Genomic DNA, 54096 nt, shown 5'->3' with positions numbered 1-54096 from the left:
AAGCGACTTTATTATCTTATCAAGTTATCAACGTAATGTCAACAACTTTTTAAAATTCTTTTTTCAGCTTCGCTGTTAAGAGTATGTCTCAACGACGCTTTATAATAATATAACGCTTTGCATATAAAGTCAATATGTTTCAAGAAGAAAAATGTTTTTTTCTCTTGTTTAATTTCTTCCCTTACCGAGAAGTAGTTAAACGTAAATAAACTAAATTTTCTAATTTTTCATCTGTAACCTATATGTAATCTATATTAAGAAAGAAGCTCTTCACAAAAAGAGCTTCTTTCTTATCTTACTGATTAAGGTAAATAACGACGTGCACCTGCATACTCTTCAATATATCCCTTTGTGTTTAAAGGAATAATCTCTACTGTCCGCTCGGAGTTCGGCGAATGAATCATCATGCCATCTCCAGCATACATCGCTACATGGTGGACGCTTCCTTTTCCTTGGTTATAGGCAAAGAACAATAAGTCTCCAGGTTGAAGGTTGTTCATATCTACTGGTTTCCCTGCTCGAGACTGTGGCCCTGAGTCACGTGGAATCGTAATACCATGGGATTGGTACATCGTAAACGTAAATCCAGAGCAGTCAAATCCAAAACCACTCATGCCAGCCCATAAATATGGAAGATTTAAAAATGCCTTTCCACTTTCAACAAGCTCCGTGCCAGTTGGTACAGGAATATCTTTTTGAGACGCGTAGATTTTTCCTGCTTTTGTAGAAATCCATGCTGTCTTTCCATTTGGTTTTAATACTTTATATGCACTCTTTGACTTTGCCACAAGAGGTAAGCGCGTATTATAGCTAACTTCAATACCTTTCTTTTTCAAAGAAGGCGAATGATATAAATAAGTAGTCGGAGCCGTCACCATTACAAAAGGCTTCTTTGCATACTGTTCGTACCTTTTGCTATAGATTAATTGTTTAGTAGGCATCCATCCGGGATATCCTAATTCATTTCGAGAAGTAGGCTGTCCGTCTACAGCTACTTTGACCCAGTCTCCTTGTTCGTCTAAAACCGTTACTTTGTTTCCATATAACGCTTGTGTCTCAAGCATCCCATCGCTAGATAACTGCTGCTTCTGTTTCAAATTCATCGATGTGGTCCACTTTCTCATATCTACAGGATTAGTAGCTGACGGAGCGTCCACTTCCCGCAAGATGTTTGGTGCTGTCCACAGAGTAGCTGCTGCGACATCTATATAAGCAGTTTCTTTTTCTTCAGAAGCATGAACAGAAGGAACTGCACTGACCCCAAATGTAGCTAAAATAACTGTTGTTGCCGTTAAAAGCCAACGCTTTATATTCATCGTCTCTCTCCTTCTACTATATTACTATCCTTTTATTTTGAGATAGGAACGGTGATTTCTCCTATTCCAGGAAGATCTGATAAGAAAATCTCTTGACCGCTGTACTTTAACACATCCAGTTCAGTTGAAAGCCAAAGAGGAGCATCTAAGTCAAAATACGTGATATTCGGATGAGCGGCTGCCAGATGAGCAGCTGCTCCCACGGAAAGTGATGGTTCCATCATGCTTCCAATCATACATGCAACACCGTTCGCCTCAGCAATACTTGCGATTTTTCTTGCTTCATTAATTCCTCCGCACTTCATTAGCTTAATATTCAAAAGATCCACGTACCGCCCGCTTACAAGCCTTAATGCATCTTTGGAAGAAAATAGACTCTCATCTGCCATAATGGGTACGTTTACTCGTTCAGTCACAAACTTTAACCCTTCCCAATCATGAGCAGGGACAGGTTGTTCTACCAATTCAATACCAAAGTTGAAAGTTTCCATTTTATTAATTAATTGCACTGCTTGTTTTGGAGTCCACCCTTGATTTGCATCCAAACGAAGTTTTACATGATCCGGAATGACAGAGCGAATATGTTTAATACGCTCAAGGTCTAGCTCAGGAATTGAACCTACCTTTACTTTTAAAATGTCAAATCCGTCCGCTGCACTTTTTTGTGCGTCTTCAGCCATTTTCTCAGGTGTATCAACACTTATCGTCATACACGTAGAGATAGGCTGCTTATCGCCCAAGAAAGCATATAAAGGAATGTTAAGAAACTTTGTATAGGCATCATGCAAAGCGATATCAGCAGCTGCTTTAGCACTTGAATTGTGAATACAGCAGCTTTGAATTTTTTTTAAGAGTTTTTGAAACTGACGTATATCCTCCCCTATTAGCGCTAGTTTAATAGGTCCTTGAAGTGCAGCTTGAATGCCTTCTAAAGAATCGCCTGTAATAACATATGTTGGCGAAGCCGCTCCTTTTCCTTTTATTCCGTTTTCTAACTGAATCTCTACACTTATGCTGTCTATCTCTGTTGCTGTTCGAAGCGCTGTTTTAAACGGAACGAGCAGTGGAACGGTTTGATGCTTTACAGTTATGTCTTTAATTATCATTTCAATCGCTTCCTTTCGATTCAGCACAAATATTCTTTCATACGTATTTTTGGTTTATTCTTAGATCGCCCCTAAAATTTTGGCGATCATCATACCAAAATAAGTACCTAAGAAGGAACCCATCAGAGCCATAATAACTCCTACCGGAATTAGTGCACGGTTATAGGCAGCTGCAAGCATTGGAGCAGACGCCATTCCACCAATATTAGCTAAACTTGCTACTCCGAGCGTAAATAAATCATATTTAAATAGTTTAGCTAGCAACAGCATGATCACTAAGTGCACGAACATAATAAGAAAACCAGATACTAAGTAAATAGGAGCCTGAGCTAAATTTGAAAAATCTGATTGGGAAGCAATTAACGCTACAACGATGTATAACATAACGTTTGATACATCGAGCGTACCTGGAATTTTTGCCGCTGGGGTTACAGCAAGCACTAGACCAACCACAGAAGCAATCATAATCGTCCAGCTCGTTGCATTAATAACCGCTCCCACTTCAGGCAAACGCCCTCCGATAAACGTAGAAAATGCTGAAACGAACAAACCTAGACCAAGTAAGTAAAGAAGATACTGAAACTGCGGGCCTTCTTTTTCGCTTTCAGAAGTTGCTGCGACTTCATCTATACTATTCTCAATAAAGCTGACGTCTGCTTTTGTCCATTTATTAAATTTAGATGCAAATGGTACAAGCCAAAACATAAACATAACCCATACGGCATAGTTAATCGTATCCATCATAAGAGCGTAGCCAAATATATTTTCTGGAACATCCAAAATCCCTTGGAGAGCAACCATGTTAGCTGATCCTCCGGTCCAACTTCCTGATAAAGCACCAAAAGCTTTCCACGTGTCCTCTACATAGAAATTCTTAAAGATGGCATAGACGAGGATAAAACCTACCATTATGCTAAAAACCGCAACGATGAATCCTCCCAGCATTCTTGGACCAAGTTTAATTACACTTCGAACATCACACTTTAACAGCATAAGCATCAGCATGGCCGGAAGCAGTGCATTTTTAACGCCCGTATACATGGCGACATTTGATTCGCTATCCCCAAATACCCCTGCCGTTTGCATAAGAGCAGCTCCTATATAAATAAGTACAATACCCGGGATAAATTTAAAAAATCGATTGGCTTTAAATCTTTTTTCAATCCCTACCATGAGCGCAGCAAAGGCAGTTAACACACTCACATACATAAATCCATCTTGAATCATTTATTCTTCCCCCTTCATCTCCACGAAAATATTTTTATACAAAACAAAATCCAGCCCAACGTTTGAAAACGTCAGGCTGGATTTCGTCTAGGTCTATGTAGACAAAGCAGCTGTTATTTGCTGATATTTTTTCTGTGCATCATGAAACGCTACCACCAGCGCTTTTTGGGAAGACCCGAAGTAGCGGCTGTTAATGTCGTCTGTAAGGGTGAGATCACTTATATGACGTCCAATAAAAATTGATTGAACAAATCGAACGGTCAACTCAATCGTCGCTGAGCATTCCACATCAATAATTTTTCCATTTGTTTTATCAACTACCAGTCCTAAAAAATACTGATTGAACTTTTTAGTAATCGGATTGCTTTGAGGAGCTTTGGCATCTCCAATAATATAGATAGTATCTTGATCATACATGATTTTTTATTCCTCCTAAAAGAGATAACAGACGATGCTAGGGACCAGCAAATGAACGTTTGCGGAGCTACGCAACATGTATTCGCTTTCATAAGGAACATTATAATCTATTCTCAATATATCATCTATAAAACAATTTCACAACATAACTTTTATACTATTCAGAATAAAATAATATTTTTTCCAAAAAAAGAGATTGAGACATAACAAACTTAATCCAACCTAAAGACGAACAAATGGGAGACATGAGCCGAACCGCTTGTTACACCGCAGTTGATTTCCATGCAAGACTTCGCTTTCCGCGGGCGGTGGCTGAGCCTCCTCGTTGCTTGCGCTTTTTCCGCAGGAGTCTTCGCCTTGCCCTCCAATCAACTGCTAGAAGGACCGAAACAGATGAAACTCACGTTCACCACAACAAAAAAACGAACCACTAATCAAACATGTTGATCAAGGGTTCGTTTTTCACTGTGGATCAAGTACTTTTGTCACAGCTTCTTTCTACGTCATCCTTTGAACATGGTAGAGGAAAAACGGTTAGGGTAATCTGTCATCACGACTTTTACTGAAACCTGCTGGAGCTTTAAAAAATTATCCATTTCATTAATCGTATATACCCGCAAGTCTAATCCTTCTTGCTTTGCTTTTTTCCCATACGCAGAAAGAGCAAACGACATATCACAGTGTAGGTGCGCTCCTATCGATTTTGCTTTTCCAATCGCATCTTCGCTCACCCCTTCAAATAAAAAACCTGTTGGTATATATGAATGGAGAGATCTCACTTTAGCCAAACTATCATAGTTAAAAGATGACAAAATAACCTGATCTTCTAAATCAAACTCATCGATTAGACGAAGAACTTTTTCTTCAAGTTTTGGATAGTAAATTCGGTCATTTTTTAATTCAATATTCACCGTTAATTTTGTCTTTTTGTCCATCATCCACTCAAACACTTCTACTAATGTCGGAATCCATTGTTTAGAAAAACGAGAGTCATACCAACTGCCAGCATCGAATAAACGCAGCTGTTTGTATGAAAATTCTTGAACATACCCCATTCCATTCGTCGTTCTGTCAATTCGTTCATCGTGAATAACTACTATTTCCCCGTCTTTTGTTAATTGTACATCTAATTCAATACCTGCAACTTGCATTTTCCTAGCTTCTTCAAATGCAATCATTGTATTTTCAGGATATCGTCCGCTAAAGCCGCGATGCGCATAAAGATCAATTGAACTATTCATTGTCCTCTATCTCTCCTAACTAGTCATTCACTAAGTAAAAAGCTCGTCCTCAAAATAACTTGAAAGACGAGCTTCGTAATCATACGTTATTTTTGATTGGCTACTTCTAATGCTCTATTTGTTTCTTTTGCTGCTTGATCAAGCGCTTTTTTTGGCTTTACTCCTTGATATAGGCTTTCCATCCCTGTTACTACTTTTTGACGCGATTCAGGAAACACAGAAATTAAAGCACCTTGTGTAGCTGGAGTAGGCTTTGTTTCACGAAGCTGATCAACCGTTACTTTTAACTGCGGATATTTCTCCCACTCTTTTTTCACAATATCTTGTTCATACGCTTTTGGGTTAACTGCAAAGTATCCACTTTCTACGTGCCATTTTGCTTGAACTTCTGGTGTTGCTAAATATTTCATGAAGTCCCAGGCTGCTTTTGATGTTTCATCACTGATTCCTTTAGACATCCATAAAGATGCTCCGCCAATAGCTACTCCTTGGCGATCCTCTTCTTTTGGGACAGGAATATAAGATACGCCTACATCAAATGGAGCATTGTCTACTAGTGTTTTAATACCTGCTGATGAGTCCAGGAACATTGCAATTTTTTTAGATTGAAATGCTGCGCGCATATCATCCCAGTTTTGTCCTACATTGTAGAATGTACCTTCTTTATACATATCATTGATTAAATTAAATGCGTTTTGTCCTTCTTTTCCATTAAATACTGCCTTCTCAGCATCACCTTTACGGCCGTTTTCGTGATCTACATACAAGCCGCCCTGAGAAGCAACTAGCTCTTCAAAGAACCATCCATAATTTAGAATTGAAAAACCGTATTGCGATGTTTTATTTCCTTGTTTTTCTGTTAATTTCTTTGCAGCCGCCTTTAATTCATCATACGTTTTTGGAGGATTTTCAGGATCTAACCCTGCTTTTTTAAAGGCATCTTTATTATAAACAAGAACAGGTGTTGAAGAGTTGAACGGCATTGAGTATTGCTTTCCATCTACTTGGTAATAGCTTGAAATGTTTTTCTCCCACTGTGAAGTATCATAGTGGTCTTGATCGATAAACTTTTGAACAGGCTGAATCTTACCGCTGTCTATCATGAATTTTGTTCCCACTTCGAACGTTTGCATAATAGCCGGTGCATCCTTTGTTCCTGCTACTGTGTTAAATTTTGTTTGTGCTTCTTCATACGTTCCTTGGAAAACAGGCTTTACTTCGACTTTGTCCTGAGATTTGTTGTACTCATCGACAATTTTATTGAGTGATTTTTCAAGGTCACCGCTCATAGCGTGCCAAAATACGACTTCTGTTTTACCTGATGCTGTTTTTTTTGTTTCTTGCGCTTCCGAAGAACCAGTTGAATTTGAGCAAGCACCTAGAATAACTAGCAAGCATGCCGTTACGATAGCCAATATCTTTTTCATCACATTCACTCTCCTATTTAATTGCACCTTGGGTTAATCCTTTTTGAAGACGTTTTTGACCTAGGAATAATAGTAATAATGTCGGTAAGATTACAACAATGACAGCGGCCATAACCACTCCCCAATCAGTTGAAATCTCCTGTGTTTGCATTTGCTTTAAACCAATCTGAACGGTACGAACATCCTCTGTATTTGTCACTAATAGTGGCCATAAATACATATTCCATGTTGTTAAAAAGCTATATACACCAAGCGTAACTAGACTTGTTTTAGACACAGGGAGCACGACGTTCCAAAAGAAACGAAAGCGGCTGATCCCTGCAACTTGAGAAGCTTCATATAACTCATTCGGAATGGTTTTAAACTGCTGACGCAACAAAAATGTCCCAAACGCTAAAGCAAAAAAAGGAATCGTTAATCCTAAATAATTGTTAATCCATCCTAGCTTTTGTGCTGTTAAAAAGTTAGGAACCATCGTTGCTTCCCATGGAATCATCATCGTAGAAATAAAGAGAAAGAAAATAGCATCTCTTCCTTTAAATTTAATAAATACAAATGCAAAAGCTGCCAAACTTGAAACTAACAGCTGCCCGGCCATGACAAAGATAGACACAGCAAAACTGTTAATTAAATAATGAAGCAGCGGAACTTTTTCAAAAGCGTCCCGATAGTTTTCAAATGAAAAAGATGACGGCCAAATCTTCCCTTCTAACACTTCCGCTCCACTCATAAAACTAATGGAAAAAGCGTATAGGATAGGAAACATCAATACTAAAGTAGCTGCAATGAGTAACAAATAAGTTGTCCATTTTCTCGTGATGCTCATTGATAATGTACCTTCCTTTCTCCAAGCTTGAATTGAAGAGCGGTAACCAGTAGAATACAGAAAAATAATATTGTAGCTTGAGCACTTGCAGAGCCAACATTGTAGTTTACAAATGCATCTTTGTAGATTGAATAAACAATGACATTTGTGGAATCTGTAGGTCCGCCTTTTGTTAAAATGTCAATTTGTCCAAACGTTTGAAACGCGTTAATAAAGGAAACCGTAATAATAAAAAACAGCGTTGGCGAAAGCATAGGAAGCGTAATTTTACGGAGCTGATACCAATAGCTAACTCCAGCAATACGCGCGTTTTCATACAGCTTTCCATCAATATTTTGCAACCCGCCAAGTAAAATTAAAAAGGTAAACCCAATGTTCATCCAAATCGTCGAGATAGACACAGCAACCAATGCATACTTAGGATCTAATAACCACTGCACGTCGTGAATCCCTACAAGGTTTAATACTTTATTGATAACCCCGATTGTCGGATTATACATAAACATCCAAATCACAGAAGAAGCCGCTACGCTCATTCCCATCGTAGATGAAAACATTGTTCTGAAAAAACCAATTCCTTTTAGCTTTTCATTTGCGATTAGCGCTAGGAATAAGGCAATAACTAAGCCAATAGGTACTGTGTAGAGTACAAATAGAAAAGTAGCTTTCATACTTTGTAAGAAATTAGGATCTGTAAATAGATATAAGAAATTTTGCAGTCCTACAAAATTCAAGGGATTTCCCTGTGTGTCCGTAATAAAAAGACTTAAATATAATGTCTTAATCATTGGGTAGAAAAGAAATACACTAAATAACAGTAATGATGGCAGTAAATAAGCTAGTCCAACAATGATAGTAGGCATTGATTTTTTTTCTTTTGGGTTTGCTAAAACAGAAACAGGTGAGTTTGCTGTTTTGGTAACAGCACTCATACTAATGCCCCCTTTACAGTTAAATCTTCTGCTGATGGTTCGTAGTGCAAGCATGATCCTGTATCGCCATCAAATAAAAACAGGTGTTTTGGATCGATAAAAATAGGAACTCGCTCCCCCACCTTTATAGTCCATTGACCGTTCCACTTAGCCATCCACTGCTTGTCACCCATATGAAATGTAAGCAGTGTTTCCGTGCCTAGAATTTCTACATTATCTACTTCCACAATAAAACTCGTATTATCGTTTGTGGCAAGCTGTATATGCTCAGGTCTCACTCCAACCACAACTTCTTTTTTACCGTTAAGGTTACTGTGTGGTGTACTCATAGAAATAGCTCTTCTATCTTCAAAAACTAGTAAGTTATTTTCTATAGAAACGTTTGATAAATTCATAGGGGGAGAACCTATAAAAGATGCTACAAACGTGTTCTTTGGTGCATTGTAAATATCAAGCGGACGTCCAACTTGTTGAATATTTCCTCCATTTAAAATCATCATTCGATCCGCCATCGTCATCGCCTCTGTTTGATCGTGCGTGACATAAATCATCGTAATACCTAACTTACGCTGAATCTGGCGAATTTCTGACCTCATTTTCGCGCGCAGCTTCGCATCTAAATTTGATAACGGCTCATCCATCAAGCAAATAGGCGAATGAGTAACAATAGCACGTGCAAGCGCTACACGCTGACGCTGTCCTCCCGAAAGCTGTCTAGGCTTTCTCTTTAGATATTCACTTAAACCAAGCATCTCTGCTGCTTCCCTGCAGCGCTTTTGCTGTTCTTGCTTTGAAATTTTCTTTGTATGCAGGCCAAAAAGAATATTTTGTTCCACTGTCAAATGCGGATATAAGGCATAGTTTTGAAACACCATTGACAAATCGCGCTGACTTGGAAGCAGTTTATTTGCTTTTACATCTCCAATTAGTAGCTCTCCCTGCGTGACTTCTTCCAATCCGGCAATCATTCTCAGCATTGTACTTTTCCCACATCCGGAAGGACCTACTAGTACGAAAAACTCTCCCGGTTCAATTGTGAAGTTAATATCTTGAATAACATTTGTTTTTTGATCGTATGACTTCCCAATGTTAACTAGCTCTACTTTTTTCATTAAAAACGCTCCTTTCTCTATCATTCATATTTTTTCCACAACCATGATTTCCCTGTAGAAACTGCCGTAGCTCCCGCTTTTAAAGCAGCTTGGATATGGCTTTCATTTTGAATGAGTCCACCTGTAATAATAGGGATACTTGTTTTTTTAACGACTTTCTCTATCATCTCCGGAATTAATCCTGGCATTAGTTCTAATGCATCCGGTTTAATATCTTGAACGGTTTTCAACCCTTGTGCTACCGCGTCTGTATCCACTAGAAACAGCCGCTGAATAGCAACCAGTCCTTCTTGCTTTGCGTAATTAATGAGTGAACTTTTAGTGGTTACGATACCTGTAGGTTTTACAAACTTAGCAAGGAATTTAAGCCCTTCTCGGTCATAGCTAATCCCTGGAATTTTTTCAACGTGTAAAAAAACCGTTCGATTATGCTGTTTGAGTAAATCTACATAGTGTTTAATCACACTAATATTGCCCGTTAATAAAAAGGCGGCCTGGATCTCTGTTTCTAAAAATTGTTCTAAATTTTTCGGGCTTTTAATGGATGCAATCAAACGGTCTTGCCCAAGCTGTTGTAAGAAATCTGCTTCCTTATTCAAAACGATGCCTTCCTTTCATTCACAAAAAACCACAAAAAACGCATAGGGTATTGATATAGACCTATTGTTTTTTGTGGTTTCTCAATTTCATAACCTTAGTAACTATTCACTTATCGTTCACATGTTTTATAATAATGGTTATTTATGAAGGAAATATAAAGAAGCTGTTGAGTTTTGTAAAAAAACCGTATAGTTCCTGTAAATCGCCTAAAAATCAAAAAGCCGTTGATTTCTCAACGGCTTTACAGTGCACATTCTTCAATTTCAAATCCTAAATCTTCAATCAGACCCCAGTCAGCTGTAGGTTCTTGACCTTGAGTCGTTAAATAGTCACCTACAAAAATTGAGTTTGCAGCAAACAAACCAAGCGGCTGAAGTGATCTGAGATTGACTTCTCTGCCTCCTGAAATTCGAATTTCTTTCGTTGGATTTACAAAACGCATCATCGCTAACAGCTTTAAGCATTGCATTGGCTTTAACGCCTTTTTGTCTTCTAGAGGCGTTCCTGGAACGGCAACAAGAAAGTTGCATGGAATAGAATCTGCATCTAACTTTTTAATTTGAAAAGCTAATTCCACGGCTTGTTCATTTGTCTCGCCCATTCCAAAAATCGCACCGGAACAAGGTGACAAACCTGCTTTTTTAGATGTAGTAACCGTATCAACTCGATCTTCATAGCCATGCGTAGAACAAATATTGTCATAGTTATCAGCGTGAGTATTTAAATTATGATTATAGCGATGAACACCCGCCTCGACTAGTTCGTGTGCTTGATCATCTGTTAAAAATCCTAGACAAGCACAGATTTTTAAGTCTGTCTTTTGACGGATCTCTTTTACCGCTCCCACTACGTGCGCTACTTCTTTATCCGTAGGGCGGCGGCCTGATGCCACGATACAATATGTACCTGCTTTTCTTTTTTGAGCTTCAAAAGCACCTTCTATAATTTTCTCTTTTGTTAACCACGCATACTTATCAATCGGCGCTTCTGATACGATCGACTGCGAACAATATCCACAGTCTTCTGGGCATAAACCCGATTTAGTATTAATAATCATATTAAGCTTTACTTTTTTTCCATAATGATGATGACGAATTAAGTACGCGGCATTCATGACCTCTAACACTTCTTCATCCGGTACATAAAGAAGTTGAAGCGCTTCATTATATGTAATTTCTTTCCCTTTAATAATAGACTGAGCAAGTGCTTTCCAATTTCTTAAACTTGTGGTTTCCATCGATTCCCCTCCACTTTAGTAAACTAAAAAAATATAAAGTTAACAATTATAACTAAAAGTTACCATTACTTCTCCTTTTATGTCAACACTGTATAAATAATAGTTAACTAAAAAAGCCGCTTCTATGATATAGAAGTGGCTTTTTGCTTATTGTGCTTGCAGTGTGTAAATAACCGATACAAAGTCTCCAGATTTTTCAGCGTATGCTTCAACACCCGGATACTCATGAGTTAGAGCAATACCTGCGTACATGAGCTCATCTCCATAAGCTGTTTGATCTGTTTCCATCACTGTATATTCATAATCAGGATGAAGCCCTTTTAGCTCAATGTGTTCGTAAGAAGGATTTGGTCTAGACAATACTTGATAATAACCGATGATTGCCTGTTTTTGATCGGATGAAACAACCATCCAGCTCGTCACATTTCCATCTTGTTCAAACGGACTTTTTAAACGATAGAATATGCCATTTTGAATAAGGGATCGGTGTTTTTTATAATACTGAATTTGTTGTTTTACAGTTTCTTTTTCATCTTCTGTCATCAGCGTAACATCTAACTCATAACCAAATGCGCCAAAATACGCAACGTCTCCTCTTGTTTCTAGACTTGTTACTCTGCGTACTTGATGATTTGGTACGGCCGATACGTGTGCTCCCATTGAACTGATTGGATAGGCAAAAGACGTGCCGTACTGAATTTTTAGACGTTCAATCGCGTCCGTGTTATCACTCGTCCAAGCTTGAGGAGCATAATAAAGCATTCCCGGATCAAATCTAGCGCCCCCGCTTGCACATGATTCAAATAAAATATCCGGAAACTTCCTTGTTAGTCGCTCATACAAGTCATACACACCTAAAATATAGCGATGTACTACTTCAAACTGACGGTTCGCGGGCAGCCCTACAGATCCAATCTCCGTTATATTTCGATTCATATCCCATTTTATATAAGAGATAGGCGCTTCACTTAAAATAGCTTCCATTCGTTCATAGATATAATTCACTACTTCTTCTCTTGAAAAATCAAGCACGTATTGATTTCGTCCATGAGACTGATGACGATTTGGCACATGAATCAACCAATCTGGATGCTTTTCATACAAGTTGCTTTGCTTTGAAATCATTTCAGGTTCAAACCATAACCCAAAGTCCATACCTAAATCCGTTACTTTTTGAGCCAATGACTTCATACCGCCCGGAAGCTTATTTTCATCTACAAACCAATCTCCAAGAGAAGTTGTATCATCGTTACGTTTACCGAACCAGCCGTCATCCAATACAAAAAGTTCAACGCCTAGCTTTTGCGCTTCTTTGGCAATATGTACAATTTTCTCTTCGTTAAAATCAAAATACGTCGCTTCCCAGTTATTGATTAAAACTGGTCGCTCCAAATCCCGCCATTTTCCTCTAGCAAGACGCTTGCGATAAAGCTCATGATACTCTTGGCTAAGGCCGTTTAGCCCGCTATTTGAATAAGCCAGTACTAGTTCTGGTGATTGAAAAGTTTGTCCCCTTTCTAGTCGCCACTGAAAATCAAAAGGATGAATGCCGATCGTTATTCTTGATACATCATAATGATCTACTTCCACTTGTCCAAGAAAGTTTCCGCTGTATACAAGACTAAAACCATACGCTTCTCCACTGTGTTCAGTTGCAGCTGGATTCTTTAAAATTAAAAATGGGTTTTGCTGACTGCTGCTTGTACCTCTCGCACTAGAAATACTTTGAATACCTGGCTGAAGCATTCGTGTTTTCACGTGTCTTTCTCGAATCCACGCACCGGAAAGCTGAACCATCTCATAATTTGATGTAGGCAAATCAATGCTGCCGCTCATGATACGCAAAATATCGACTGGTTCTTCTCCTCTATGCTCAAATCGTGCGTGACGCGTAATAATATTTCGGTCTTCGTAAACGGTATACGTTAAAATAAGTGATGCATTGAGCAATTTATCAATCAGTTCAACTTCTACACTCGTGGCTTCACTCTCTTCTTCTACATATGTAGCAGGTAAGCCGTTTAATGGCTTCTTGCCTTTGTAAATTTTATGGTTATCGTATTCAAAATTTGTGATTCGGCTTCCGTTTTGTTGAAGAAGTTGATAGGCTGGCTCTCTGAAATCTGTTGTTCCATAAGAAGGATACTCTTGTTTGATTGTTTCAAGAGAAAATGCTAGTTCTCCTTCATATACCGAAGCGCTAGCTCCTCTTGTTTCTACACGTAAAAAATGCTGAAAAGATGAACGGTGCTTAAGCTTTTTTCCATAGTACAAGTGACCAAGCTGCCCGTTTCTCAACACTGAAAAGATATAACTTACATCGCGTCCCTGCAGGTGAAATTCCTTTGTACGTTCATTAAATAAGATTCCCACTTTATCCCTCTCCTTACCATCAAATATCTAACGAGACATTTCCTTTTTCATCTATTGCCGTTGCATGCTCAAAAGCAGATGCTAGATTAATCTCTTTTCTCTCAAACCATTTCGCTAAATCTTTGAATAACTCTTCTGTTTCAACCATTCTTGTGTCTACTCGCAGTTCAGTTTCATAGCTATGAAGAGACCAAGTGCTTTCACTAAATAAAGTCATTTCTACATCTAGACACATTTCTTTCCAATTAGTGGCACACAGAATAGGCTGATGCATGTCTGAACATGCAATGGTGTAACGGTTAGAGCCATTCTTATTCATAAAACAATGAACAAAAGAGGCACTCACATCGCCCTTACTAGTTTGTAAAGATTTATATAGTTGGATATCTAACAATGGAACGCTCCATTTTAATTTCATTTTTGGAAGAATTCTTTTTTTAACCGACTTGACCGTTAATTTAATAAAATAAACACCATCTTTTTTCGTTTCATCCAATACGACATGCACACCTGGTTCCTTGTTTATCTCCAAGTTTATATAGGGTGTAGCAATCACTTCCTTCATCTCCTTTACCATCATTCTTAACTTTGTATACCAACAAAAATGTAACCGCATTCAAAAATTTGTTTTCGTATTTATTACAAGTAGATCACCCTAAACGAAGCTTTTTTACTTTCTTTCATTTTATGTAAAATACTTTCTAGACTCAATGGTAAAAATCAAAGTGAAAAAAAGCATTTTTTTGCTTTATCTAGTAATCAATTAAACGCTTTTTATCTCTTAGCGCGCAATTTTCTCTTCTTTTTCAAAAAAAGATGACAAACCTAATAATATAGTATAATAATAAATAATGCAGAATGATTATACACAGAAAGGATGACAAATATGAATCATGAACCTTCTCTTCTTAAACAATTAAAATTATGGCATATCGTCGTGATAGGCTTAGGCTACATGGCACCTATGGCCGTTTTTGATACATTTGGCATTGTAACTGAATCAACAGATGGACATGTTTCAGGCGCTTATGCATTCACGTTGATTGCTATTTTATTTACAGCCATTAGTTATGGAAAAATGGTAAAAGCTTTTCCCGGAGCTGGTTCCTCTTATACATACGCACAGCAAGTAATGAATTCAAGCATTGGTTTTTTGGTAGGATGGACGGCTCTTCTTGATTATCTATTTCTGCCAATGATCAATGCACTTTTGACAAATATTTACCTAAGCTCTCTGTTTCCAGGTGTTCCAAAGGCCGTATGGATTATCAGCTTTGTTGTGATCATGACCATAATGAATATTTTTAGCGTTCATTTAACCGTTTCTTTGGGTACGCTATTAGTTGCTTTTCAAATTTTAGTCGCTATTATCTTTATTATTTTAAGTGCTACAACTCAAGGCCAAGAGCTATCATTTAAACCGTTTATAAGTGAATCGGCCTCTATATCTCTGTTATTAAACGGAGCAGCTATTTTATGCTTTTCTTTTTTAGGATTTGATGCTGTAACCACCATGGCAGAAGAAACACTTAAGCCTGAGAAAACCATTCCTAAAGGGATTCTCATTATTGCATGTACGGGAGGCGCCTTATTTATCACAGTTTCTTACTTTGCTCAGCTCCTTTTCCCTTCAGCCTCTTTGTTTCATGATTTAGAAGGTGCATCAGCGGAAATTGCTTATAAAATTGGCGGCCAGCTTTTTCAATCTATTTTTGTAGCAGCGGCCTTGACTTCAACTATTGCTTCTGGACTTGTCTCACATATGAGTGCATCAAGACTTCTCTATGCAATTGGGAAAGATGGTTATCTTCCTCGGAGAATTTTTGGCTATATTCACCCTAAAACAAAGACGCCTATTTGGAACGTGGTGATTATTGGTGGCCTCTCTTTAATTTCACTAGGTCTGTCTCTTGAAAAAGCTACCTCTTTAATTAATTTTGGTGCTTTAATTGCTTTCAGTTCAGTGAACATAGCGGTTTTTATCCATTATTTTATTCATCAAAATAAGCGGTCCTTCAGTGGATATATTTCATATGTACTTATGCCTTTACTTGGCAGTTTATTTTTGTTTTTTATGTGGCTTAACTTAGAAACAACATCCTTATTTATCGGTATTATATGGAGTATAATCGGAATTATTTATTTACTGATTGCTAGACGAAAAAATACTATTACCATTCCTACTTTTTATTTTGATTAAGGAACTAGACTTAACACATGAAAGCTACATTTACTATACCAATGAAAAAATCCGAACGTATTTGATTCTCAACCAAGAATCAAACTCGTTCGGATTTTTCTTCAACTAAAATACTTTCGTACCAGTCTCTTTTTATTTTTGCGATTGTGAGACTTTTTCCAAAATACGTCTTTTACGATAAAGCATCATTCCAACTTCCCCTATATCGCTAATTGCTTGTTTGTTAATATACGCTCCAAATACCATTCCTGCTATAGGAATCATTTGGAACAGCTTTTTCCAGCCCAAGTTGTCCCTGTAGGTTAGAAACACTTCTCTCCACCCTTGCAGCTGCTGCAAGCTCTGCGTTCGATTTCCGCTTGCTAATTCTTCTAAAATCGCACGTTTCCCTACAATGTCAGAAGACGAAAACTGCATGCATTTGACCATAAAAATTCGTTCCTCTTGCTCAGTGGGGTCGTAACCATAAGAAACAGCCACTTCTTGCAGTGTCTTAAGTGTAAGCCCTAATACAAAAGGAACATCAATAGCTAGTGTAAAAATCCCGCCTATCCCGGTTGTGGCTCCTTGAAGCTGTGCGTTCTTTTTTCGGACTTCAATAAAATGCTCTGCCAATTCATCCATTTCTTGCAGAGATAAATGCTGAATATCCTCTATCGAAAGCTGTTTCTTTTCTTGTAATTGTGCTGATGCTTTTTCTAGCGTGGCAGACGTATTAGCTAAATACTGGCCTCCATTATCAACATACTTAGCAATTTCATCTAATAATTTTTCTATTTTTTGATGAATGAATTTTGGCGTTACTTTATCTAAAGCTGAAAAAGGCAAACGAGCCAGCCGCTCCCAGAAAAAAAGTCCTTTTTGGTCTTTCTCCCACTTTTCAATTTTTCGTAACTCTACTCTTAACTGCTCATGCTCTGACATATCCTCACTCTTTTCCTCGATTTATCAGCTCTGCCCTACTTGTTTATTCCGCACATATTTAATGATAAAAAACAATGCAATTAAAACAACAATTCCGATTCCAATAGGCTGCATATATTGAGACACAATCGGCCCCACCTCTTTCCACTTAGGTCCTAACTTATATCCTAAATATACGTAAATAGCCGTTACTGGAAGCATCGCCACAAATGTATAAATAGAAAACAGCCATACATTCATTTTTGCCATCCCGCACGGAAAAGAGATAGCCGTGCGCACTCCTGGAATAAAGCGTCCAAAAAAAGCAACCCCGCTGCCGTACTTATTAAAAAAGCGATCGGCGGCGTCAATTTCTTTTTCTTTCACCAAAAAGTATTTTCCATATTTTAAAACCAGCGGTCGTCCACCGTAACGTCCCAGTCCATAAAGAGTCAACGGTCCACAAACACCGCCTACTGTACCTGCAAGGATAGCCAGATACAAGTTCATATCACCTTGGTACACCCAATAACCTACTAAAGGTAAAACAAGCTCTGCCGGGACAAACTCAAACGTTAATGCTAGAATTACGCCAAAATAAGAGAGCTGTTTTAGCGCTTCAATTAAAGAAAGTAAAACCGACTCTAACAAAAATTCTCCTCCTCATATCATTAAATCTAAGACTGCAAAACTATAATTTAGCCGATTGATAGATAAAAACCAACGCGGCATAGTTTTTTCCTTTCCCTCTTTACGTATTACGTACTACAAAAGTTTCAATAAAAAAAAAGCGCTAGTTTTATCCAGCACTTTTATAGTTTAAAGTTAATTTGAATAATACCTACTTTACGAAGAGCATCGTATAAAATAACTAAAGCCGGTCCTAAAAATAATCCGACAAAGCCTAAAAGTTTAAATCCAATGTACAAACTAACTAGTGCAGCCAAAGGTGAAATACCCATATTTGTAGAAAATACTTTTGGTTCTACTACACGTCTTACTACCGTAATGACTCCAAATAGAATAAATAAGCCGATTGCTAATGAGTCATGCCCTTGCGTAAGAGCAAAAATCCCCCATGGAACGAGCACCGAGCCTGTCCCAAGGATTGGTAAGATATCGACAATTACAATTAATAAACTAAGCAGCGCGGTATACGGAACATCTAATAACCAAAGCCCTACATAAGCCATTACAAACGTCATGACACTTAAGATAATTTGTGCCTTAATAAAACCAACCCCCGCTTGGATAAGCTGAGTGATGACAACTTGTAGCTTATATTTCGTTTCTTCTGTTAAAAATGACTTAATTTTATTTTTAATAGCAGGCAGCTCAAGGCTGATAAATACAAGTGCTACTAAATAAATAAGAAACTCTAATAGAAACCCAGGAACAGTAGCAGCAAAGCTAATGATGATTTCCACGGTACTTTTTAATAGAGAATCTAATGAATTTACGGTTTTTTCAAGCGTGCGCTCGATAGAAGAAATCACTTCTGTAGGAAGAGCATTTGAATAGTATTTCCACTTAATAATAGTTGGAAAAATCGCGGTTTCATAGATTTCTTTTACAAAGGAAGGCGCTATTTTTGAAAGAGCAACCACTTGCGTAACGATTGTCCGAACAATAAAAAATCCAATAAGTATGAGCGAAACAACATATAAAATGAAGGTCATAAGCACTGCATAGACTCTCTTCATTTTAAAAGATTGATGCAATTTTTGAACAATACCCTCAAGCGCTAATGCTGTTAATAAAGCAAACACAATTGGTAAACTGTAAGGGATTAACAAACATACGATTACTATCGAGGCGATGACCCATATTCGCTTTTTCCACATACTCTACTATCCCCCTACTAGCTAAGCTATCTCTATATTTATTGATAAAGAAAGGAACCAGTGACTGCTTTTATGTAAGAATAAAATTTGGATATATTTATACCTGATGTTACATATTATAGGGTCAATTCCCATAATAATAAAGGAATTATTATGAAAAAAGCTACTTATTCTAATTTTTCGAATAGAATAAGTAGCTTTTTAATTTATAAATTAGCCGGCTCTCATGATCTCTGTACCTTTTTTAGGGTCAAATTTGCCTTCAGATTTAGACATCACAATTGCTGCTAGTGTGTTTCCTACTAAGTTAACAACCGTACGTGCCATATCCATGATTCTGTCTACTCCAGCAATGAAGGCTAATCCTTCTGCCGGAACACCGATTGTTCCAAGAGTAGCCAGTAATACAACAAATGATGTTCCTGGCACGGCAGCCATTCCTTTAGATGTAACCATCAATACCAGAATGAGCGTCAGCTGTTGAACGATCGTTAAATCAATACCGTACACCTGCGCTAAGAATAACGCTGCAATCGCTTGATAAAGAACGGAACCATCTAGGTTAAATGTATAACCAATTGGTACAACGAACGATACGATAGCTTTTGGACAGCCCATCTTTTCAAGTTTTTCCATAATACGCGGAAGAACTGTCTCAGAACTAGATGTACTGTATGCTAACAACAGTTCATCTTTCATATAGCGGAATAAGTGGAAAATGTTAATTCCTGCCCATTTCGCAATTCCTCCTAATACAACAAGTAGGAAGAAAATTAAAGCTAAGTAAACTAAGATAACAAGCTTTCCTAATGAAAGAAGTGAATCTAAGCCGAATTTTGAAACTGTTACACCAATTAAAGCAAATACACCAATTGGCGCCACTTTCATTACAAGGTTTACCACGTGAAACATTGCGTGAGAAACACCGTCGAAGAATTGTACAACTGGCTTTCCTCTTTCTCCAATTGCCGCTACTCCAAGTGCAAATAACACTGTAAAGAAGATAATTGCTAGCATGTCTCCTTCAACAATTGACTGGAAAAAGTTTGTCGGAACAATGTGTAAGAAAGTTTCAGCCACTGACTTTCCTTCTTGCTGTTCGGATGTTTCAACGTATTGTGAAATATCACTCTTCTGTGCTGAATGAATGTCTACACCTTGCCCAGGATGGAAAATATTAGCAATCAATACACCGATTACAATTGCAAAAGTCGTAATAATTTCAAAATAGAGAATGGTTTTAACGCCGAGCTTTCCGACCTGTTTACCGCTCCCTGCTCCTGCAACTCCAACGACTAAGCTTGAGATAACAATTGGAATAACAATCATCTTAATTAATCTTAAAAATAGGTCTCCTAGCGGCTGTAGGTATGTTACTACACGCGGATCATTAAACCAAATTACCCCTACAAGAACACCGAGGATTAATCCGGTAAAAATCTGCGTAGCCAAACCAAAACGAATTTTTTTCATAGATGTACCTCCCCAAAGATGTATGACATTTGTATATATTTTTCTGAAAAAACAAAAAAAGACTATTCTTAAGAAAGAACAGCCTTTTACTTACGCTATTTTGGGCTCTTTCTCTCAATGAAGCAAACGGGGTTAACTGTCGGATTCGGAATTGAGAGTTTCCTACCTTTTGTAAGGATTCACCCCAAGGCAGCTTTACTGCCGATAATGATTCCCCCGCTCTATACGATTAAGCTTATTATTCAGTTTTTATAAAATTAAAACGATCTATACGTTGTCATACGTTTTTTACAGTCAATAAAACTAAACAGAAGTCTTACTTTTACTTAACTTTATACTGCACAAATATTAATTTACTATTTTTCGACACGTTTTGTCAATACCTATGTTTATAAAACGCTTTCAAAAGGCGATAATATATATTTATGCAAAAAAGCTATTGCAATGTTGCAATAGCTTTTTCTTGCTCTTTGAGTCTCTATTAGAAGTTTAAGGGAATAAAGAACACGCGTATTTTTTTATAAAAATACAAAATATAGAATAGCTGCTAAAACAATTCGATATAGTGCAAATGGTACTAATTTGATACGATTAATTAATTTCAAGAAAAAGCGAATAGATACCAGCGCAAAAATAAAGGCGCTGATAAAACCAGCAATAAAAAACGGTAGTGCATCTGATGTGAAATACTGCCAGTTTTTAACCAATGAAAGTCCACTTGCTCCTGCCATGATTGGCACTGCCATAATAAATGTAAAATCTGCCGCTGCCTTATGGCTCATTCCAAGAAGAACCCCTCCTGAAATCGTTGAGCCTGAACGAGAAAAACCTGGCCAAAGAGCAATACATTGAAACAGTCCTATACCCAGTGCTTGTCCATAAGACATTTGGTCCACCGTCTCTACACGCGGACGTTTAGGTCCAAACAAATCTGCTAGAATCATTAATACAGCTCCGACTACTAAGCCAATTAGTACCGTATTTAAAGAAAACAAATGTTCATCAATGTAATCATCAAACAAAAGTCCTAACACTCCTGCAGGTAACAGTCCAACAATTACCTGCATTAAATTCAAGCGATTTGTCGGTCCAATTGGAGCAGCTGGCTTTTTTCCCAATCCTAATAAATTAATGAAACGATCTTTAAAAATAACTACTACTGCTAAGATCGAACCTAGCTGAATAACAATTTTAAATGTATTAGCTACTGGAGATGAAAATAATTCTTTGGAATTTAACCACAGGTCATCCACAATAATCATATGCCCAGTTGACGAAACAGGAGCAAACTCTGTTAAACCTTCTACAATCCCTAAAATGATTGCTACAATAATTTCCCACATAAAGCTATGTACCTTGCCTTTCTTTCAAATTAATAAGCTTATCGCTTCGTTTTACATGCTCAACTATTTTCCTATTTTGACACTTGCTTTTTTATCATAATTGTTAAAACTATGAAATACAATGTGTATTTGCAAAAAGATAAGAATCTTTAATAATTCGTAATAAAAACCTTACATGCTATAATCAAAAAACACGATATCAGCTTTTATTTATTTTAGAAAGCAGTCACTATGTTCGGTATAAATTCCGGTCCCTTAGCTAAAAATGAATCATCTAGACTATTTTTCTTTAGTATAAAAAATGACTAAATCATTATGTTTTTTCCATCCCCTTTACTGTCATCTATCATTTTAATCAACTAGTGCTTGCTTATACGACATATCCCCTAAGTAATTTGAAACTTTTTTCTCTCTTTTCTCGTATATAGTAGTATCTTTTTTAGGAGGCTTTTTACTATGAATGGAAATGTACGTACAATGAAATGGGTCACTGCTGGGTATGAAGCCTTGCTGGGAATTCCTTTAATTGGCGCGGGGATTGTTATGGGCTTTAGTTATACTCCTCTTTTTATTGGATTTATTCTTCATGCTATCACGCTCATTTTAGCTAATAGACGAGGGTTATCTGCGTATGGAAACATACTAGGGATTGTTACTTCACTGATTGCTTGGATTCCATTTTTAGGGTTTATCATGCATATTATTACAGCTATTGTGATTGCAATCGATGCTGCTAGACAACGCTAATTGTCTAGCTTTTTTTATTTAAGGGTTGATTTTTTACTGAATGATGGTAAACTTAAGCCGTAAATTGAATAATTTGAATGTTATTTCTACTAGGGGTGTCTGATAGCTCAGACTGAGAGAAGAGTGCAATAAAACTCTTTAACCCTTTGAACCTGATTTGGGTTATACCAGCGGAGGGAAGTAGTCTTGAAAAGAATAGTATATGTTTATTCTTTTTTCGCCTATTCCATCGGGTTCTGTCTATCACAGAACCCGATTTTTTTATGGTTCGGTATAGCTACACTTTATGCGAAACCGGAGGAATATGTAATGTCAAAACAAAATGTATCAGTTTCTATGAAAAAGCCTTTTCCAAACAGTCACAAAGTATATGTCCAAGGATCTAGAGAAGACCTTAAAGTGCCTATGCGTGAAATTCATCAGTCTCCTACTACAGGATCTTTTGGGGAAGAAGAAAATAGTCCCGTACGTGTATACGACACGAGCGGTGTTTATACAGATCCCTGTTATGAAATTAATTTACAAAAAGGATTACCGGCTCTGCGTGAAAAGTGGATTGCAGAACGAAACGATGTAGAAACATATCAAGGCCGTACGGTTCAGCCACAGGATAACGGGTATTATGATGGTGATCCAAGAGATCAGTATGAGCGCTTTATCACTAATCGTTTACCTTTGCGCGCGAAAAAAAATCAAAATGTAACGCAAATGCACTATGCAAAAAAAGGAATCATCACGCCCGAAATGGAATTTATCGCTATTCGTGAACAGATGGATCCTGAAGTCGTGCGTGAAGAAGTAGCAAGAGGACGTGCGATTATCCCTAATAATATCAATCACCCTGAGAGCGAACCGATGATTATCGGCCGCAAATTCCATGTGAAAATCAATGCTAATATCGGAAATTCAGCTATTCGTTCAGCTATTGAAGATGAAGTAGAAAAAATGACATGGGCAACGCGTTGGGGAGCCGATACAATTATGGATTTATCAACAGGAAAGGATATCCACACAACGCGCGAATGGATTATCCGCAACTCGCCTGTTCCTGTAGGGACCGTTCCTATTTACCAAGCGCTTGAAAAAGTAAAAGGTGTAGCAGAAGATCTAACGTGGGAAGCATATCGCGATACATTAATTGAACAAGCAGAGCAAGGTGTTGATTACTTTACTATTCACGCAGGTGTACTTTTACGCTATATTCCTCTAACAGCGAAACGTACGACAGGTATTGTTTCACGCGGAGGATCCATCTTGGCGCAGTGGTGTTTAGCTCATCATGAAGAGAACTTTTTATATACTCGCTTTGAAGAAATCTGTGAAATCTGTAAAGCATACGATATTTCTATTTCGCTTGGCGATGGGCTACGTCCTGGTTCCATTGCAGATGCCAATGATGAGGCACAGTTCGGTGAATTAGAAACGCTTGGTGAATTAACTAAAATTGCTTGGAAACACGATGTTCAAGTTATGATTGAAGGCCCTGGACATGTCCCTATGCACCTCATCAAAGAAAACGTAGATAAACAAATGGAAATATGCCAAGAAGCTCCCTTCTATACTCTTGGACCGCTTACAACCGACATCGCTCCAGGCTATGACCATATTACATCAGGTATCGGGGCTGCAATGATTGGCTGGTTTGGGACAGCTATGCTTTGCTACGTAACGCCAAAAGAACATTTAGGTCTGCCAAATAAAGAAGACGTTCGAGAAGGCGTTATCACCTATAAAATTGCTGCGCATGCCGCTGACCTAGCAAAAGGCCATCCAGGAGCACAAAAACGCGATAACGCGCTGTCTAAAGCAAGATTTGAATTTAGATGGAATGATCAATTTAACCTGTCACTAGATCCAGAGCGCGCAAAAGAATATCACGATGAAACACTTCCCGCTGAAGGTGCTAAAACAGCCCATTTCTGTTCAATGTGTGGACCTAAATTCTGTTCGATGCGTATTTCTCAAGATATTCGTAACATGGCTCAAGAAAATGAAAAAGATGTAAACGAAGTAAGAAAAGAAGGAATGAAAGAAAAAGCTAAAGAGTTTGTTAACAGTGGTTCAAATATCTATCAATAATGAAGTAGAACAGCTTAAAGAACAAATTAAGCAGCTTGAAAGAAAGTTATTATTTGTTCAGCAAAATTGTCAGCACATTATCGTTGAATCCTCACATTCTTCCGTAAGACGCTGCATTAAGTGTTTCTATCAGCAAGAAGCAAAAGCTGAGCCAGAAATATTTTAGTTGAAGAAAAATCCGAACGATTCATCGTTCGGATCTTTTCATTGTGATGGTAAACGTAGACTTCATATCTGTAGCTGCTTTCTAGCTATTGATTCAGTTATGTCTCCATCTCTTTATCTTTTTTTGAAACGTGCTTTCAGCACGTTCTTGACCCAATATAGTATTTTAATAATAACCCAGCCTATAAATGTACCTAGCGTATTCAAAAAGATATCATCAATATCAAATACTCGTTCCGTTAGCTTGTACTGTAAAATTTCAATCAGAAAACTGATTAAGAAACCTGTCGTAAACACTTGAATAAAACCGTCAAACCACTTCATAAACAAAGGGATAAACATTCCAAGCGGCGCAAACATCACGATATTCCCCAGTATATTTGTCAGAGTGAGCATTATATTCCCGCTGTCCCACATCAGACGGATCGTGCTAAATAAATCCAAGTTCATTGCTTTTCCGTAAACATGTTCGTTTTCCCGTATGAGAGTAGCATAAATGACCACTGCCGTATACGCAATAAATAGAATGAACATGACTTTTTTAACGATTGACCTGATGCTTACATTCACTTCAACATCACCTTCTTTGACTCCCAAAACCATTTATTATTATCTATATGTACCCGTCCACTGCTTTCATTCGTAGTGAATGCATTTACATGCTTTTTTATCCTATCACATCAATAAATAAATACAATTCCCTTTATACAATTTTATTAAACTTGATTCTTTATAAATAAAAATCCTCATTATTTTATGCTACTCATTTCATTAATTTCTACATATATAAATAATAAGAAGCAGCGAGTAACACTTCGCTGCTTCTTATTTAATCTGGATAATAAGGATTCAAATGGATTAATACTTCCTGAATATTATCATGTTTTTTCATAAGTGTTGCTTTGATTTCTCGTCCTAAATCATGACCTTCCTTAATTGTTTTAAAGTGGTCAATTGAAATACGTACATCCACTAATATGTAATGGCCATGTTCTCTTGCTCGAACGCGATCAATCCGCTTCACATCTTCAAATTCATAAATGCTTTCTTCAAGTTCTTTCAGTAGCTCTTCATCAATATTGCCTTCCATTAAGATTTGAAAAGACTCTCCCATCATTTGTCTGGCAATGTTAAAAATTAAATAAGCAACAAATATACTTGCTATTTTATCTCCGTATAACAGCAGTTGAACATCCATTTTATCACCAATAATCGATAATAAAACACCAATTGCCGCTGCAATAGAAGCAACAATATCTGCTTTATGATCAAAAGCAATTGCCTCAATTGCCTTACTGTGGTGCTGCTTCGCTACGTTTAAAGAATAACGGTACAACAATACCTTTGCTATGTATGAAATAACAGCAATCCACATGGCTAAAATATTTGGAGATTCAACCGGATGGAATAAACCAACGACTCCTTCAAATACCACATAAAATGATACAAGCAATAAAATAATTCCTACGATTCCTGAGACAATCACTTCTGCTTTTCCATGTCCATATGGATGGTCATCATCTGCTGGTTTATTTGCTACTCGTATAACCAATAAGACAATAATAGAGGCAAATACGTCCGCTGCAGAGTGAATACCATCAGCAAATACAGCATCACTATTTCCAATCCATCCTACTATTACTTTTCCTAGCGTAAGAGCAATATTGCTCCATACGCTAATCCATGCTACTTTTTTCGCAATGGACTCCCTTATACTGTTGTTCATTTCCACACCTCGACTTACTTCTTGAAAAATCAGCTTTTTTATCTTATCACTGCTCATTCAAGTGGGTCTAGAGCAATCTATTTTCGCTTAGCTATATATGTTTCAGTACCGCAAAATTACTGATAACCCACAACATGCTCCTTATTATTTCTCCGCCAACTTCTTACGGTCTGTTGCCATTGGAGGTTCTTCCATCCAACCTTGCTCAATCATAATCCGAATTCCATCTTTTCCGTACTTTCCTATACGTCCAATTAGCTGAGAAAATTCTACTGCTACATCCGAACGGAACGACATAGACAAGCCAGCACCGCAGTTATCAATAGCGATCGTCACCGCTGCGGAAGTATGATACATCATCAGTTTATCTGAAAACGGTGAAATCGTTGAGTTGGTTACATACGCATCAAGCAGACGCGGACTTGGTAAATCAGCTTCAGACAGTAACTCGGTAAAGTGCTTGATTTGCTTACTCGCAAGCTTGACTCCATCAAAAAAATAAGAGCGTAATTTTTGTGTGGTGGCTACTTGACTAAAGGCCAGCATCAGCGTTTTACCTAATACATTTGTATTAACAATTTCTTGAATAGCCGTAATCTCCAAAGAAGTTAGAGGATGCATTTGAGAGAAAAGTGGTGATATAAACGTTTTCTGGTCCACAAAATTCACTTTTACAGGATAAGGAATAAACGGAGGTCTCATCAGCATGCTTTTTCTTAAAATAACGTGGTTAGAACTCTCTAAAAGACTGTCGCTTTCTTTTACACATCGAGACAGGTGATCATAAATATCTTGCCTTCTTACTGCGCTTAGGGCTCTGGCATATTTCTTCATACCTCCAATTGCCATTTCATTTACATAAATAGCCATAAAAATATCATCAAATAAAGCAGGAACTCCTTTGTTCACATCTTGTTCCCCAAAACCTACTGGTATTGGAATTTTTTCTGAACTGAATAATTCCGTCAATTCGTCTACATGAGTTTGTGAAATCTGATGGGCTTTTTTTAAGAGCTCCTTAATCTCGGCATCTTTTACAACAGATAGAAAATACCCAAGAACACATACATACAGCGTATCGCCTAAATATTGCGCCCATAAGTAACCTAACTCAGCTGCGTTCAACCGCTGATTTTGTTGATGTTTTTGCATTTCGCTCTTTATATTTTCGTTCATTCACTTATTCTCCTTTTGGATAAAGTCGTACTTTTACTATCTCCAAAGAAGCGCTGAATAAACCGCATAAAAAAGACCTAGATAACAAGTCTAGGCCTTTTAGGTTACGCATATTTCTGGTCTTCTGTTTCTTTTCTAAAAAAGCTTTTCATCGCGTGAAAAACGTCTGATTTTTGTTTTAAAATAAAGTGTCTAAAACTTTCGTCTTGAATATTTTTGTAAGCAGACATTAAAGTGGAATGTCGATTGTACTGATTCACTTCCCCATATCCAAACATATTTGACACTTTCATTAATTCATTTACTAACTTTACACACCTTGCGTTATCTGAAGTTAAGTTATCGCCATCTGAAAAATGGAACGGGTAAATATTATAGCGGCTCGGATCATACTTTTGGTTAATTAATTCAAGCGCTTTTCGATAAGCAGATGAACAGATGGTTCCTCCGCTTTCTCCTTTGGAGAAAAAGTCTTCTTCTGATACTACTTTTGCCTCTGTATGATGCGCAATAAATTCAATTTCCACTGTTTCATATTTCGTACGTAAAAAGCGTGTCATCCAAAAGAAAAAGCTTCGTGCCATATACTTTTCCCATATGCCCATCGAACCGCTCGTATCCATCATAGCTAAGACGACTGCTTTCGATTCCGGCTTTATAACTTCATTCCACGTTTTGAATTTTAAATCTTCCGGATAAATAGGATGAAAAGCAGCCTTTCCTGTCATTGCGTTTCGCTTATAAGCGCTCATCATCGTTCGTTTTTTATCAATATTCCCCATCAAACCTGTACGTCGTATATCATTAAATTCAATGTGTTCCACAACAATTTGATCAGATTCTTTTCGCTGAAGATTAGGCAGTTCTAATTGAGCAAATAAAGCCTCTTGAAGCTCCATAAGAGACACTTCTGCTTCAAAGTAATCTTCTCCAGCCTGGTCACCTGCTCCTTGACCTTTCCCTGCTCCTTTTTGACCATCTCCAGCAGATCCATCACGTGCTACTACATCCCCAACTTTACTGTCTCCATCACCTTGACCCACATGTTTGTTTTTATCATAATTGTACCGAATTCGATATTCATCCAATGATTTGATCGGAATTTTAACAACTTCTCTTCCATTAGACATCACGATATTTTCTTCTGTAATTAAATCCGGTAAATTATTTTTAATTGCTTCTTTAATTTTTTCTTGATGTCTTTTTTGATCATCGTGGCCTTTACGATGGAGGGACCAGTCTTCTTTTGAGACAGCAAAACTTTTATCTACTTCTTTTCCCACGCTATTCCCCTCCTTATTTAAAAAACACCTGCACGTTTTTACTCGGCATGCATAAGCTATACCGAAAGTTTCTGACAAATACCTTTAGTTCAAAGGTTGGTTACTCTTATCCTATGCGCAAGAATGGTATACTTGCTAACTAATTCTTTCACTATTAACTATTCATTTTATAGTGTCTAGTGTCATGTATATGTTTATGACTTATCATATGATGGTTAAGTGCAATGCGTACTACACATTAGCCTAATTATGCAGAGTTTATTTTAAGAGATAAGAAAAACATGGCACAGATCGGAAGTGCCATGTTTTCTTGTTAGTACTGAGTTATCGATTTAACAAACTTCCTACATAGCGCAGCAGTTCATTAGCAGATACTGAATTGTATCCATGCTCATCAATCAATCGAGCCACTACTTCATTTACTTTCTTCAGCTGCTGCTCATCTGGTGTTTTAGTGGATGTTGTAATTTTCACTACGTCTTTTAAATCCGCAAACAATTTTTTCTGAATCGCTTCGCGTAAACGCTCATGGGAATTATAATCAAATCGTTTTCCTTTACGTGCATAAGCCGAAATACGAATTAGGATTTCTTCGCGGAATGCTTTTTTTGCATTTTCTGAAATACCAATTTGTTCTTCAATTGAACGCATTAATTTATCATCTGGATTTAACTCTTCTCCTGTTAGCGGATCACGAAGCTTATTTTTGTTGCAGTATGCTTCGACATTATCTAAATAATTATCCATTAATGTTTTAGCGGACTCTTCATACGAATAAACGAACGCTTTTTGCACTTCTTTTTTAGCAATTTCATCATATTCTTTACGCGCCAGAGAAATATAATTCAGGTAACGCTCTCGATCCTGAGCAGAAATAGACGCATGCTGTGCCAGCCCTTCTTTCAATGAACGCAGTACATCTAATGCATTGATTGATTTAATATCTTTTCGAATGATGGTAGATGAAATGCGATTAATGACATAACGAGGATCAATACCGCTCATTCCTTCATCCGTATACTCTTTTTGTAACTCTTCTACGTCTGCATCGTTATAGCCTTCTACAGATTGACCGTCGTATAGGCGCATCTTCTTTAATAAATCGATATCGCCTTTTTTAGGCTCTTTTAATCTCGTTAATGTAGTAAAGATAGAAGCAATACGTAACGTATGAGGGGCAATATGAACATCTGATACGTCACTTTCACGAATCATCTTGTCATAAATTTTTTCCTCATCACTCACTTTTAAGTTATATGGAACAGGCATTACAATAATTCGTGAATGCAAAGCTTCATTTTTCTTATTGGAAATAAACGAGCGATACTCTGTTTCATTCGTATGCGCTACGATTAATTCATCTGCACTAATTAAAGCAAATCTTCCTGCTTTAAAGTTTCCTTCTTGGGTTAAAGAGAGTAAATGCCATAAAAATTTCTCATCACATTTTAACATCTCCTGGAACTCCATCATTCCCCGGTTTGCTTTATTAAGCTCTCCGTCAAAGCGGTAAGCACGCGGATCTGATTCAGATCCATACTCTGCAATTGTTGAAAAGTCAATGCTTCCTGTTAGGTCGGCAATGTCTTGAGATTTCGGATCAGAAGGACTGAACGTTCCAATTCCAGTTCGTTTGTCCTCTGAGAAGAAAATGCGTTCGATAATGACGTCTTCAATTCTCCCGCCATACTCTTCCTCTAATCGCATTGTATTTAAAGGAGATAAGTTTCCTTCGATTCGGATACCATACTCTTCAAAGAAGTCTTTACGTAAATGATGTGGAATTAAATGCAGCGGATCTTCATGCATTGGGCATCCTTTAATAGCGTAAACAGCTCCTCGATCAGTAAGCGAATAAGCTTCAAGCCCTCTTTTTAACATGGTCACTAGCGTCGATTTACCACCACTTACTGGACCCATTAAAAGTAAAATACGTTTACGAACATCTAAACGCTTTGCAGCTGGATGAAAATATTCTTCCACCAAGCGTTCTAGCGAATCTTCAAGTCCAAACATTTGTCCACTGAAAAATTTATAATGTCTTTTACCATTTACCTCTTCAATTCCTGCATCCTTTATCATGTTGTATACTCTAGAGTGTGCAGGCTGAGCAATTAAAGGCTCATCTTTAATCAGCTTTAGGTACTCTTCAAATGTCCCTTCCCACTTAAGACGATTCTCTTCTTCGCGGTATCTTTCAACTTTCTTTAATATATCCATTAAAGGACCTCCCCTACTAGTTATGGTGCTAGTGAACAAGATTAATACAATCTATGCAGCAAAATGTTTGAACATGCTTTTTAAATTGTAAAATTCAGAAATTTGTCCTTGCTAGGCATTCACAGTAAAGTATTTATTAGCTATAATAAAAGAGTAAGAAGGAACGGCTAAACTTTGTTAGAGAACTTATGTCTCTAGAAGAGTTATTTTGTCATTATTATCATCATGAGATATGGGAAGTCGGTTTTAACTGCAGTAGCTATATAATCCTTTTAATTAGATTGAGGAGGAAAATCAATGCGCTTACTTTTAGTATTAGGAGTAACAATTGCTTTTTTAGCATCCATCTTCAGAGCGGGATACAATGATAAACCGGGCGTTAAAAAATAACCACTACATATCATCGTCGACATAAATAAAAAAGCGAGGTTCAATAAAATTTGAACCTCGCTTTTTACTTAAGATAAACCAGCATAATTTTGTTGACGCAGCGCTTCATAGATTAAAATAGCTGCTGTATTAGATAAATTTAAAGAACGAACATTTTCTGTCATCGGTAAACGAAGACATCTTTCCATGTTCTCTTCAATAATGTGCTTTGGCAGACCCTTTGTTTCTCTTCCAAATACGAAGAAATGATCCTGCTCTAAGTCACTATAATCAAATGTTGTGTGTGGCTGCTGACCAAATTTTGTGATGAAGTAGAAACCTGCTTCAGGATACTTTTCGAATACTTCCTCTAATGAATCATGATACACCACATTTACAAATTCCCAATAATCCAATCCAGCTCGCTTTAACATTTTATCATCTGTTGAAAAGCCTAACGGACGAACTAAATGCAGCGTCGTATTTGTTGCTGCACATGTTCGCGCAATATTTCCTGTATTTGCTGGAATTTCTGGTTGAAATAACACTACGTGTACTCCCACAAATTTTCACCTCTGCTAACAAATCTATTCATCATTATACCACTAACTTGCTAAAACGAAAGACTTACCGATCAACGATATGGAAAAAATCATACTTAATCTTTGGCGTGTAAGCCGTTGAATCTTCATAAGCCCAATATCTCATTCGACTATTATACGTGTTCGCATTCACAAGAGGCATACCGTGACCGTCTTTTGCTACAACAATCGTCGTATGATTCCATCTTCCATCTCCTTCAAAATCGTAGCAGATAACGTCTCCCGGGACAAGTTCGCTTGCTGAAGATTTCCTCACAGCCCGAAGTCCTGATTTGGAGTTACTTAAATAGCTGTGCATGGAATGAGCAACTGCCCAGCTATAGCTCCAGGCGTTCCCTCTCATCCACCATCCGTTTGCTTTTTTAGGATATCCCCGCATCGGCGCCTTTCCTGCATGCAAACACTGTGAAATATAGTTGGTGCAGTTTACCTCAAACTGCTTATAACTCTCATTAGGTTTATCCCAATGTTTTTCTGCATACTGAACAGCCGCAAGACGATCATAATAAGAGGCTCTTTCTTCGTCTTCCTCTACTTCTTCTACATCCATTTCAGCCTTATCTTCAGAAAAACCCTTTATCAGCAGCTCATCTTGAATAAGCGTATCTTTATAAAAAAGAGCTAAACGATCTTCAATTTCTTCTTCTATATAGAAAAAATCGTTTTGTTTTAAAAATGCCTGAATGTGCACCTTATATAATACTCTTGTTTCTTCCTGATCCGTATGAGCAGATTGAATAGAACCTTTCATATTACATTTTAAAACATCAACTTCTCTTTTTTTTATAAGAGACCGCTTTAGCTCACACTGATGTTCAATGAAAGGCTTAAAGTCTTCATGAAGCTCACCTTTTACATAGCTGTCCGCACGCGCTTTAATTAAAGTATATAATACATTCCTTTTTGTTAGCATAATGTCACCACTTTTCTAAGCGTTTATTATACGCTATGACTCATTAGCTAACTTTATCAATAAAAATAAGGTTTAGATCTCTTGAAGCATCTCTATACCTTTTGACATTTCTTCAATTACTTCTTGGTCCTTTTCTTTTTCTCTTAAGTTCATAAGTATATCTAACGCTTCTTTATCGCCAATTTTGCCTAACGCCCATGCCGCTGTTCCTCGAATGACAGGGCGAACGTCATTTTTAATTAATTCAATTAAATCTGGAACGGCGGTTTGATCTTTAAAATGGGCCAGTGCAATAATGGCATTACGCTGAATTGGCTTTTTCCCTCTCCAAGAACCTGAAACATGTCCAAATTTCTCTTTGAATTCACGATTACTCATCGTTAAAAGCGGTTTTAATTTAGGCTTCGCAAGTTCTGGGTCAGGCTCCATCTCAGGGTGAAAATGAAAGTCTTTTCCTTTATTTTCAGGACACACAGTTTGACATGTATCACAGCCATATAAACGATTGCCTAATTTACTTCGAAATTCTTCAGCTAAAAATCCTTTTGTTTGGGTTAAAAAGGCAATGCATCGCTGCGAATTCAGCTGACCACCTGTTACAAGCGCACCCGTAGGGCACGCATCAACACACTTATTACAAGTACCACAACCGTCCTCTATCGGTTTATCAGGAGGAAACGGGATATCTGTAATCATTTCTCCTAAATACACGTAGGAACCAAATTCAGGTGTAATAATGGCACAGTTCTTACCGCTCCAGCCAATACCAGCTCTTTCTGCTACAGCTCGGTCCGACAGCTCACCTGTGTCTACCATCGATTGAAGGATAGCTGCAGGTACTTTTTCTTTTATGAAGGTTTCAAGCTTTTGAAGCCTATCACGTAGAACCGTATGATAATCTTGCCCCCAAGAAGCACGGCAAAAGATTCCTCGACGATCTTCCTTTGTGCTCTTTGGTGCATCCTTTAATTTAGAAGGATACGCAAGTGCAATTGAAATAATCGATCTAGCTTTTGGAACAACTAATGTGGGATCTACTCTCTTTTCAATATCAGGTTCTTCAAAGCCTGAAGCATAACCTAACTCTTGCTGTGCTAACAATCGATTCTTTAACTCATCAAACATGGAAGCACTCGCAAATCCAATCTTATCGATTCCAATCTCTTTGCTATATGAAATAATTTCTTCCTTCAACTGATACGCATTCATAGTGAATAATGGCCTCCTTTCTAAGAAATTCTATATATTCATGCATTGAACTGTTTTCTCACTCAACGAAATGATAGGATGGTATCTATAAACGAACAAATACTAATTATAATAGAAAGGATCAAAAAAATGAACTTTACATTATCGCCCGCTATTAAACAGCTTTGCCCTTCTTTTAAAATGGGAATCATTCAATATAAAAATATTGAAGTTGGCGATTCTCCTCAAATGCTAAAAGGACGTCTGCGCCTCTTTCAAGAATCCATTTATTTCGACCTTGAGTCAAAAAAAGTAACAGAATTCGAAGGTGTTAGCGAGTGGAGAAAGCTTTTCAAAACATTTGGAACTGATCCAAGTAAATACCGTCCTTCTATAGAAGCTTTAATTAGAAGAATAGGAAAACAAACGTATTTGCCTTCTATCAATTCTGCTGTGGACATTAACAACTTTTTTTCATTGCAATATGAAGTCCCAATTGGAATGTATGATTCCTCTAATTTAGAAGGCCCCATCAAATTTACTATCGGTAAAAAAGAAGAGTCTTATGAAGCTCTAAATGAACGTAACATTTCTTTAGAAAATAAAATCATTTCTAAAGATGCCCTAGGAGCTTTCGGAAGCCCTTATGTCGATTCTAACCGAGCGTACGTAACTGAAAAGACAACACAAGCTGTACAGTTCATTTATTTAAAGCCTTCACTTTCAGAAGAACAGGCTTATAAACTAACTAAATCCCTAAGTGACATGTTCATTCAAATTCACGGCGGCGCAGCAACCTATCAAGTCATTAACTGATGTACGTAAATATAGCGTCTATCTTGAAAAGATAGACGCTATATTTACGCTAAAAATAAAAAACGCAACATCTCAGCTTTGAAAGCGAGACACTGCGTTGTGATAACAATATGTATGGAGCGGGTGATGAGAATCGAACTCACGACATCAGCTTGGAAGGCTGAGGTTTTACCACTAAACTACACCCGCAAATATTATCAAAATTTGTCGACCGATAAGTAAAAATAAAAACAGGAATCATCCTGTCAAGTAAAGCTAAAGTACCGATGGTCGGGGTCGAACCGACACTCCCGAAGGAACACGATTTTGAGTCGTGCGCGTCTGCCAATTCCGCCACATCGGCATAGTATCGAGCTTTCTACTACGTTTGTTCCGTATTACTACGTACGATCACGTTCAAAAGCGATAATGTAATTATAGTACGATATAGCTAAAGAGTCAACACCTTTTTCGAAAAAAAATTGTCGAAGTATGTTTACGCTGGTTGTACGGTGGGTATATACGGTATTTTAGGCGAGTTTCTTCCTATTATATGTAGAACGGAGCAAGCCGAAGAGGCCACTCCGTTATTTTTATGCGCCTGCCTCGCCAGCAAGATAAATCTTACGAGCTAATGACGCAGCAAACTTATCGATATCAGCTTCCTCACGAACGACAATGCTATCCGCAAGCTTAGCGATACTGATGCTGCCGTTACCTGTTGCATACTGACGGTTCTCTTTCGCTGTTAATACTCGCTCGTTCTTGTGGAGGATCGCTTGATAGCCGTTGTAAGGAACACGTGATAGACCGTGATAATGTTTCTTCTTCGACTTCGATTTGGACGGTCCCATTCCGGCTTTCGTGCTTGCCATGCTCGGCATTTTGAAACTTGGCATTTTAAATGATGATACTGCGCTTGTGAACGAATGGAACTTGGCTTTTACTCCGTCGATGAACCCGCCAACTGCTCCGAATACTACGGACGCTTTAGCTTTAATCGAATCCCAGTTAGACATTACTTTAATACCTGCTGCGATTAACTGTCCGAACGGCCCAGAGAATGCTAGTATTTTCGTAATAAGACTTCCGAATTTAGACCACAACTGTTGCGCTTTAGCTTTCACCTTATCCCAATTCAGGTATAAGGCCACTCCAGCCGCGACCACTGCTGCTATACCCGCCACAATCCACGTTGTAGGACACATTAACATTGCCGCATTAAGTCCTAACTGCGCAATTGCTGCTGTTGTTGCTCCTGCACGATATAACGCCCACGCTTTAGTCAACGTACTAATTGCGCCTGCAATCGCTAGTCCCGCCTTTAACGTCGCGAATCCTGCTGCGAGTGAAAGGACCGTCGTCTGTACGGCTGGCCAGTTCTGGATAATATAATCGCCTGCTACTTTCGCTTTGTCATACACCCATTTCAGCGCATCACCAACCGGCTGCAGTAGCGATTGTGTCGATTGGAAATTCGATTTGATAGTCGGCCAGTTCGTTTTAATGTAATTCGCAAATTTAGACGCCTCGGATCCTAAGAAAGCGAAGGCGCGGCCCATCGAATTAAAGAAACCGTCTAGTGCGCCGTCACTGACCGCATTTTTGATGTCGACAATAACCGGTTTAAGCGATTTTAATGCCTCAAATCCGACTGCACGAAACTTCATAGATAGTGCCTCTTTAATTTGCGTAATATAACCGAGAGAAGTGCTACCCATTGCGGTTACGAGCTTATTCGTCATACCCATTTTGTTATATAGCTTATCTAGAGCTGTTAACTGCTGATCCAACGGTAGATTTTTGATGTCATTAAGCGCTTTACGTGGCATCTCAAAACGTTCTACCATTGATTGCGTATCACCACTCATTAATTCTTTCATCGCCATTACTGCGCCTTCTACACCTTGTTTTGGGTCGACAGCAAGTAGCCGTTCTGTTAAATTCCACATTTTCTCTAACTGCTTTACGTCCTTTGATTGCGATATAAACGATTTTGAGTTAGAAAACATTTCAGAGGAATCTAATACTGGCGATTTAATAGCGAACGAGTTCAGCATATCCTGGTACTGCTTAGATAGCTTCTTATTATCGAACATGGCGTCAATGGTTACCTGCGACTGTTCCATCTTCATCGCTTCACCAACCGTAGCCTGTAACGTCTTATAAGCGCCTGCAGCAGACAAGACGCCTGCCGTTAATGTTCCCACTGTTGCTATAGCGCCGTGTGTCGCCGATTTGAAGCCGTTCATTGAGCTGATACTGGTGCGATTTGAACTAGCAAAACGGCCGTTAGCATCACGTAGGCGCCCCATCGAGTCACGGTAATTATTCGTAGCTTTTTGTGCGGCACCAATATTCTTCATCGCTGACTTTAAACCTTTAGATAGGTCATCTCTTAATTGGAGCACCGCCGTGAGATTGTAAGCCACGTCTATATACCTCCCCTCGTAAGTGCCCTATTTCTAATGTTTTATCGTATAACTTGTTATAGTCCACGCTTGCGCGGTACATAAATCCAAACGCGGTGCATGCATCGATAAGATGCAATCCTAACTTGCGTAATTTAGTATCCTTTTGTTGATCGAAATAATCACGGAATTGCTGTACATCTGTGATATATTTAGGCGGTACATCAAAAAAAATAGAATTCCCCAAAGCTTCAACTGCGTTATCAAACTCGATTAATTGTTTATCCATAGTTATCTCTCCTTTAGCATATTAAAAAAGAGCCGCCAAATGGCAGCCCATTAATTCTCTTTAAACATGTCGTTTAGTTCCGCAAGTCCTGCGCTAACTTCCTCATCGGAAATACGTCGGGAACTAGATTTCTCACTCTCGATTGTAAGTTTGTTCTGTTTAACGCCCATGATTTCGTAGTACAACTGCAGTCCTTTGACGCTAGGAATACCGTTATTAGAAGTACCACGAACTAACTTAAGTAATTGCGCATCAGCTTCAGCGCGATAAGACTCAAGCATACTCGTACTTAATGCCGCCTGATACTTGATAAAGTCGCTATTCTCGGTACGCCATTTGTACAGTTGCATACGCGTAATACCTAAATCGTCGGCTAACTCTTCCTGCGTACGTTTCTCTTTGCCAGCGAACTCATTTTCTGTTAGAAGATGCGCTGCTAACACTTGTTGATCGGATAGACTCGCTTTTAAGTCGCTTAGTGTTGCCATCTAAAATTCCTCCTTTATAGATTCGAAGTGTGATCGATATTCTGCAAGCTCCTTTTCTAACTCTTCAGGATTTGCTTTTAATCGTTCATACTCCGATTTATCTCTATCTAAATCTGGATTATCTTTGTAATAGTTGTAGTCCATATTGATCCAGTAGTGCTCATCTGATACCCTAACCCTTTTATCAAGAAGTTGTAGCCGTAAATACAGCGATTTACTTAGCTCTGCTGAGATTTCTTCTTCTGCCTCAAACCCTGCCGCTACTTTCTTTTGCGCTTTTTCGATAGCTTCCAACATTTGGCGCATTAGGGCTCCGGAGGCTCCGGTCATTGTTCCTTTTACGGCTTGTAATAATTCGAGATCTGGTCGGTATTTATCTAAAGCCGATAAATTGAATGCTGGGACTCGCTTAGATTGATTAGTAAGTACCGCATACTTAACAAGGAACTCCTTAACGGGTCCAACACGTTCGAGCAGAAGAACACCGTATGGAATTGGTATAAACTCCGGTTTTTCGGCTGGTTTACCTTGTGCTATTCGTTCCTGTCGATGTTCTTCAAGCCTACGTTCTAAGTCTTCGTTCAATTTCTCAATGTTATCGTAATCTATTTCACTCATTGAATTACTTCCTTTCGTTTAAGATTTGGAGAGAGAGCTTGGCTTTCCGACCGCCTGAGCATTTAGAAAGCGAATTTTAGCGTTCGAATGTAAATACCTTTGGAGAGATTCGTAACGCCTAGAATCGCCTAATATGACGATTAAAACACGTAATCAAACGTCAAAGTGCTCGTTTTGTTCTGTATTCTCGATTGTATTTTCGCTGCTTCTGCTTACGTATCTCAACGCCACATTCAACGCAGAATTTCTGCCGATTAGACTTTCGCTCAAATGGATCTCCGCAATGCTCACAGCGAGGTTTATTATCGACTTGGCCGCGAGACGCATGATACTTTGCTTCTAACGTTGGATTACCGGGCAATACGGCTTGCTCGAAGTAACTGCAGCGACGTAAATTGGTTGTGTCGTTTTGGTATACGCAAGGTCTATCTAAGATTAAACAGTGGCCTTCTCCGTAATTCGCGCAGGCTCGTTCAACCAGGCGCATAGTTTCTGATTTCATTGCAATCTCCTCCGTTTAGGTAAAATAAAAACGCCAGGCAGCATGTGCGAGGCGTTTTAAAATTAATTCTTATAGCTTTTAACTAAAATTAGGGATAACACCTTTTAATCCACCAATTACGGCTCTAGCTAAAGCCTGGTTCCCTTTGTTTTCACCATTTATTTGATAAGGGTGAACGGTATCCGAAATATAGGTTGCGCGGTTTAATTGGTTGATCCCTGTCGTTCCAAATACATCTACAAACGGTATACTCATATAAATAGCTGCATCCTGTACTGCATTTCTAAAATCTTTTGTTGATAATCCATTAATAACTACAGGTGTAGTCATATTAGCACCAGCAGTATCACCACGCCCACTTAACGGGCTAGCTAAGACGATTACGGCTTTTGGACACCATGCTTGTATTTTCATAACAGCACTAGCAATAGCTCCTTTAAAACAATCAATGTTAAAATCTCCACCATTGTAATAAGAGGAATTCGCCCATTCTGAATCTGCTGTTGAATTTGCAACCCATGTATAATCTCCAATTGGTTTACCAGTACCAAAATCATTTGTTCCACCCATAACAAAAATTAGGTCACAATCTTGTGGAATCATTGTAGTAATTCTATCCCATGAACAGAAATAACCCTTATGAGATGTGGTTCCCGATGGAGCAGTAGCGTAATCAGTATCTCTACTGTTATAACTTCCATCAGCATTTGCATACCAAATTTGAGTCGATTTACAAAACGTACTACTACCAACCCCACGACCTAAGTAGTCCCCGAATTTGTAATACTGATTAACCATGTATTGCCATGCTGTGGTTGAAAGTACATTACCAATAGCTGTAATGCTATCACCGTAAGTAAGCCACTTTTTACCCTTCCAATCACCACTTACCCCATCAATATCCTCAATGATACTTGCGGGTAACTTAATATAATAAGCTTCATATCCTGCCATCATATCGGCTGGTGTAGGGTAAAGATCAGCTGTTGAAACAATTGGGTTTGAAGCTGCAAGGTTGGCTACTGTCATTTGCAAAGAAAACATAATATAAACTGTATCCGCTGTTAAGGGAAGTGGATAAGACGCCGAATTATAACCACTGTAGTTTACCCCTGTTATAAATTTCTTGTTTGCGTCATACAAACAGTACCTTCCGTAACCTGAATAAAGATATTGTGTTTTGTTCGTATTTAATGTGGCTAGGAAAATAGATTCTCCATACTCGGCAGGCATAAGAGGAGTTGTAAGCCAACCTGAAACATCTTCTACTACACCTGTCGTAGTATTTAAGCGTTTGCTATCTAAACACCTAGTTAAATCTAGTCTATTCTTACTCGTTACTGTATCTGCCAACATATTTATCGTTACAGATTTATCAGCGTTTGTAACATAACCAGCGTCATTATTGAGATCCGATAATTTCGTTGGAAGACCTAAAATTTTGTCTTTTGGTAATTTATAATAATATGCCTCATACCCTGCCAGCATACTAGCTAGTGTAGGATAATCAGTTGTTAACGCTACTAATGGATTTCTATCTTTGAACGTGCTTAATGACATAGCTGCTGTTACACGAATAAATTTAGCATTGGCATACGAAATAGGGATTTTACATGTAATAGGGTCTGTATTACTTACCATTCCTAAAGTGGCCGCGTCAGTGCCGGCTATAAATGCTTTATTTGCATCGTAATAACAAATTCTTGTATTTGTGCCCGTCGGAAAGATATAAGTCGTTTTTGCTGAATTAAGCGTAGCAAAATATAAATACTCTCCAGATGTTACTGGAATATAACCTGAAACTACATAATTTGAAGCTGCATAAGGTACTCCTGTAGATATATTTAGTTGGTATCCGTCTACCGCCTCATTTAAGTTCAATCTATTTTTTCCAGTTACGGCATCATGCAGTTTTTCTAATGTAACAGATTTATTAACAATATTATCTGTTAATACGGCATTAACTCCAACGACAGCTACACTTCCGCCTGTCAATGCTTCCCTTACGTCTTGCCCCATATTAGCCATTGTAAAAACTTCATCTTTTGAAGCCTTATCCGCCAACTTCGCATCCATATCTTCTGATAGATTACCAATTTCATTTATGAGAGCTGAATCAATCTTCGTAAAGTTGTTATTAACCTCGGCCCTTTTGAAAAAATCATCCGGTTGCCATATATCTAATCCTAAATTCGGTGTTTTATTCGATGCCATCTCCCTTTTCCTCCTTCGGTGCTGTAATTTCGCTAATCTCCTTGAAATCTCGGCCTTCTAAGTCGCCCCAATAGATGTTTTCTTTATCGTTTGCCATTGTTTATGTTCCTTTCATATTAAAATAGTAATATTTTTTTACTTTTTTTGTTTTTTCTGTAGGATTTTAATACTACTTGTCGAATTTATTCTACAGAACAAGGAGGTGATATTAATGTTAGTAGCAAAATGTCGAAATTGTGGTGGAGAATTTCCTTCTCCTATTCAATTACCCACTGATGTTTTTAATGTAGCAACTATAACGGACAATAAAACTACTTGTCCGCACTGTAAAAAAACAACGAACGTTTCTAAATCTGATATAAGCATTAAGTAATACTATTGAGGGAAACGTTCTCCTATGTTGGTTTCGATTATTTAATCAATCTACATAAGCGATTCTCATTTTAAAGGCTGTCCAGCGAAGGGCAGCCTTTATTTCATGAGTGAACTTCATCATCCGTTAGTTCAACTATTAACCTTGTTCGTTAGTTTTTTCCTCGTCCAAGACGTAATACTGCGGACTATTTGCAGCACGCGCAAACTCTGCGCCGAATGCTTCTTGGATTGCATTATATTCGATTCCATTTTGCAGAAAGATATCACGACCGAACTCGTTAGCCATTCCGGCGTGAATTTCCTGCGCTTTCTTTTGTTCATCCGTCATTGATTTATCGCGTACAGCAGTTAACGTGTTTTGAAGGTCGAGCTTATATTTTGCTTTCTCTGAGCCTGCGATATCTAATACCGACTGTACAACGGAAGGGAAATCGTTTAATACTTGTTTCGCCAGATATGCATCGTTCTGTGCTTCCGCAAATGCTTTGACCTTACGCATTGCGTTGTCCGGACGCGTTTCTAACATAAGCTCCGTCTTTAGTGCGGAAAACTCGCGCTCGAAAGACGCTATCTTTGTAGGCGTTGGCTTAGCCGGCCCTTCATTGAGTAAAGATTCCGCAGCTACACTCGCTTTTACTACAGCTTTATCGTAATCCTCACGTAGTTGACGGGCATTCTTAATAAATGCTTCTCCATACTGTTTCTGAAGAGCCTCGCGTTTTTTCATTCTACCTGTAGGCGATAAATCTCTATCTTGGTTAATCTTTGATGCTTCTTCTCTAAATAAATTTCTAGCTGTCGATACAAGTCCTGCTGTTGAACTTTTGATTTCTTGAAGTTTAGCTACACTTTCCATCATTTCGTTAAATTTTGTCATGTTAAATCTCCTCCAATAATTTTTAATAAAAAAAGCGCTAACCAATTTGGCTAACGCTAGAAGAAACAACTGCGCATCTTGCTTCTTCTTTCTCCACTCTATACGTGAAATTATTCCACGTTTCTATCTCTTTTTCGACGTTTTCCACATCTTTTTTTGTACCGCGAACCGTCGCTTCATACCATTTATAGAGTAACGGTGAAATTTTATATTCGTCCACCGGACCACTTAACCTCTCTTTATCTCCATCGGTATGTGGTAAGGTAACATTCGTTTTGTGACCTTTAATTTTATCGCTACCTGGCGCTTTTTTCTTCGCTCTTTTCTTAAGTAGTGCGTAGTTATATTCGTCATTATATGAAACTATACGCCCCCTTTCCCGTTTTTCAGCATTCTCAGCCCGTAAGCTCTTATATTCATCCGTATTTAAATACGTTCCATGCTTCTTTAAACGTTGGACAGCCATCTTCTGTTCGCTTCTGCAGTTTTCGCTACAATACTTACTACGTTTTCTAGCCGGACGCTTACATTTCCAGCATGTGCAAATTGGACGCCCATCTTCTGTTATCGTCGGCTTCACACCGACATATTCATCTTCTAACGCTTGCCAGTCCGCTCTTATACGCAATTTCGCTAGTTTCTCCTCTTGCTGCCGCTGCTTATTTTCGTCTGCCTTCAGAATGGCTCTTGCGAATGTATCTGCCGCCTTTCGCCTTTCGCTTTTCGTTAACTTTTACACCGTCAATATGTCTTTCGATAATCTGGCCGCTCATTTTAGAAACTACTTCCGGTGCTGCGTACTTACTTCCGACCATTTTAAATACCTCATTCGCTAATTTATCCAACCCCTTTTTCATGACCTGTTCCTCCTCGTTTTTAGGCGCCGCGCCGCGTATCACCTATGCTCTTATTCTTTTATTATTTAAAGACCTTCGCCCTAATATATAGTCGAATGATTTCGTAAGAAATTATGATGACTCGTATATGAGTTTACGAATATACGATATCTCTTAAGGACTCCGTCTATTAACGTTCTTTGTTAAGAGGCGGTATCATTTTAAATCTTGATAAATAAATCTTGTTATTAAATCTAGTTAACGTTAAAGCAACGACATAACAATATGCTGTTATTTTCCTTACGTTACTGAAGAATCTTCCGTAACACATTAACCTTGCTTATCGCGGTAAGTCTGCATTCGGATTCGCGCCTGTGCTCGTTCATATTCGAGTTTTTTGATATTACTTTTATAGGCGTTCCAAGCATCCGGATATTTCCCGTAAAAGTCTTCCGCCTCTAACGGTTCATACGGAACGTAAGCTCTACCGTACATAGTCCCTTCGATAAATTCGATCAGCCCTACATCGCGAAGAATCTTTAAATGTGCGTTTGTAGTACGCGTAGACTTGCCGTACTTAAGCGCCAGTGTATCTACGTTAGGAAAAGCGTAGCCAAACTCATCTTCGTTCAAATAGTCGACTATTAGTGCGTAAAGGTACATCATTTCGGCTTTGACCTCCTTGTGGTAAATGTAATGACTAAGATCGCTCGGCAACTTAATAAAATGTCGTTGGTATGCGTCTTTCTTTTTGCTGAACGGCTTGTTCATCGTTATCTCTCCCTTTTTCGATTTGTTATATTAAAGCCGGCTAGTGCCAGCGAATTTTAACGTCTATAACGTATCAGACGATGTCGACCGATAAATTGTAAGAGAAAATTCCTCTCATTCACTATCTGCAGTAACTTCGAAAATTGGACGTTGAACCAACTAACCAATATTACGTGCGAAGATAGCGTTTGGCACAACGTATATAATGCAGCTAGTTCCGATAGTGGATATTATCCGCGAGATTATAAAAGTGGACGTCCTAGTAGAAAATACGCCGAAGGGTCCTACGTTCGCGCACATTAGCTATAAGACTCTAATCTATCGCTTTGTACAAAAAAACTCATATAAGATATAACGTTTCACTTCGCAAAACTGGACACTGCTTATACAGGACTATACGAACGCACCTCGGAAATTGGACACAACGCAAAAAAGCACCTGTTGCCCCAGATGCTCGCTTAATCTATATTAAATTGCCTGCCGCCAGCTTTTTTAACGTACGAGCTCGTTGCCGCGAGCCCTCTAATTAAGCGAAAATCCTTGCCTAAATATTCGCTAATATGTTATAATTTAGGTGTGTTATAAATCGAATATTATTTGGAATCCGATGCCATACGGGATCCTCTGAGGTCTATCGCAGCCACGCGTTAGGCCTTTTTCGTGCTTATTGCCGCAAATCTCCGGAACATTTCTGCCACTGAAAGTTCCATTAACGATGCGAAATCAGTTTCCGTCACGATTTCATTCGGATAGAAGGTGATGTTGGTTACTGTCCGCCAGTTCAGCACGATTCCATCAGCGTCCTTTTCCTCGATTACTTCAATGCTCCAACCCTCGCCGTGTGCCGTCACGACTGTATTTGGCGCGATTATAAGCGCTTGTTTTTCAACGATTTCTAATTCCGGTTCAGTTATACCGAAGTCATACCAATATTTTAGCGTTTTAACTTCCATCGTTAGCCCTCCCGACCGAGTGTCATGTTAGCTAATTTCGTTAACAGTCCGACTGCAGATAAATTAGGAATCTCACCGACATCAAATGATTTCGATATTTTTTCGTCTAAATACAAGTGGAACAACTCTTCGATGTACACAATTTCACCTTTCGAAGTCTCTGCAATTTTTTCTATTGTGATACCTGAGTCTGTATCAGCTCTAACTGCTATATCTTTACTGAGCCTAATAATTTGTTCTTTGTCATATACTACTTCAACTTCTCCGTCTTCTTCGAATGTCCACTTGTAAGTTACGTTTTCTTTTTTCATTCATATCATCCACCTTTTTTATTTTACGAATATACGCTTTTTCGTATATTGTTAATTTGATTATAGACGGGCAGGAGGTTAATGTCAATACGCTTTTTCGTATTTGCGTAAAAAAGTTTTTCAGTTTATACTTATAGAGAGGTGATTGTATGTATCGAATTAACGTTACTCTGGAAAATGCGATGAAAAGTCGGGGAATTGAAACACAAAAAGAATTGTTAGCGATCGTTAAAGAGAAAACTGGCGAAAGCTTACGTGCAGCTACTGTGTCTGACATATATCAAAATAAAAGTACAAATCTTATTAATCGAAAATACTTAGAAATCATTGCGACTGCTTTAGAGATTAAGAGTTTAGATGAGTTAATTAAACTCGAATCGTCAGAATTGACTGCATCAAATGAAAAGCAATAACCGAATATCTCTTTTATAGCGACACACAAAAAGACGCCCTATCAAGCCGTATGAGCCTGTGAGAGCGTTTTTTATTTTTTTGTAAAAATTATGTAAATTATCCTTCATTCTACATTATGGTCTACATATTTGTATTAAAATATAAGCATCAAAGTACGTAGGAGAAGGTGCTCTAATGCGAAAGTTATCAGATGTTATTATGATATTGTTCTTACCGTTAATCCTTATCGTTAGTTTAATCGCTACTGCTTTCGCTACAACCTATGATCATATATCTGAAGACGACGAATAAGCGCCCTCGCAGGCGCCTTTTTTATTTCGAATGATAGTCAAGCTATCTGACATAAACTTTATCGAAAGCTAATTGGAGGAGTGTGTTAGCGATGAGAAAAGTAAAATTACCGGTAAATATAGCTAGGGCCTTAAATTACACATTAAATAAACGTGGAAAAGGCTGGACGAGGAACATGCCTGAATTAAGTAACGCAGCCAAGAGAAACCCTCAGTATGCGACTATTGTAAACTTTATAAAAGAAAAGGAAGGTAATTATGAACTCCTTCAAGATGCTACTGTCTTAGGTTTTGACTATGATGCTACGCCCGAGGAACGTCTCAGGGATTATTATACCTCTTTAAAGGATGTTGACTACCATCTGGGCGACCTATCAGATGTTGTAGTGGAAGTTTTATCAATATTAGAGAAAGAAGTTGAAGGAATTAACTGTTAGAGGCATCTTTTAGGATGCTTTTTTTATTTAGACGAAAATCAATGGTAATGCAACTGCAACAGTCTTTCCAACTTCAACTAGTAACGACATCATTAACGGAGCTAATTGGACGAGAATATATCCGATTCCTGCGTGCTGTATGAGTGACAATCCCTTATCTTTCGATCCAATCATTATAAGCAACGCCCCTCCTGTTAGCATTATCATCGCTACTGGATACGATAACCCCTGGACTAAGCCGACTAATGGCTCGAATGCATGTATTATCTTTTCGGTTAATTGATCGCTAATATAATCGCTGACCGGACCAGCTGACTCAATCGTTTCTGCATGCGCATAACTAACCGGCTTTGATATTATCGATAGTGTGCTCGCCGCTAAAGTTGCAATAGCTGCCTGCGTTGTGAGACTTTTCGCTGCTTTCCCCTTCGTTTCCTTACGTATAAACTCTCCGATTGTACCTACCGTTTCAATTCTACGCTGTCTGAACATGCTGATCGCCTCCGTTTTATTAGTGAAAATCACTTACTATAAAAATCTTAGCGTCTAGCCCTTCGCATAGCTTAGTTAATTGCTTACGTCGATACTCAGTCGTTGTCATCCAAACGAACACAGGTGGCTTCTCAAATACTCCGTAATCTAATAACTTGCGATATTTAGTTATTTTCGCTCGATTTGCATTCATCTTTTGAATATTATCGACTTCAACCAAATGATAACGGCCATCTTTTATGAATAACGCATCAGTGATGATTTTAATTTGATTTGGAACCTCGAGCTTAACTTCATTTTTCCAACTAGAAGGATTACCGTACGCAATATAAATAGAGTTACGCATGATATAGTGGCGAGCAGTAGATGTTTTCTTTCGTATTTTAGTAGCCCCGACTAGATCACGCCCCTCCTTCGTTAGATAATAAACAGCTTCTCCTTCACGAAAATGTGTAACGTATTCACCCATATCTTTTAATACCCTAGACGTATTTCTAGCGCTACCGAGGTCATGAAGGACCTGTAGTTGCGATCTGGTGAGGTAATCAAGTTTCTTCAATGATAAGAGAATATTTTCGATCCGTTGTTGTCGCTGAACAATTTTTTGCATTTATATCGATACTCTCCTTCCGCGGTCTAATATTGATATGAGGCTCAATAGTTCGTTCAATAAAATCATTTTTAATATAAGGCGTTTGAACTTCTACACTTCGCACAGTCTTGTAAATCGCCCGCCCTTGAACTAACGGTAAACTTTCTGCACCTTCTTGATCTAGTACGACTCGGCTTGCAGTTGCGGAATCTACAACAAAACACAGACGACCTACGCAGTTTCTTTTCACCTGCGATTTTATGACCTCACTTGTCGGATATTGAGTCGCATAAATCAACCGAAAGCCGGCCGCTCTCCCACGTCTAGCAATGTCGGTGATAATTTCCTGACAAGCGTTATCGTCGGCTATATCTGCAGCTTCATCAATAATAACGAAGTGACGTTCTTTATACCCGGCTTCTTTCACGTCCTCGAATCCGTTAGCTGCTAAGCGATTCATTACTACGTTCATCTCTTCTTGGACGTTTTTTAGCGCTTCTAATGCTTCGACTGGGTTTGTAGCAAGTGATTCGAGTTGTCTTATCGCTTTAAAACGGTTAAATGATAAACCTCCTTTAAGATCAATTAGCGTAAACTTTACATCGTTCGGTTTACGTTGAACTAACGTCGTAATAGTACTCTTTAACCAATTAGACTTCCCGTAGTCAGTTGCACCGCCGTCTATAAGATGAGCAACCTTATCGAAGTCATGCTTAATTAATTCGCCATCCCTTGTAACTCCAACAGGTACCTCCCAGTCCTTCAAGCGACTAAATAATGACTCATCATACGGAAAATTTGTCGTTAATGGTTCTTTATGGATACGAAAAATCAACATTCCATCAAATTTAATTTCTACTTCTTTTCGAAGCTTACGTTTTTTCTCTAATAAAACACGTAACTGTTTGATGACATCTTTTTTCCAATCAAGGCTTTTAAAATCTGTAAGCGATATATCTAATACGTTTCGTTTAATGTTCAATCCGTCTTGGAAGTGATCGAGTTTATTGATGAATTCGATAGAGGATAAACCGAGTGGGATTTGATAAACATATTCGTTGTAGGATCCTTTGTTCGTGCGACGGTGGATACGTAATTCTTTTCTATCCTTTGTGATTAATCCGCAGTTACGAGCGATTTTAATAATCTTTTGATGGTCATTTCCGCCAGCCCCTTTCTCGAAATAATAACTACCCACTACGACTCCACCCATTACAAGTGACGACGCTATCTCGAATATCATAAGCACCACTCTTTCCGTTATTTATTCGTAAGAATAGTCCCTCATAAAAAGACGTTATAAAACAGCCGTGGTCCCCTTCGTTAAGCCTTTCATTAGGTCTTTTCGCAATTCTATAGTAGAACCGTATCACGACTGCCGAAATCGTAGATTGTTCGCGACGTTTGCTGCGATTAATAAAAAGTATTCGGTACTGTTTGTTCGATATGTTACTTTTTTGCGCATGGTTTAAGAAGTAACTTTTTGGTCAAGGCTGTTAGCGAGGTGATAATATGTTTAATTTATTTGGATTAGGAAAAGCACGTACAAAATTCGGAAAATGGTTGGATCAAGAAGGAATTACGCAATTAGATTTAGAAAGAAAAGCGAACTTAAGTCGGCGGACTATCTCCCGGTTATGTAACGATAACACATACCGTCCTAAATATGAGACAGCCTCTAAGATACGAAAGGGATTAAAATCGTTAGGAAAAGACGTACCAAATGATTTCTTTTGGATGTAACCCTCGGCTTCAAAAAAATATTGCGCGAAATTTTACCCTCGTGTTGAGTAAATGATATTTAGATTGATTGGGTACGAGGTGAAGGATATGCGGGTACATGGGCTGGGGGAGTCGGTGCCCTATTCACTTTGTCATTCGTTAATATACAACGTTTGGTTTATGCATTATTTTATTACGTTAAAGTGACGAAACAAATAAACGAATCAACGTCAAGAATCGCATAACATCAACGTTTGTTAATGAATGAATACGATTTGTATATTCGTATAAACATTGCTTACCCATATCGTACCTACAAACGCTGTAGTATCAACGCTTCATACACTGCTCTAGTTTACATAACATATGTTCTCGGAACCAATTATACCCCTCATCGGTATACTAATGTGCATGACGTATTCAGACGTATTCACATTTCGGAGTACCATCGCTATATAGACTGGGAATGAACCCTGAGGTTTTACAGGGCTGGCTTCCATCCGGACCGTGCTGCTGGTTAAACGTAGGGAATTGGCGAATATGTAAACTTTCGTTTTAATTAGTAAAATCGTACGTTGTATGCTAATCATTCTGCGTATAGAATAGCGTTATGCCTTCGGACTCTCGTCGTAATAACTGGAGGTAAAACGCATGAAAAGATACACCCAAACCGAATTAGCTAGAATATGTAATGTATCGGAAGGTACAATAAGAAAACGTCGTGACGACTTTAATAAATACATTTCTCCGACTCGGACAGAAACGAATGTCTACTATACACAATATGACTTTTATAAGGTGGCGTTTATACAGTGGTTGCTTAACTCTTCCACACTTTCTGATTCGCAGGTATCAGATGAAATAGAGCAATTTTGTAGTGACATCGAAACACTAGAATTACTTAGTAAAATAATTAATAAACGCAAGTAAAAATAATATCCGAGAGTCCGTGGCTATAAAACGGCTTTACCTATAAGTACGTTCATAGGCGTACTAGCAGAGTAAAACACGATATAGTTGCGGGCTCTTTGTTTATGAATGTAAACATCAACAATTACGTTTACGGAGACGTAGATTTATTCGTTTGCTAACCAATCAAACAACGGATTCTCCCTACGTTTCCACACCGCCAGTTTCGCCTCTACTATGCGATAAAAGTAACCTTCGAAGGTAGTACGTATCTTACTCGCTTTCTTAGCGAATACGGACTCTTTGAACGCTTTAATCACATCGCTCAATACTTCCGCCTCTTCTACCGGTCTATTCACCGCGCTCTTTTTATACGCAATTAATACACGATTCCACAAACGATAAATAACGTCTGCTGAGCGATAAAAAGGCGCAGTAGCATCTACGAATTCTTTCGGAACATTAGACGGTGTAAATGATTCGTCGAGTTGGACGTCCTTTACGTTAATTCGTTTATTTATTCTCTTAGAAGGCGATGTTTTAGCAATCACAGTTTCGGAGCTCACTTTCGGCTGCTCAGCGCTTGGTAAGTCTACACTTTTCGTCTCTTCATGGGATGACATTTCCGCAGTGACATCCGGGGTGACACAACCGTCAACAGCTCGGATTACATATACGTTATGACCAGATCCTCCCTTCTCTCTCATCGTTGCTTTACGCTCAATTACACCGTATGTCTCCAACGTTTTTAGTGCGCGTTGAACAGTACGTTTGCTGCTTTCCGTTAACTTAGCGATTGTATCCACCTTTAAGAACGCTACGCCAACGATTTTACATGCGTAGCGAGAAACGGTTTTTAAAACGTTAATAGCTGACGGTGTTAATTCGTGTTTGTATGTATATAAGAAGCCACGGATAGCTTCATTCATTGCTGCGACGTTTTCAAATGACTGCAGTTGTTTCATTTCTGTATAGTTAGCCGACTTCAACATTTCGTTTACTCCTCTCTTTTAAGAGGACACCAACAAAATAGACACAGTTAAATAAGCGTTTGACTATCACGCTTTTTTTCTATATTATTTTAGGTAGGGTTGGGCATCTACTTTTGTGGGTGCTCTTTTTTATTTTTATTTAGAAGCGAAAATTATTTATATTTTTAAGTGGACTGAATTGTTTATGTCCTTCGGCTACTTCATTACTAAACAGATTTACATATACTTTCGTCATATCTAACGTTGTATGACCGAGGATAGCTTGCAGTTGAAATGCGTTAGCCCCGTTCATTACACACAGCTTTGCAAAAGTATGACGCAACGTATGGCAACTAACTCTGACGTCTGTTATCTTCGCCTTCCTAGCACAGCCAGTAATACGGCTCTGTACTTGGCGTTTGCTAATCGATGTTCCATCTAACGTTACAAATAAAGCGTCTGTAATTGCCTCACCTCGAATGTTCAAGTATTTACGAAGCTGATCTTTCATTTTCGATTGAATCGGCACTAACCTTTCACGATAACTCTTAGCGTTGCGAATACGAATAAGTCCATTGCTGAAATTAATATCCTCAACGTTTATTCCAATTAGCTCGTTAGCTCTAACGCCAGTCTCAACTAATAGCATAATAATCGTGTAATCACGTACGCCTATAAATGTCCGCAAATTACATGCGTTTAGGAGTTTATTTATTTGCGCTACTGTTAGTGTTTCTATTACTTCTTTGCGGTGTCTTAACAATTCGATTTGATTCATTGGATTATGTTTGATATAACGCTGTTTATAGAGGAAGTTAAAGAACGCCCGTATTGCTCGCAGCCTCGTATTAATACTGACCGGCTTAATACCTTGCTCTTTCATGTGTAGAATTACATTACGTTTAATTACCTCTGCGGTAATGGTTTCCGCATTAACCTCCACGCCCTGCGCCTGAATAGAACGCATAAACGTCGATAGCTCATTACGGTAAAACCTAATTGAATGTTCTCGGAGATTCCTAACGGTGCAGTCATCGATAAATATATCGATCAATTCTTCTAGCGTAAAATTACTCGCAGGCAAGACGCCTGCTAACGCTCTCATTTCTTCGGTGGTTAATTCATTACTACGTCGACTCATTTCCGACACCCCCACGTACGATATAGTTCATACGATTTTGAACGTAAAATAGTACGCGGACAAACAAAAAACGTCTTCCTACAAACGTAGAAAGACGTTGATAACTCGATATGTATGTTTCCGATTGGTTGTACGTTGGGTTATCCGCTGCCGACCTTCGATTTTGAGTCGTGCGCGTCTGCCAATTCCGCCACATCGGCAAAATAAAAAAGGCAAGTTAAAATTATAAATGGTGCCGAGGGCCGGACTTGAACCGGCACGGTAGTCACCTACCGCAGGATTTTAAGTCCTGTGTGTCTGCCAATTCCACCACCCCGGCAGCTTGTAAATAAATGGAGGCGGCAACCGGATTTGAACCGGTGATAAAGGTTTTGCAGACCTCTGCCTTACCACTTGGCTATGCCGCCATTTACTCAAGACTAAATAACTTTATTAAAATTGGAGCGGAAGACGAGGTTCGAACTCGCGACCCCCACCTTGGCAAGGTGGTGTTCTACCACTGAACTACTTCCGCATATATGGCTGGGCTAGCTGGATTCGAACCAACGCATGACGGAATCAAAATCCGTTGCCTTACCGCTTGGCGATAGCCCAATATTGGAACATGCATATCGTTTATAAATGGGGCGACTGATGGGAATCGAACCCACGAATGCCGGAACCACAATCCGGTGCGTTAACCACTTCGCCACAATCGCCACGTCTATATGCAATGTTATTTTATAATTGGCAGGGGCAGTAGGAATCGAACCCACACTGACGGTTTTGGAGACCGTAGTTCTACCTTTAAACTATGCCCCTGTAAATGGTGGAGGGGGGCAGATTCGAACTGCCGAACCCGAAGGAGCGGATTTACAGTCCGCCGCGTTTAGCCACTTCGCTACCCCTCCACAATAACTGTGGTGCCGGCAAGAGGACTTGAACCCCCAACCTACTGATTACAAGTCAGTTGCTCTACCAGTTGAGCTACACCGGCATTTTAAAAACAAATGTTTTTAAAATGGTGGCTCGGGACGGAATCGAACCGCCGACACAAGGATTTTCAGTCCTTTGCTCTACCAACTGAGCTACCGAGCCTTATTAAATTTAAAATGGCGGTCCCGACGGGAATCGAACCCGCGATCTCCTGCGTGACAGGCAGGCATGTTAACCGCTACACCACGGGACCACTTGGTTGCGGGGACAGGATTTGAACCTGCGACCTTCGGGTTATGAGCCCGACGAGCTACCGAACTGCTCCACCCCGCGATGATAATATATGGTGGAGGATGACGGGATCGAACCGCCGACCCCCTGCTTGTAAGGCAGGTGCTCTCCCAGCTGAGCTAATCCTCCACTATTATGTAGATGAAAATAAATGGTGACCCGTACGGGATTCGAACCCGTGTTACCGCCGTGAAAGGGCGGTGTCTTAACCGCTTGACCAACGGGCCACTGTGCTAATTAAATAAAAATGGCGGAGAGCAAGGGATTTGAACCCTTGAGACAGCGTTAACCGCCTACACGATTTCCAATCGTGCTCCTTCGGCCACTCGGACAGCTCTCCAAATGGCTCCACAGGTAGGACTCGAACCTACGACCGATCGGTTAACAGCCGATAGCTCTACCACTGAGCTACTGTGGAATAATAACAGCCTGATAAC

The 54096-nt window shown here is 38.6% G+C and carries 53 protein-coding genes, 17 tRNA genes and 2 riboswitches; of the genes, 10 read left to right on the top strand and 60 right to left on the bottom strand.

All coding sequences use genetic code 11. The annotated features are described in order from the left end of the window. Positions 1 to 302: 302 nt before the first annotated feature. The 13 genes from OK414_RS02225 to OK414_RS02165 form a co-directional block, all read right to left on the bottom strand. Positions 303 to 1316: a C40 family peptidase gene (locus tag OK414_RS02225; RefSeq protein WP_263046136.1), complete on the bottom strand. Its 1014-nt coding sequence runs from the start codon at positions 1314 to 1316 to the stop codon at positions 303 to 305. A 32-nt stretch (positions 1317 to 1348) separates the two neighbouring features. Beyond that, positions 1349 to 2422, bottom strand: coding sequence for a dipeptide epimerase (locus tag OK414_RS02220; protein ID WP_034654668.1), 1074 nt, complete (start codon positions 2420 to 2422; stop codon positions 1349 to 1351). A 60-nt stretch (positions 2423 to 2482) separates the two neighbouring features. Next, on the bottom strand, positions 2483 to 3649 hold the full coding sequence (locus OK414_RS02215) for a DUF819 domain-containing protein (RefSeq protein ID WP_263046135.1): 1167 nt from the start codon (positions 3647 to 3649) through the stop codon (positions 2483 to 2485). Between the two features lie 93 nt (positions 3650 to 3742). Beyond that, positions 3743 to 4066, bottom strand: a complete 324-nt coding sequence (locus OK414_RS02210; RefSeq protein ID WP_013081578.1) for a DUF3870 domain-containing protein — start codon at positions 4064 to 4066, stop codon at positions 3743 to 3745. 503 nt (positions 4067 to 4569) lie between these two features. Continuing rightward, entirely contained in the window at positions 4570 to 5307 is a 738-nt protein-coding gene (locus OK414_RS02205) for a glycerophosphodiester phosphodiesterase (RefSeq protein WP_095380503.1), read from the bottom strand. Positions 5308 to 5393: 86 nt separating this feature from the next. Then, positions 5394 to 6734: an ABC transporter substrate-binding protein gene (locus tag OK414_RS02200; protein ID WP_013081576.1), complete on the bottom strand. Its 1341-nt coding sequence runs from the start codon at positions 6732 to 6734 to the stop codon at positions 5394 to 5396. A 13-nt stretch (positions 6735 to 6747) separates the two neighbouring features. Then, a complete protein-coding gene (locus OK414_RS02195) occupies positions 6748 to 7560 on the bottom strand; it encodes a carbohydrate ABC transporter permease (protein WP_047933226.1) in 813 nt (270 codons plus the stop codon). Further along, positions 7557 to 8492 carry a carbohydrate ABC transporter permease gene (locus OK414_RS02190; RefSeq protein WP_216877175.1) on the bottom strand — a complete coding sequence of 312 codons (936 nt, stop codon included), beginning with the start codon at positions 8490 to 8492 and terminating at the stop codon, positions 7557 to 7559. Before OK414_RS02190 ends, OK414_RS02195 begins: the two co-directional genes overlap by 4 nt. Continuing rightward, on the bottom strand, positions 8489 to 9604 hold the full coding sequence (locus OK414_RS02185) for an ABC transporter ATP-binding protein (RefSeq protein WP_263046134.1): 1116 nt from the start codon (positions 9602 to 9604) through the stop codon (positions 8489 to 8491). The genes OK414_RS02190 and OK414_RS02185 overlap by 4 nt, the downstream gene beginning before the upstream one ends. A gap of 20 nt (positions 9605 to 9624) precedes the next feature. Continuing rightward, a complete protein-coding gene (locus OK414_RS02180; protein WP_016762890.1) occupies positions 9625 to 10203 on the bottom strand; it encodes a glycerol-3-phosphate responsive antiterminator in 579 nt (192 codons plus the stop codon). Between the two features lie 242 nt (positions 10204 to 10445). Continuing rightward, complete coding sequence (gene bioB, locus OK414_RS02175; protein ID WP_047933219.1) at positions 10446 to 11441, bottom strand: biotin synthase BioB; 996 nt, start codon at positions 11439 to 11441, stop codon at positions 10446 to 10448. Between the two features lie 147 nt (positions 11442 to 11588). Then, positions 11589 to 13814, bottom strand: coding sequence for an alpha-galactosidase (locus OK414_RS02170; protein WP_034654657.1), 2226 nt, complete (start codon positions 13812 to 13814; stop codon positions 11589 to 11591). 19 nt (positions 13815 to 13833) lie between these two features. Then, complete coding sequence (locus tag OK414_RS02165; RefSeq protein ID WP_230586593.1) at positions 13834 to 14379, bottom strand: hypothetical protein; 546 nt, start codon at positions 14377 to 14379, stop codon at positions 13834 to 13836. A gap of 321 nt (positions 14380 to 14700) precedes the next feature. Between OK414_RS02165 and OK414_RS02160 the strand changes: the two genes are divergently transcribed. Then, positions 14701 to 16014, top strand: a complete 1314-nt coding sequence (locus OK414_RS02160; RefSeq protein ID WP_095380501.1) for an APC family permease — start codon at positions 14701 to 14703, stop codon at positions 16012 to 16014. A gap of 132 nt (positions 16015 to 16146) precedes the next feature. On the opposite strand, the gene OK414_RS02155 is transcribed toward OK414_RS02160, so the two are convergent. The 5 genes from OK414_RS02155 to OK414_RS02135 form a co-directional block, all read right to left on the bottom strand. Next, the gene (locus tag OK414_RS02155) at positions 16147 to 16938 is read right to left on the bottom strand and encodes an EcsC family protein (protein ID WP_013081567.1); all 792 of its coding nucleotides are present in this window, start codon (positions 16936 to 16938) and stop codon (positions 16147 to 16149) included. A gap of 24 nt (positions 16939 to 16962) precedes the next feature. Continuing rightward, positions 16963 to 17568, bottom strand: coding sequence for a DedA family protein (locus OK414_RS02150; RefSeq protein ID WP_013081566.1), 606 nt, complete (start codon positions 17566 to 17568; stop codon positions 16963 to 16965). A 161-nt stretch (positions 17569 to 17729) separates the two neighbouring features. Beyond that, on the bottom strand, positions 17730 to 18761 hold the full coding sequence (ytvI, locus tag OK414_RS02145) for a sporulation integral membrane protein YtvI (protein WP_016762885.1): 1032 nt from the start codon (positions 18759 to 18761) through the stop codon (positions 17730 to 17732). 213 nt (positions 18762 to 18974) lie between these two features. Further along, positions 18975 to 20234 (bottom strand): cation:dicarboxylate symporter family transporter, encoded by a 1260-nt coding sequence (locus tag OK414_RS02140; protein WP_016762884.1) that lies wholly within the window; start codon positions 20232 to 20234, stop codon positions 18975 to 18977. A gap of 106 nt (positions 20235 to 20340) precedes the next feature. Continuing rightward, positions 20341 to 20480, bottom strand: a riboswitch (cyclic di-AMP (ydaO/yuaA leader). A gap of 272 nt (positions 20481 to 20752) precedes the next feature. Next, a complete protein-coding gene (locus OK414_RS02135; RefSeq protein ID WP_013055186.1) occupies positions 20753 to 21577 on the bottom strand; it encodes an undecaprenyl-diphosphate phosphatase in 825 nt (274 codons plus the stop codon). A 456-nt stretch (positions 21578 to 22033) separates the two neighbouring features. Between OK414_RS02135 and OK414_RS02130 the strand changes: the two genes are divergently transcribed. The 3 genes from OK414_RS02130 to OK414_RS02120 all read left to right on the top strand — a co-directional run bounded on the left by OK414_RS02130 (position 22034) and on the right by OK414_RS02120 (position 24569). Then, positions 22034 to 22324 carry a hypothetical protein gene (locus tag OK414_RS02130; protein WP_034654652.1) on the top strand — a complete coding sequence of 97 codons (291 nt, stop codon included), beginning with the start codon at positions 22034 to 22036 and terminating at the stop codon, positions 22322 to 22324. Between the two features lie 81 nt (positions 22325 to 22405). Next, positions 22406 to 22520, top strand: a riboswitch (TPP riboswitch). 113 nt (positions 22521 to 22633) lie between these two features. Continuing rightward, entirely contained in the window at positions 22634 to 24403 is a 1770-nt protein-coding gene (gene thiC, locus OK414_RS02125) for a phosphomethylpyrimidine synthase ThiC (RefSeq protein WP_016762883.1), read from the top strand. Continuing rightward, positions 24381 to 24569, top strand: coding sequence for a hypothetical protein (locus OK414_RS02120; protein WP_034654651.1), 189 nt, complete (start codon positions 24381 to 24383; stop codon positions 24567 to 24569). Before thiC ends, OK414_RS02120 begins: the two co-directional genes overlap by 23 nt. A gap of 113 nt (positions 24570 to 24682) precedes the next feature. Here the strand turns inward: OK414_RS02120 and OK414_RS02115 are convergent, their stop codons facing one another. From OK414_RS02115 to queG, 8 genes are all read right to left on the bottom strand, one after another. Continuing rightward, the gene (locus OK414_RS02115; protein ID WP_228459479.1) at positions 24683 to 25138 is read right to left on the bottom strand and encodes a VanZ family protein; all 456 of its coding nucleotides are present in this window, start codon (positions 25136 to 25138) and stop codon (positions 24683 to 24685) included. 259 nt (positions 25139 to 25397) lie between these two features. Continuing rightward, a complete protein-coding gene (locus tag OK414_RS02110) occupies positions 25398 to 26294 on the bottom strand; it encodes a cation diffusion facilitator family transporter (protein WP_014461808.1) in 897 nt (298 codons plus the stop codon). A gap of 144 nt (positions 26295 to 26438) precedes the next feature. Further along, complete coding sequence (locus OK414_RS02105; protein WP_034654646.1) at positions 26439 to 27470, bottom strand: DUF3231 family protein; 1032 nt, start codon at positions 27468 to 27470, stop codon at positions 26439 to 26441. Positions 27471 to 27574: 104 nt separating this feature from the next. Next, positions 27575 to 28753 carry a sporulation protein YhbH gene (yhbH, locus tag OK414_RS02100; RefSeq protein ID WP_013055180.1) on the bottom strand — a complete coding sequence of 393 codons (1179 nt, stop codon included), beginning with the start codon at positions 28751 to 28753 and terminating at the stop codon, positions 27575 to 27577. 324 nt (positions 28754 to 29077) lie between these two features. Beyond that, entirely contained in the window at positions 29078 to 30973 is a 1896-nt protein-coding gene (locus tag OK414_RS02095; RefSeq protein ID WP_263046133.1) for a PrkA family serine protein kinase, read from the bottom strand. 458 nt (positions 30974 to 31431) lie between these two features. Then, positions 31432 to 31905: a tRNA (uridine(34)/cytosine(34)/5-carboxymethylaminomethyluridine(34)-2'-O)-methyltransferase TrmL gene (trmL, locus tag OK414_RS02090; protein WP_016762878.1), complete on the bottom strand. Its 474-nt coding sequence runs from the start codon at positions 31903 to 31905 to the stop codon at positions 31432 to 31434. A 64-nt stretch (positions 31906 to 31969) separates the two neighbouring features. After that, a complete protein-coding gene (locus OK414_RS02085) occupies positions 31970 to 32857 on the bottom strand; it encodes an amidase domain-containing protein (RefSeq protein ID WP_216877165.1) in 888 nt (295 codons plus the stop codon). Between the two features lie 72 nt (positions 32858 to 32929). Beyond that, on the bottom strand, positions 32930 to 34066 hold the full coding sequence (gene queG / locus OK414_RS02080; RefSeq protein ID WP_016762876.1) for a tRNA epoxyqueuosine(34) reductase QueG: 1137 nt from the start codon (positions 34064 to 34066) through the stop codon (positions 32930 to 32932). A gap of 129 nt (positions 34067 to 34195) precedes the next feature. On the opposite strand from queG, the gene OK414_RS02075 reads away from it, so the two are divergent. Then, positions 34196 to 34861, top strand: coding sequence for a B3/4 domain-containing protein (locus OK414_RS02075; protein WP_263046132.1), 666 nt, complete (start codon positions 34196 to 34198; stop codon positions 34859 to 34861). Positions 34862 to 34976: 115 nt separating this feature from the next. On the opposite strand, the gene OK414_RS02070 is transcribed toward OK414_RS02075, so the two are convergent. The 8 genes from OK414_RS02070 to OK414_RS02035 form a co-directional block, all read right to left on the bottom strand. After that, a tRNA-Gly gene (locus OK414_RS02070) sits at positions 34977 to 35050 on the bottom strand. A 72-nt stretch (positions 35051 to 35122) separates the two neighbouring features. Then, positions 35123 to 35204 (bottom strand) — tRNA-Leu (locus OK414_RS02065). A 229-nt stretch (positions 35205 to 35433) separates the two neighbouring features. Beyond that, positions 35434 to 36900 carry a hypothetical protein gene (locus tag OK414_RS02060; RefSeq protein ID WP_264363517.1) on the bottom strand — a complete coding sequence of 489 codons (1467 nt, stop codon included), beginning with the start codon at positions 36898 to 36900 and terminating at the stop codon, positions 35434 to 35436. A 331-nt stretch (positions 36901 to 37231) separates the two neighbouring features. Beyond that, positions 37232 to 37540: a hypothetical protein gene (locus tag OK414_RS02055; protein ID WP_263046130.1), complete on the bottom strand. Its 309-nt coding sequence runs from the start codon at positions 37538 to 37540 to the stop codon at positions 37232 to 37234. A gap of 50 nt (positions 37541 to 37590) precedes the next feature. Then, a complete protein-coding gene (locus OK414_RS02050) occupies positions 37591 to 38028 on the bottom strand; it encodes a phBC6A51 family helix-turn-helix protein (protein ID WP_263046129.1) in 438 nt (145 codons plus the stop codon). Further along, entirely contained in the window at positions 38029 to 38646 is a 618-nt protein-coding gene (locus OK414_RS02045; RefSeq protein WP_263046128.1) for a hypothetical protein, read from the bottom strand. It abuts the gene before it with no gap. Between the two features lie 160 nt (positions 38647 to 38806). Further along, complete coding sequence (locus OK414_RS02040) at positions 38807 to 39148, bottom strand: cysteine-rich VLP domain-containing protein (RefSeq protein ID WP_263046127.1); 342 nt, start codon at positions 39146 to 39148, stop codon at positions 38807 to 38809. A gap of 78 nt (positions 39149 to 39226) precedes the next feature. Continuing rightward, a complete protein-coding gene (locus tag OK414_RS02035) occupies positions 39227 to 41362 on the bottom strand; it encodes an SGNH/GDSL hydrolase family protein (protein ID WP_263046126.1) in 2136 nt (711 codons plus the stop codon). Positions 41363 to 41573: 211 nt separating this feature from the next. On the opposite strand from OK414_RS02035, the gene OK414_RS02030 reads away from it, so the two are divergent. After that, positions 41574 to 41735 (top strand): hypothetical protein, encoded by a 162-nt coding sequence (locus OK414_RS02030; RefSeq protein ID WP_263046125.1) that lies wholly within the window; start codon positions 41574 to 41576, stop codon positions 41733 to 41735. Positions 41736 to 41873: 138 nt separating this feature from the next. Here the strand turns inward: OK414_RS02030 and OK414_RS02025 are convergent, their stop codons facing one another. The 6 genes from OK414_RS02025 to OK414_RS02000 all read right to left on the bottom strand — a co-directional run bounded on the left by OK414_RS02025 (position 41874) and on the right by OK414_RS02000 (position 45485). Then, positions 41874 to 42614, bottom strand: coding sequence for a hypothetical protein (locus tag OK414_RS02025; RefSeq protein WP_263046124.1), 741 nt, complete (start codon positions 42612 to 42614; stop codon positions 41874 to 41876). A 37-nt stretch (positions 42615 to 42651) separates the two neighbouring features. Next, entirely contained in the window at positions 42652 to 43242 is a 591-nt protein-coding gene (locus OK414_RS02020) for a hypothetical protein (RefSeq protein ID WP_263046123.1), read from the bottom strand. A 31-nt stretch (positions 43243 to 43273) separates the two neighbouring features. Next, entirely contained in the window at positions 43274 to 43471 is a 198-nt protein-coding gene (locus OK414_RS02015; protein ID WP_263046122.1) for a hypothetical protein, read from the bottom strand. 309 nt (positions 43472 to 43780) lie between these two features. Then, the gene (locus tag OK414_RS02010) at positions 43781 to 44221 is read right to left on the bottom strand and encodes a helix-turn-helix domain-containing protein (protein WP_263046121.1); all 441 of its coding nucleotides are present in this window, start codon (positions 44219 to 44221) and stop codon (positions 43781 to 43783) included. Positions 44222 to 44868: 647 nt separating this feature from the next. Beyond that, positions 44869 to 45174 (bottom strand): hypothetical protein, encoded by a 306-nt coding sequence (locus tag OK414_RS02005; RefSeq protein ID WP_263046120.1) that lies wholly within the window; start codon positions 45172 to 45174, stop codon positions 44869 to 44871. Between the two features lie 2 nt (positions 45175 to 45176). Then, on the bottom strand, positions 45177 to 45485 hold the full coding sequence (locus tag OK414_RS02000) for a hypothetical protein (RefSeq protein ID WP_263046119.1): 309 nt from the start codon (positions 45483 to 45485) through the stop codon (positions 45177 to 45179). Positions 45486 to 45634: 149 nt separating this feature from the next. Here OK414_RS02000 and OK414_RS01995 point away from each other — a divergent pair, with 149 nt between their 5' ends. Together OK414_RS01995 and OK414_RS01990 are read left to right on the top strand one after the other, a co-directional pair. Further along, positions 45635 to 45898: a hypothetical protein gene (locus OK414_RS01995; protein WP_263046118.1), complete on the top strand. Its 264-nt coding sequence runs from the start codon at positions 45635 to 45637 to the stop codon at positions 45896 to 45898. Between the two features lie 383 nt (positions 45899 to 46281). Continuing rightward, entirely contained in the window at positions 46282 to 46626 is a 345-nt protein-coding gene (locus tag OK414_RS01990; protein WP_263046117.1) for a hypothetical protein, read from the top strand. Positions 46627 to 46653: 27 nt separating this feature from the next. On the opposite strand, the gene OK414_RS01985 is transcribed toward OK414_RS01990, so the two are convergent. Genes OK414_RS01985 through OK414_RS01975 form a run of 3 tightly spaced genes read right to left on the bottom strand, consistent with a single transcriptional unit; the run spans position 46654 to position 48953 of the window. Next, positions 46654 to 47118 (bottom strand): hypothetical protein, encoded by a 465-nt coding sequence (locus OK414_RS01985; protein WP_263046116.1) that lies wholly within the window; start codon positions 47116 to 47118, stop codon positions 46654 to 46656. A gap of 19 nt (positions 47119 to 47137) precedes the next feature. Continuing rightward, positions 47138 to 47728 (bottom strand): replication-relaxation family protein, encoded by a 591-nt coding sequence (locus OK414_RS01980; protein WP_263046115.1) that lies wholly within the window; start codon positions 47726 to 47728, stop codon positions 47138 to 47140. Continuing rightward, positions 47664 to 48953, bottom strand: a complete 1290-nt coding sequence (locus tag OK414_RS01975) for an FtsK/SpoIIIE domain-containing protein (RefSeq protein WP_263046114.1) — start codon at positions 48951 to 48953, stop codon at positions 47664 to 47666. Before OK414_RS01975 ends, OK414_RS01980 begins: the two co-directional genes overlap by 65 nt. 269 nt (positions 48954 to 49222) lie before the next feature. Between OK414_RS01975 and OK414_RS01970 the strand changes: the two genes are divergently transcribed. Together OK414_RS01970 and OK414_RS29955 are read left to right on the top strand one after the other, a co-directional pair. Beyond that, positions 49223 to 49453: a helix-turn-helix domain-containing protein gene (locus OK414_RS01970; RefSeq protein WP_263046113.1), complete on the top strand. Its 231-nt coding sequence runs from the start codon at positions 49223 to 49225 to the stop codon at positions 49451 to 49453. A 630-nt stretch (positions 49454 to 50083) separates the two neighbouring features. Further along, on the top strand, positions 50084 to 50362 hold the full coding sequence (locus OK414_RS29955; protein ID WP_404932075.1) for a MerR family transcriptional regulator: 279 nt from the start codon (positions 50084 to 50086) through the stop codon (positions 50360 to 50362). Between the two features lie 146 nt (positions 50363 to 50508). Here the strand turns inward: OK414_RS29955 and OK414_RS01965 are convergent, their stop codons facing one another. From OK414_RS01965 to OK414_RS01885, 17 genes are all read right to left on the bottom strand, one after another. Further along, complete coding sequence (locus OK414_RS01965; protein ID WP_263046112.1) at positions 50509 to 51333, bottom strand: helix-turn-helix domain-containing protein; 825 nt, start codon at positions 51331 to 51333, stop codon at positions 50509 to 50511. 139 nt (positions 51334 to 51472) lie between these two features. Then, entirely contained in the window at positions 51473 to 52453 is a 981-nt protein-coding gene (locus OK414_RS01960; RefSeq protein WP_263046111.1) for a tyrosine-type recombinase/integrase, read from the bottom strand. Positions 52454 to 52683: 230 nt separating this feature from the next. Then, positions 52684 to 52772: transfer RNA gene (locus tag OK414_RS01955), tRNA-Leu, on the bottom strand. A gap of 14 nt (positions 52773 to 52786) precedes the next feature. Next, positions 52787 to 52860: transfer RNA gene (locus tag OK414_RS01950), tRNA-Cys, on the bottom strand. A 32-nt stretch (positions 52861 to 52892) separates the two neighbouring features. Continuing rightward, positions 52893 to 52967: transfer RNA gene (locus tag OK414_RS01945), tRNA-Gly, on the bottom strand. A gap of 5 nt (positions 52968 to 52972) precedes the next feature. Continuing rightward, positions 52973 to 53047: transfer RNA gene (locus OK414_RS01940), tRNA-Gln, on the bottom strand. Between the two features lie 28 nt (positions 53048 to 53075). Beyond that, positions 53076 to 53151: transfer RNA gene (locus OK414_RS01935), tRNA-His, on the bottom strand. 29 nt (positions 53152 to 53180) lie between these two features. Further along, positions 53181 to 53254 (bottom strand) — tRNA-Trp (locus OK414_RS01930). A gap of 5 nt (positions 53255 to 53259) precedes the next feature. Next, positions 53260 to 53343, bottom strand: a tRNA-Tyr gene (locus tag OK414_RS01925). Between the two features lie 10 nt (positions 53344 to 53353). Further along, positions 53354 to 53429 (bottom strand) — tRNA-Thr (locus tag OK414_RS01920). 25 nt (positions 53430 to 53454) lie between these two features. Next, positions 53455 to 53530, bottom strand: a tRNA-Phe gene (locus OK414_RS01915). Between the two features lie 15 nt (positions 53531 to 53545). Then, a tRNA-Asp gene (locus OK414_RS01910) sits at positions 53546 to 53621 on the bottom strand. 3 nt (positions 53622 to 53624) lie between these two features. Then, positions 53625 to 53701: transfer RNA gene (locus tag OK414_RS01905), tRNA-Met, on the bottom strand. Between the two features lie 11 nt (positions 53702 to 53712). Beyond that, positions 53713 to 53788 (bottom strand) — tRNA-Val (locus OK414_RS01900). A gap of 23 nt (positions 53789 to 53811) precedes the next feature. Beyond that, positions 53812 to 53886, bottom strand: a tRNA-Glu gene (locus OK414_RS01895). A 21-nt stretch (positions 53887 to 53907) separates the two neighbouring features. Then, positions 53908 to 53999 (bottom strand) — tRNA-Ser (locus OK414_RS01890). A 3-nt stretch (positions 54000 to 54002) separates the two neighbouring features. Further along, a tRNA-Asn gene (locus OK414_RS01885) sits at positions 54003 to 54077 on the bottom strand. Positions 54078 to 54096 lie beyond the last annotated feature (19 nt).

Source organism: Priestia sp. JV24 (assembly GCF_025910025.1).
In the GTDB taxonomy this organism is placed as follows: domain Bacteria; phylum Bacillota; class Bacilli; order Bacillales; family Bacillaceae_H; genus Priestia; species Priestia megaterium.
The sequence above is the reverse complement of the archived record's forward strand: the minus strand, read 5'-3'. Positions and strand labels throughout refer to the sequence as shown.

Excerpts from the sequence above, each read along its gene's own strand:
- OK414_RS01965 (WP_263046112.1), bottom strand. The coding sequence starts at position 51,333 with ATGTTGAAGTCGGCTAACTATACAGAAATGAAACAACTGCAGTCATTT.
- OK414_RS02200 (WP_013081576.1), bottom strand. The coding sequence starts at position 6,734 with ATGAAAAAGATATTGGCTATCGTAACGGCATGCTTGCTAGTTATTCTA.
- OK414_RS02060 (WP_264363517.1), bottom strand. The coding sequence starts at position 36,900 with ATGCTGAACTCGTTCGCTATTAAATCGCCAGTATTAGATTCCTCTGAA.
- thiC (WP_016762883.1), top strand. The coding sequence starts at position 22,634 with ATGTCAAAACAAAATGTATCAGTTTCTATGAAAAAGCCTTTTCCAAAC.
- OK414_RS02035 (WP_263046126.1), bottom strand. The coding sequence starts at position 41,362 with ATGGCATCGAATAAAACACCGAATTTAGGATTAGATATATGGCAACCG.
- ytvI (WP_016762885.1), bottom strand. The coding sequence starts at position 18,761 with ATGTGGAAAAAGCGAATATGGGTCATCGCCTCGATAGTAATCGTATGT.
- OK414_RS01970 (WP_263046113.1), top strand. The coding sequence starts at position 49,223 with ATGTTTAATTTATTTGGATTAGGAAAAGCACGTACAAAATTCGGAAAA.
- OK414_RS02105 (WP_034654646.1), bottom strand. The coding sequence starts at position 27,470 with ATGAACGAAAATATAAAGAGCGAAATGCAAAAACATCAACAAAATCAG.
- OK414_RS02140 (WP_016762884.1), bottom strand. The coding sequence starts at position 20,234 with ATGAAAAAAATTCGTTTTGGTTTGGCTACGCAGATTTTTACCGGATTA.
- OK414_RS02210 (WP_013081578.1), bottom strand. The coding sequence starts at position 4,066 with ATGTATGATCAAGATACTATCTATATTATTGGAGATGCCAAAGCTCCT.
- OK414_RS02130 (WP_034654652.1), top strand. The coding sequence starts at position 22,034 with ATGAATGGAAATGTACGTACAATGAAATGGGTCACTGCTGGGTATGAA.
- OK414_RS02135 (WP_013055186.1), bottom strand. The coding sequence starts at position 21,577 with ATGTGGGAAATTATTGTAGCAATCATTTTAGGGATTGTAGAAGGTTTA.
- OK414_RS02220 (WP_034654668.1), bottom strand. The coding sequence starts at position 2,422 with ATGATAATTAAAGACATAACTGTAAAGCATCAAACCGTTCCACTGCTC.
- OK414_RS02075 (WP_263046132.1), top strand. The coding sequence starts at position 34,196 with ATGAACTTTACATTATCGCCCGCTATTAAACAGCTTTGCCCTTCTTTT.
- OK414_RS02215 (WP_263046135.1), bottom strand. The coding sequence starts at position 3,649 with ATGATTCAAGATGGATTTATGTATGTGAGTGTGTTAACTGCCTTTGCT.
- OK414_RS02225 (WP_263046136.1), bottom strand. The coding sequence starts at position 1,316 with ATGAATATAAAGCGTTGGCTTTTAACGGCAACAACAGTTATTTTAGCT.
- OK414_RS01975 (WP_263046114.1), bottom strand. The coding sequence starts at position 48,953 with ATGATATTCGAGATAGCGTCGTCACTTGTAATGGGTGGAGTCGTAGTG.
- OK414_RS02030 (WP_263046125.1), top strand. The coding sequence starts at position 41,574 with ATGTTAGTAGCAAAATGTCGAAATTGTGGTGGAGAATTTCCTTCTCCT.
- OK414_RS02110 (WP_014461808.1), bottom strand. The coding sequence starts at position 26,294 with ATGAACAACAGTATAAGGGAGTCCATTGCGAAAAAAGTAGCATGGATT.
- OK414_RS01995 (WP_263046118.1), top strand. The coding sequence starts at position 45,635 with ATGTATCGAATTAACGTTACTCTGGAAAATGCGATGAAAAGTCGGGGA.
- OK414_RS01990 (WP_263046117.1), top strand. The coding sequence starts at position 46,282 with ATGAGAAAAGTAAAATTACCGGTAAATATAGCTAGGGCCTTAAATTAC.
- OK414_RS02160 (WP_095380501.1), top strand. The coding sequence starts at position 14,701 with ATGAATCATGAACCTTCTCTTCTTAAACAATTAAAATTATGGCATATC.
- OK414_RS02010 (WP_263046121.1), bottom strand. The coding sequence starts at position 44,221 with ATGAACAAGCCGTTCAGCAAAAAGAAAGACGCATACCAACGACATTTT.
- OK414_RS02005 (WP_263046120.1), bottom strand. The coding sequence starts at position 45,174 with ATGGAAGTTAAAACGCTAAAATATTGGTATGACTTCGGTATAACTGAA.
- OK414_RS02025 (WP_263046124.1), bottom strand. The coding sequence starts at position 42,614 with ATGACAAAATTTAACGAAATGATGGAAAGTGTAGCTAAACTTCAAGAA.
- bioB (WP_047933219.1), bottom strand. The coding sequence starts at position 11,441 with ATGGAAACCACAAGTTTAAGAAATTGGAAAGCACTTGCTCAGTCTATT.
- OK414_RS02050 (WP_263046129.1), bottom strand. The coding sequence starts at position 38,028 with ATGGCAACACTAAGCGACTTAAAAGCGAGTCTATCCGATCAACAAGTG.
- OK414_RS02155 (WP_013081567.1), bottom strand. The coding sequence starts at position 16,938 with ATGTCAGAGCATGAGCAGTTAAGAGTAGAGTTACGAAAAATTGAAAAG.
- OK414_RS01960 (WP_263046111.1), bottom strand. The coding sequence starts at position 52,453 with ATGAGTCGACGTAGTAATGAATTAACCACCGAAGAAATGAGAGCGTTA.
- OK414_RS02015 (WP_263046122.1), bottom strand. The coding sequence starts at position 43,471 with ATGAAAAAGGGGTTGGATAAATTAGCGAATGAGGTATTTAAAATGGTC.
- OK414_RS02205 (WP_095380503.1), bottom strand. The coding sequence starts at position 5,307 with ATGAATAGTTCAATTGATCTTTATGCGCATCGCGGCTTTAGCGGACGA.
- OK414_RS02185 (WP_263046134.1), bottom strand. The coding sequence starts at position 9,604 with ATGAAAAAAGTAGAGCTAGTTAACATTGGGAAGTCATACGATCAAAAA.
- OK414_RS02000 (WP_263046119.1), bottom strand. The coding sequence starts at position 45,485 with ATGAAAAAAGAAAACGTAACTTACAAGTGGACATTCGAAGAAGACGGA.
- OK414_RS01985 (WP_263046116.1), bottom strand. The coding sequence starts at position 47,118 with ATGTTCAGACAGCGTAGAATTGAAACGGTAGGTACAATCGGAGAGTTT.
- OK414_RS29955 (WP_404932075.1), top strand. The coding sequence starts at position 50,084 with ATGAAAAGATACACCCAAACCGAATTAGCTAGAATATGTAATGTATCG.
- OK414_RS02045 (WP_263046128.1), bottom strand. The coding sequence starts at position 38,646 with ATGAGTGAAATAGATTACGATAACATTGAGAAATTGAACGAAGACTTA.
- OK414_RS02095 (WP_263046133.1), bottom strand. The coding sequence starts at position 30,973 with ATGGATATATTAAAGAAAGTTGAAAGATACCGCGAAGAAGAGAATCGT.
- OK414_RS02195 (WP_047933226.1), bottom strand. The coding sequence starts at position 7,560 with ATGAGCATCACGAGAAAATGGACAACTTATTTGTTACTCATTGCAGCT.
- OK414_RS02040 (WP_263046127.1), bottom strand. The coding sequence starts at position 39,148 with ATGAAATCAGAAACTATGCGCCTGGTTGAACGAGCCTGCGCGAATTAC.
- OK414_RS02190 (WP_216877175.1), bottom strand. The coding sequence starts at position 8,492 with ATGAGTGCTGTTACCAAAACAGCAAACTCACCTGTTTCTGTTTTAGCA.
- OK414_RS02085 (WP_216877165.1), bottom strand. The coding sequence starts at position 32,857 with ATGCTAACAAAAAGGAATGTATTATATACTTTAATTAAAGCGCGTGCG.
- OK414_RS02055 (WP_263046130.1), bottom strand. The coding sequence starts at position 37,540 with ATGGATAAACAATTAATCGAGTTTGATAACGCAGTTGAAGCTTTGGGG.
- OK414_RS02165 (WP_230586593.1), bottom strand. The coding sequence starts at position 14,379 with ATGAAGGAAGTGATTGCTACACCCTATATAAACTTGGAGATAAACAAG.
- OK414_RS01980 (WP_263046115.1), bottom strand. The coding sequence starts at position 47,728 with ATGCAAAAAATTGTTCAGCGACAACAACGGATCGAAAATATTCTCTTA.
- queG (WP_016762876.1), bottom strand. The coding sequence starts at position 34,066 with ATGAATGCGTATCAGTTGAAGGAAGAAATTATTTCATATAGCAAAGAG.